Genomic DNA, 55686 nt, shown 5'->3' with positions numbered 1-55686 from the left:
GAGCAGGTGCTGACCGTCCGCCGCGCGATGCGCCCCGCCGAGGACGGCGAGACCGACCAGGGCCCGGCGCTGGCCGCCGACACCCTGATCTCCGACGCCATCGAGGCGGTCGCCCGCTCCGGCGGCGCCGCCCGCGTGGTCGAGGACGGCCGCTGCCTGGGCATCGTCGACCACGCCTGCCTGCTCGACGTGGTGGCCCGGATCGACCGCCCGCAGCACGGTGAGGTGGCCGCCTGATGTACGCCGTGACCCCCCACGGCGGCGCGCTGCGCGCCGCCGGCTCCAGAGCTCCCGCGGCCTCGCCGCGGTCCCGGCTGCGTGCCGCGCTGCTGCGCCAGTGGCGCGAGGCCCAGCGCGCCGCCGCCCTGAACGTCCCGGTCGGCACCGTGAAGCGGGGGCGCGCATGAGCGAGCGGAGCGAGCGAATCATCGACAGGTGCGTGCCGTGCGCATGCGAGGCCTCGCGAAGCGAGGTGTCGGCATGAGTACCGCATCCGCACCCCCGGCCGCCCGGCGCGGCCTCGGCGCCGACACCCCCAAGGTCGGCCCGGCCCAGGCCCTGCTGGGCCACCGCGGCCTGGCCAAGCTGCTGCTGCTCGTCGTCGCCGCAGCGGTCCTGGTCCCGATCGTGCACGCCAAGTGGCCCGGCGCCCCGTGGCCGTCGGACCTGACCGTCGACGTGTCCGGGCCGCTCGGCCGGACCAGCGACTGGATCATCGACAACCGCGACAGCCACTGGCTGTTCGTCTACTTCCTGGGCCACTTCTCCAACGCCGTGGTCATCTCCGTGCGCGCGGTCTACCTGCTGCTGCTCGCGCTCGGCTGGACCGGTGTGACGGCCGGCCTGACGCTGATCGCCTGGCGGGTGGCCGGTCTGCGGATCGCCGCGACGGCGCTGGTCTCCTTCGTGGTCAGCGGCCTGCTGGGGATGTGGGTCCCGACCATGCAGACGCTGGCGCTGATGGTCGTGGCGGTCGCCGTCTCGGTGCTCGTCGGCGTCCTGCTGGGCCTCGCCGCGGGACTGTCGGACCGGCTCTTCCGCCTGCTGCGCCCGGTCCTGGACACCATGCAGGTCCTGCCGGCGTTCGCCTACCTCCTGCCGGTCGTGCTGGTCTTCGGCATCGGCGTACCGGCCGCGCTGCTGGCCACCGTGATCTACGCGGCGCCGCCGATGGCGCGGCTGACCGCGCTCGGTCTGCGCGGCGCGGACGCCGGGGTGCTGGAGGCCGTCTCCTCGCTGGGCGCCACCGGCCGGCAGCGGCTGCTGACCGCCCGGCTCCCGCTGGCCCGCAAGGAACTGCTGCTCGGTGTCAACCAGACGATCATGATGGCGCTGTCCATGGTCGTGATCGCCTCGATGATCGGCGCCGCCGGCCTCGGCGACCGGGTCTACCAGGCGCTCGCCTCGGTGGACGTCGGCGCCGCGCTCGCCGCCGCCGTCCCGATCGTGCTGCTGGCCATCGTCATGGACCGCACCACCGCCGCGGCCGGCGAACGGATCGGTGCCGACCCGGCCACCACCGGCCCCCAGTGGCTGCGCGGCTGGCCGGCCTGGGCCGGAATCGCCGTGGTCACCGCCGCGTTCGCCCTCGTCGGCCGGCTCTCCGGCTCCCTGGTCTGGCCGACCGGCTGGGCCGTGGACATCGCCCGCCCGGTCAACGACTTCAAGGAGTGGATGGTCAACCACCTCTACTCCGGCGTCCCGGTCATCGGCGGCACCGCCGACTGGGCCGCGCACTTCACCAACTGGGTGCTCAACCCGCTGCGCGACGGCCTGACCGCGCTGCCCTGGTACCTGACGCTGCTCCTCGTCGGCGCCCTGGCCTGGCTCATCGGCACCTGGCGCACCGCCCTGACCGCCGTCCTCGCGATGGCCGCCATCGGGGTGCTGGGCGTCTGGAAGCCGTCCATGAACACCCTGTCCCAGGTGCTCGCCGCCCTGGTGGTGACGCTGGTGCTGGGCTTCGGCATCGGCGTCCTCACCGCGGGCAGCAAGCGGCTGGAGGCGATCCTGCGTCCGGTCCTCGACGTCATGCAGACCATGCCGCAGTTCGTCTACCTGATCCCGGTCGTCGCCCTCTTCGCCGTGGGCCGTGCCCCGGCCGCCGCCGCGGCGGTCGTCTACGCCCTGCCGGCCGTCATCCGCATCACCACCCAGGGCCTGCGCCAGGTGGACCCGGCGGCGATGGAGTCGGCCCGTTCGCTGGGTGCCACCCGTTGGCAGATGCTGCGCCAGGTGCAGCTTCCGCTCGCCCGGCCGGCGCTGCTGCTCGCCGTCAACCAGGGCGTGGTCCTGGTCCTCGCCGTCGTCATCATCGGCGGCCTGGTCGGCGGCGGTGCCCTCGGCTACGACGTGGTCACCGGCCTCGCCACCGGCGACCTGGGGCTCGGCCTGGTCGCGGGTGTGGCGATCGTGTGCCTGGGCCTGATGCTCGACCGGGTGACCCAGCCCACCGAACGCCGCACCACGGGGAAGGGAGCCTGACCATGTCCCGTACGCGCAGAACCCTTCTCGGCACGACCGTGCTCGCCGGCACGGTGGCCCTCTCGTTGGCCCTGTCCGCCTGCGGCAAGGCCGATATGACCAAGCAGTCCTCGCCGTTCGCCGCGGCCAAGGGCTCCAAGTCCGTCACCCTGTCCGTCCAGACCTGGGTCGGCGCCCAGGCCAACGTCGCCGTCGCGAAGTACCTGCTCGAACACGAGCTGGACTACCACGTCGACACCGTGCAGGTGGACGAGATCCCGGCGTGGGACGCCCTCAGCCAGGGCCGGGTCGACGCGATCCTGGAGGACTGGGGCCACCCGGACCAGGAGCAGCGGTACGTCAAGGACAAGAAGACCATCACCGCGGGCGGCGGCAACGGCGTCACCGGCCACATCGGCTGGTACGTCCCCAAGTACTGGGCCGACCAGCACCCCGAGGTCACCGACTGGAAGAACCTCAACAAGGTCGCCGACCAGCTGCGGACCTCGGAGAGCGGCAACAAGGGCCAGCTGATGGACGGCTCGCCGTCCTACGTCACCAACGACAAGGCGCTGGTGAAGAACCTCGGTCTGAACTACGAGGTGGTCTTCGCCGGCTCCGAGGCGGCCCAGATCACCCAGATCGAGCAGTTCGCCAAGGAGAAGAAGCCCTTCCTGACGTACTGGTACGAGCCGCAGTGGCTCTTCAACCAGGTGCCGATGGTGGAGGTCAAGCTCCCCAAGTACACCGACGCCTGTGCGGAGAAGGGCACCAAGGACCCGCAGTCCATCGACTGCGCGTACCCCACCACCCCGCTCCAGAAGTACTTCAACACCGACTTCGCCAAGAGCGGTAGCAGCGCCGCGGCGCTGCTGAAGAACTTCAGCTGGACCAAGGACGACCAGAACGAGGTCTCGGAGTCGATCGCCTCGGGCGGCCTGTCGGCGGACGAGGCGGCGAAGCGCTGGGTGACCAAGCACCCGGACGTCTGGAAGAAGTGGTTGCCCAAGAAGTAGCCCCCTGGTCGGCGGACTCACTCGATCGGATGGCGGGCGGTGAATGCCCCTCGCAACGGCGACCGGTCCCGCACCATGCCGTTATGACGCTTTTGCCCATTTGCCCCAGCCCCGACTGCGGCGCCCCGCTGTGGAAGGACACCACCACCACCGACGTCAACTGGGACAACTGGCGGTGGTGGTGCTCCCGCTGCGACGACAGGTGGTACCCCACGGCGGAACAGCTCGTGGAGTTCCGTCATGGGGTACCTGTATCGGGGGGACCGGTCGCTCGGCCACGCCAGAGGCGGCCCGGCTATCCGGACCCCAGGGTGCCGGCCCGTCAGTAGGTGCCGTCCGGCCCGTTCGGGTCAGACGTTGTGCAGGCCCGACGCCCAGGTGCCGTTCACCCCGGCGTAGAGGTACTGCTTCTTGTTGAGGCCCTTGCCGAAGCTGTCGATGCGCGGGGTGGCCTTCCAGGTGGTCTCCACGTGGGCCGAGCCGCGTACCAGCTGCGTCCGTACGCCGTCACCCGCGATCCGCACCGCCGCGTTGACGTTGGACACCGAGGCCCCACCGCCCAGCAGCTTGCTCGCGCCCCAACCATGGGGGCGCGTCCGGTACTTCACCCACACCTGCTCGCTGGTGACGGAGATGCCGAAGATCTGCTCCGTCATGGTGAAGGCGATCCGGGTGTCCGTCCCGACGATGCCCTTGGTCTTGGCGACCCGGATCTCACGGACGAACGTCACGTCCGCGTTGTACGGCACCTTCACCCGCTGGACCGGGAAGCGGGTGGTGCCCTTCAGCGACGCGGTGAACGCCTGGTAGATCGCCCGGTTCTGGAGGTGGCCGACGAACTTCTGCTGCTTGGCCTTGGGCAGTGCGCGGAAGGCCTTGAGGGTCGCCTTGGCCGCCGGCCCCTTCTGGGCCTTGAGGTAGTCGACGTACTGCTTGACCGTCAGCTTCCCGACGAGCGTCTCTGCCGTGGCCCGCGGTGCGGCGGTCGGGGCGAGCGCCGAGGCCGAGGGTGCCAGGACCGCGACCGCGGCCGCACCGGCGACCGAAGCCGAACCGATACGGCGCAGGATGGAACCGTTGCTCACTGCTTCTCCTCTTGCTCTGAACACGTCCGGAGGGGAATGAGCGTACGAACGGGGCCGAGCGGGCGGTATTGGCCGTTTGGCCGCTGCCCTTGAGGACAGTCCGGAGGGGCGCCACAAGATCCACTTCACAAAACCATACCGACGGTTTATCGAAGCTTTAGGATCGCGGGTGAGTGCTCTTTCCGGCCACATGACCTGACGCTGTGGGGCAGTTACTGACCGTGACACTGCTCATGCCGTGTGCAGGGGTGCGCCGGGCGACCACAGGGCTCTCACCCGGGCCGCACGCGTCCGGGTGGACCGTGGGGCCGCAGCGCACGACCACCGCACGCCCATGCTCGTCGGCCGGAGCCCCACCCGGCACCATCCAGGGGGAAATCGGGGGCAACCGCGCCATGCAGCGCTGATAAGCAGAATACGGGGAAGGTAGAACTGCTTTGCCTCAGAGTGATACGTGCAACCAGACGGAACTGGCGGACGCACACATACGTGTTGTGCACCGTGCGAGCCCGCCGCCCATAACGGGGGATCCTTCCAGGATCTCCCATCTCACCCCTCGGGAACGCCAGGTCCTGATGCTCGTCGGGAAGGCGGCCTCGAACCGGGAGATAGGGCAGCAACTCGGCATCACCGAACGGACCGTCAAGGCGCACCTCGCCAATCTCATGACGAAGATCGAGGTCACCACGCGTATCGAAGCCGCGATCTTCGCCTACGCGCACCATTACGACATCAGTCCACCGGAGTTCAGCTGACTTTGAGGGGGCTCGGCCACGTTCCATCCACGGGGGAAAGCAGAAATACCTGAACGCTCCTCGCCCATCCAGGGCGAGGAGCGTTTTCTCTCGTCCGGCCGCGCGCAACGACATCCGTGGCCAATCCGTGGCCAATTCTCTTGAGGGTGATGGTCATAAGGACAACGGCCCGGAGGTCGATGTCCGTACGGACAATGCACAAAGATCCAATGGCGGAACTCCGAACCGCAACGGATCATCAAGTTCCTCCGGTAACAGGCCAACCTCCAGGAGAGGCTCAGGACCGTTCCTAAAGACTGAGCGGGAGTGAGTCCTGTTGCCAGAACTGCTGCTCAGCCGTGTGCCCCGAACGGTGTTGGGCACACTGGTCGCCCGCTTTCGCTCCGCGGTCCGGTGACACGCATCGTGTGCGTGGTCCGGGGATGCGGGGGCGGGTTTCCTCACGGCCCTGGGTGCCCGGTTCGGCCTGGTCGGTCCGATGCCCGCGACGATCGCTCCGGTCGTCGCGGGGCGGTGCCGTCCGTCGCCGGATCGGGTGCCCAAGGGCGCGCCTGCCAATCGCCACCGAGGCGGCATCATGGCGAGTCATGGTTCGTTTGCCGCTGGTGAGGGGCTTGCGCCAGTGCTCATCGCCCCACATCGAGGTGTACGCAGGGTCCACGGCCACAATGGCCAGGCCCAGCTCGGCGGCCATGGACGCCAGCCGCGCTTTGAGTTTGCCGGTGGGCATGTCGGAGATCAGCTGCCGGAACCTTGTGCGGCGGCCGTGTTTCTCGCGGGTCTTCTCCGCGGCGAAGTCCAGGTCCTCGATCCCGATCGCTGCCACACCGCAGCCTTGGGCCCAGTGCAGGAGGCGGGTGAGGGCGTGCCGGATCTGCGCGTCACGGTGCCCGGCGCTCCCGGACAGGCCGAAGAAGAAACGGTGCGGGTCACCGATCGGGTTGCCGTGGGGGTCGAGGTGGTAGGCGGCGAGGTGGTCGGCGTTGGTGTCCACGCCGATCATGCCCCTCGCGCGGGCGACGGCCAGCGGGACCGTCTTCACGACAGGGCGCTGCCAGGAGGCGGTCAGGTACCAGCGGCCCCGGGCCACGTCCAGGTGGATGCGGTAGGCCACCGCCCGATTGCCCTCGATCCGGTCCCGCCATTCCCCGCCCCGGTGCGCGAACGCGACTTTCGCGGCGAGGGTGTGCCGGCCGTGTGGGGCATTGGCCAAGTGGGCAAGTGGCGCGGGCAGCTTGATCGAGACTTCGCCGTCGGGGGTGACGCGGATCGTCTCGTTGCCGAACCGCTTCCCCGACTCGCCGTCGGCGGCCAGGAACCAGCGCTCGGCCTCCCACCGCCGACGCCACTCGGCTTCGCTGAGCTGAGCGGCTTCGAGTTGGTGCCGGGTATTCAGCAGTCGGCGGCTGCCGCGCACCACACGTACCCGACCCGTTCGCCAGTCCTCGACCACAGTGGCACGCCGGGCCTCCAGCATCGCCAGACGGCGGGACTTGCGAAACCACTCCCCTTTGGACCGGTAGCCGCCCGCAGCCCGCTTCGTGCCCTTCTCCCCGAGCGGGAGAGACAGGCGGCGCCGGAGCGTTGTGATGCCCGCTTCCAGGTTCTGAAGGTGGGCGGCCTGGCACCTGCGGGCGAGCGCCCACTGATCATGCGTGGCCTTGGTGATCGCCCCGGCGATCCGCGACGACGACACCGCCGTCAGCTCCCGCTTCCGCACCGCCCACGAATCCGCGCAGTGATCGAGTCCGTCCGTACAACGGGCCTTGAGGTCACGCGAGGCCAGACGGCCCTCATACTCGCCGACCGCACGAAGAACGTCCTCGTCCCGGGCGGTCAGATGTTTGAGCCGGTCGCGAATCGCCACACCTGAGGGCCCCAACGCGACAAACGGCGCAGCCAGAGACCGTAACTGTCCCTTGTCAGCCTTCTGTTGCCGCATCATTCACCTCCGCTCGCCATCGCGGCCCGCACCAGAAATCTACCGGCGGCCACTGACAATCCCCCCGGGACAACCCACCCGGCGCCTCACTGCGCTCCACCACTACGGCAAAGGACACACTTATGCGCCTCAACACACACTCCAGCACACTCAGTCCGTAGCAGTTGCCAACCCCACCCCCGAGGGTTCTGGGCCTCTCCGCACTCCGGGTGTCGGGCAGCTTCCCAAGCCCCCGAACCGCCGCCTGCCTCCTGTGGGGGGAGAGCGGGTGGCAACCGGCCCCGCACCCGCTGCCGCCCGGTGCGGGGCCATCCGGCCCCGCCGGTCCGGCGGGGCCGGCGGGGCGGCATAGTAGAGCGCAGCCCGACCAGGGGCATGACACGTAACGGAACGGCGCGGCCCAGGTCCGGCGCCGCACGTATCAGGGGGACTCGCTCCATGCCATCCATCCGCCGCTCCACCGCCGCGGCCGCGGCGCTGACCGCGCTGCTCGCGGTCACCGTCACCGCCTGCGGCCCCAGTGACGACAAGGCCGCCGGGCCCGGCAGTTCGGCTGCCGCCAACAGCGAGGGTCGGGGCGACGGGGGCCTCAAGTTGCCCAAGGGCGTGCCGACCAGCATCGACGACCTGAAGAAGTGGAAGGACGGCGGCTGGCAGAACTGGGACGAGTGGGCCCGCAAGGCGCAGGACTTCGCCAACCCGATCATCAAGGACCACTGGAAGAACGAGCGGCTGGCGAAGGCGAAGGCCGCCCCGGAGCTCGGGGTGAAGGCCACCGGCGCGGGCGGCGGGTTCGGCGGCTCGGACCCCGAGCCGCGCCCGGTCACCGCCGAGCAGGTCGCCCGCCCCTACCACCAGAACATGGCCCCGGTCGGGAAGATCTTCTTCGACAGCCCCAAGGGCCCGATGGTCTGCTCCGGCACGATCGTCGAGGACCCGGCGCACCCGGGCAAGTCCAACCTGGTGTGGACCGCCGGCCACTGCGTGCACTCCGGCAAGCAGGGCGGCTGGATGCGCAACATCGTCTTCGTGCCGTCGTACAACGACAACGGCGTCCCGATGAACCAGGTCGGCAACACCCCCTCCCAGCAGATCACCCCCTACGGCCGCTTCTGGGCGGACTGGATCACCACCTCCGGTGAGTGGATCAACATGGGCAGCGAGGAGAGCGGCAACGGCGGCTCCGCATACGACTTCGCGGTGCTGCACGTCAAGCCGGAGAACGGCAGCGGCAAGTCCCTCCAGGAGACCGTGGGCGCCGCCGCCCAGGTCTGGTTCAACGCCCCCTCGGCCGACGGCATAAGCTCCCTGAAGGCCTTCGGCTACCCGGCCGCCCCGCCGTACGACGGCGCGCGGATGATGGCCTGCCTGGACCGGCCGGGCCGCCTTGTCATGGAGCAGGGCACGCCCGCCATGGACCGCATCGGCTGCACCATGACCGGCGGCACCTCGGGCGGCGGCTGGTTCGTCAACCACGGCGGCAAGCTGACCCTGGTGTCCAACACCTCCATCAGCTCCAACGCACACACCTGGCTCGCCGGCCCGCACCTGGGCCCGGAGGCCCAGCGCGTCTTCGACGCCATCAGCCAGAAGTTCGCGAACCAGTAGCGAGCGCGCGACAGGCGACACACGACACGCAACGCGCAGTACGCAGCGCGCAGTACGCGGCCCAGGCCCTCGGCTCCATGGTGAGTCGGGGGCCTTCGCGGTTGCTGGAGTCGCGGACGGCGTTCCCGGGGTCGCGGACGGCTCCCGGCGCCTATGCGGCCGGCGGCAACGCCCGGCACAGCGCTTCCAGCGCGGCCGGGAAGGCGCTCTCCGTCGGTGTCGCATAGCCGACCACCAGGCCGTGCCGGGGCGGCATGGTGGCGTCCGGATGGCGGTAGTCGGACAGCCCGTCGAGGGCGAGGCCCTGCCAGCGGGCCGCGCGCAGGGCCGTGCGTTCGTCGGACGCGGTGGCGCCGTCCGGGAGTTGGAGGACGGCGTGCAGGCCGGCGGCGATGCCGGACAGGCGCAGATGGGGGGCGTGCGCGTGCACCGCTTCGATGAGGCGGTCGCGGCGTCGGCGGTAGCGCTGGCGCATGCGGCGGACGTGGCGGTCGTAGGAGCCGTGGGTGAGGAAGTCGGCGAGGGTGAGCTGGTCGGTGACGCTCGCCCAGGCCTCGCGTTCGCCCTTGGCGGCCAGGACGGGGTCGACCAGGCGGGCCGGGAGGACCATCCAGCCGAGCCGCACCGCGGGCGAGAGGCTCTTGCTGACCGAGCCGATGTGGATGATGCGCTCGGGGTCCAGACCCTGGAGGGCGCCGACCGGTTTGCGGTCGTAGCGGAACTCGCCGTCGTAGTCGTCCTCGATGAGGTAACTGCCGCTGGTGCGCGCCCAGTTGACCGCGGCGGTGCGGCGGTCGGGGTGCAGCGGTACGCCGGTGGGGAACTGGTGGGCCGGGGTGAGCAGGGCTGCCCGTACGTCGTCGAGGGACGCCAACTCCGCGGTGCGGGCGCCGTGTTCGTCGAGCGGCAGGGGAGCGGTGTGGATGCCCGCCGCGGTCAGGAGCTGGCGGTGGAAGGCGAGGCCGTACGACTCGACGGCCAGCGGGCCGGGGAGCACGGCGGGGAAGAGCAGGCGCAGGGCGTGGCCGAAGCCGGAGCAGATGACGATGCGGTCGGGGCCGGTACGGACGCCGCGGGTGCGGGCCAGGTAGTCGGTCAGGGCGCGGCGCAGTTCGGGACGGCCGCGGGGGTCGCCGGGGGCGAAGGCGTCGTGCGGGGCGGCGGTCAGGGCGCGGCGGGCGGACGCCAGCCAGGCGGTACGGGGGAAGGACGCGGCGTATCAGGACGGCGCGGCGGCTGCCGTGTCCGGTCAGCTCCAGGTGCAGATCGGCGCCCAGGCTCTCCGCGAGATTGACCCATGATTCCGGCATGGAAATGCACCCTACAGTCGGTCGCCTGCGCTTCTAGATTCGAGACATGACGAACGACACGACGAACGACACGACCAACAGCACGACCGACGTGGCTGCGGTCCCCAGCCCCCGGGTGAACTTCGCCAAGGCCGCGCCCAAGGCCTTCAAGGCGCTGATCGGCTTCGACGCCGCCGCCCGGGAAGGCCTGGACCCGGCCCTGGTGGAGCTGGTCCAGATCCGGTCCTCGCAGCTCAACAAGTGCGCGTACTGCCTGCACATGCACACCACGGACGCCCGCAAGGCGGGGGAGAGCGAGGAGCGGCTGCACATGGTCGCCGTCTGGAGCGAGGCCGGACACTTCTTCACCGCGCAGGAGCGGGCGGCGCTGGCGCTCACCGAGGCCGTGACGCTGGTGGCACAGGGGGGCGTGCCGGACGCGGTGTACCAGGAGGCGGCGCGGCACTTCACGGAGGACGAACTGGCCCGGCTGCTGGCGCTGATCTTCACCATCAACACCTGGAACCGGATCGCCATCAGCACCGGGAAGGTGCCGGGCACCGACGAGCGGTGAAACGTTGGGAGGGGGCGGGCGACCCCTGTACGTCCGCCCCGCCACCGCTTGGTCGGCCACCGCCCGTTCCGGCAGTGCTCAGTCCGCCGGCCGCAGTTCCGCCGATTGCTCCGCCGACAGCTCAGCCCGCAGCTCCCGTGCCGTCTCCGCCACCCCCGCCATCGCCCGCCGCTGGAGCCCGGGGCCGAAGGTGATCCGGGCCGCGCCCAGCGCGCCGAGCTCCCGGGGGCCGGGGCCGTTCGGCAGGGCCGCGGCATTGACCGGAAGGCCGATGGCGCCGGCCAGTTCGGCCAGCAGCGCGGGCGGGGCGGCGAACGGGTAGACGCAGTCGGCGCCCGCCGCCGCGTACAGCCGGCCGCGGCGTACCGTCTCGTCCGTGTCCTGGACGCCGCGGAGATAGGTGTCGATCCGCGCGTTGATCACCAGCGCGTCGCCCGCCTCGGCACGGACCTGGGCCAGCCACTCCGCCTGCTCGTGGGCGTCCCGCAGCGCGCCGGTGGCGTGGTCGGTGTCCTCCAGGTTGCAGCCCACGGCGCCGGCGTCCGCGAGCCGACCCACCAACTCCCGTGCGGACAGCCCGTATCCGGCCTCCACGTCCGCCGAGACCGGGACGTCCACCGCTTGCACGATCCGGGCGACGGCCGCGAACATCTCGTCGGCCGGGGTCCTGCCGTCCTCGTACCCCAAGGAGGCCGCGACGCCCGCGCTGGGGGTGGCCAGCGCCGGGAAGCCGGCGTCCGCGTAGACCCGGGCGCTCGCCGCGTCCCAGGGGCCCGGCAGGACCAGCGGGAGCGTCGGGCCGTGGTGCAGGGCGCGCAGCGCGGCGGCCGTCATGAGAGCCCGCCGACCGGGATGCGGGCCGCCACGTTGAGCCGGTTCCAGCAGTTGATCGCGGTGATCAGCGCGATCAGCCGGGCCAGTTCGGCCTCCTCGAAGTGGGCGGCGGCGTGCTCGTACACCGCGTCCGGGACGAAGCCCTCGGTGAGCAGGGTGACCGCCTCGGCGAGGGCGAGGGCGGCCCGCTCCTTCTCCGTGTAGAGCTCGGGAGCCTCCTCCCAGGCGTCCAGGAGGGCGATCCGCTGCTCGGTCTCGCCGGCCTTGCGGGCGTCGGTGACGTGCATGTCGATGCAGAACGCGCAGTGGTTGAGCTGGGAGGCGCGGATGAGCAGCAACTCGACCAGGGTCGGGTCGAGGTCCTTCTTGGCGGCCTTGGTCAGCGCGTGCAGGGGGGCGTAGACACCGGGCGCCAGCCGGTAGAGCGGGAGGCGGGGCGCGGCGGTGCTCATGCCTGCCCCGGAGCCATGCGGGTGGACACGCCGAAGCGGTTCCAGGCGTTGATCGTGGTGATCAGCGCGATCAGCTGGGCCAGTTCGGCGTCCTCGAAGTGGGCGGCGGCGCGCTCGTAGACCGCGTCGGGAACGAAGCCGTCCGTCAGGACGGTGATCGCCTCGGTGAGGGCGAGAGCGGCCTGCTCCTTGGCGGTGTAGAAGGAGGCGGCCTCCTCCCAGGCGTTGAGGAGGTAGATGCGCTCCTCGGTCTCGCCGGCCTTGCGGGCGTCGGTGATGTGCATGTCGATGCAGAACGCGCAGTGGTTGATCTGTGACGCGCGGATCTTGACCAGCTCGACCAGCGTCGGGTCCAGGCCCTGCCGCGCCGCCGCGTCCAGCGCGATCATGGCCTTGTAGGCGTCGGGGGCGAGCTTCGCCCAGCGGAGGCGGGGGCCGTGCCGGTGCGCTGCCTCCGGCGCCGTTCCAGAAGTGTTCTCGGTCGTCATGGGTACGACGCTACGGCGGCAATGGCACAGCGGTATGGTCCACTTCCATGGAGAATTCCTGGGCCACTTTCGGGCGCGATCTGCATCTGGACCTCACCGGACCGGGTGGGCTGCGGGCCGCCCTGCTGCGCGCCCTGCGGGACGCGGTACGGTCCGGACGGCTGGCCCCGGGCACCCGTCTGCCGTCCTCCCGCTCCCTCGCCGCCGACCTCGGCATCGCCCGCAACACGGTCGCCGACGCCTACGCCGAACTCGTCGCCGAGGGCTGGCTCAGCGCCCGCCAGGGCTCCGGCACCCGGGTCGCCGGCCGGGTGCTGCCGCGCGCCACGCCCGCGCCCCGGCCCGCCGCCCCGCCCGGCCGCCCCGGCCGGCCGCGCTTCGACCTCACCCCGGGCACCCCGGACGTCTCCGCCTTCCCCCGCACCGCCTGGCTCGCCGCCGCCCGCCGCGCACTGACCGCCGCACCCAGCGACGCCTTCGGCTACAGCCCCCTGGGCGGCCGCCCGGAGCTGCGCACCGTCCTCGCCGACTACCTGGCCCGCGCCCGCGGCGTCCGCGCCGACCCCGAACGGATCGTGATCTGCACCGGCTTCATGCAGGGCCTGGCCCTGCTCTGCCGCGTGCTGGGCCCCGGCCGGCTGGCCACCGAGTCGTACGGCCTCGACTTCCACCGCGACGTCATCACCCGCGCCGGGCTGCGCACCGTCCCCCTCGTCGTCGACGAACACGGCGCCCGCACCGAGGAGTTGGTGTCCCTCGACGACGTACGGGCGGCCCTGCTCACCCCCGCCCACCAGTTCCCCACCGGCGTCCCGCTGCACCCCGACCGACGGGCTGCCGCCGTCAACTGGGCTCGGGCGACCGGAGGTTATGTCTTCGAGGACGACTACGACGGCGAGTTCCGCTACGACCGCCAGCCGGTCGGCGCCCTCCAGGGCCTGGACCCCGACCACGTCGTTTACCTGGGCACCGCCAGCAAGAGCCTCGCCCCCGCACTGCGGCTGGCGTGGATGGTGCTGCCGGACCGCCTCGTCGACCCGGTCTTCGCCGTCAAACGCTCCGGCGAATGGCAGAGCGGCGCGCTGGAGCAGCTCACCCTCGCCGAGTTCATCTCCTCCGGCGGCTACGACCGCCATCTGCGCGGGATGCGGCTGCGCTACCGGCGGCGCCGCGACCAACTGGTCGCGGCCCTCGCCGAGCGCGCACCGCACGTCCACGTCTCCGGTATCGCGGCCGGACTACACGCCGTCCTGGAACTCCCGCCCGGCACCGAACGGTCCATCGTCGAGGCCGCCCGCTGGCAGGGCCTCGCCCTGGAGGGCCTGAGCCGCTTCCACGACCCCGCCGCCCCACCACCCACCCGCGACGCCCTGGTCGTCGCCTACGGCACCCCACCGGACCACTCCTTCAACGGCGTCCTGGAGGCGCTGATCAGGGCGTTGCCGCCGGGGCCGGGGCCGGGGCCGGGGCCGGGGCCGGGGGCGGGGGTGTAGGCAGGGCACCCCCGCTCACCGCCCACCCACGGCTACGAGCGGCAGCGGCCACCAGGAAGGGGTTCCTGCTCTTCGTCGTTCGGCAGCTATCCCACGTAGGGGGTGGGGCGATGCGCCAGGAAGTGCTGGATCCGTAGCAGCTGAGTGTGGTGTATGGGCAGCGCGCCGATCTCACTCGGGGCTACGAATCGAAGTTCCGAAGACTCTTTGGAGATTGCCAGCGAGCCGCCGACGATACGCGCGGTAAAGCACACGTTGAACTGTCGCCTCACCTCACCGTCGCTGTAAGCGATGATGTGACGAGGATCCGTGTACGTGCCGACCAAGCCCGTGATCTCCACGTCCAGCCCGGTCTCTTCCTTGACTTCCCGTACAGCCGTTTCCGGTAGGGACTCTGTCATTTCCATTCCGCCACCAGGCAGCGCCCACAGGCCGTTGTCCGTTCGCCGCTGAAGCAGAATGCGTCCCCTGTTATCCGTAACGACGGCCGACGCGGCGACCACCAGACTGTTCGGCTTCGGTGCGTTGGGGTCCGCGAAGTACTCGGTGCGTGCCACTGCTCAGTCTTCCTCTACGGGGGCTGCCGTAGCCCAGACGGCATTGAAGCTCTCGGCGTAACTGTCGAACATGCCCCCGTCGCCATTCCGTCGAAGGTGCCACACGGGCGCACCGTAGGCGTTCACTCCCCACATATGCGTATTGACCAGCATCTGGTCATCGGCACGGTAGATGCTGTTGTAGAGGGTCGTTCCGTGTGTCCGTAGCTCGATTCCCGGTGTGCTGACCAGAGGCCCGTAGTGCATGAGTGCGAGTCGGCAGCGCGATTCGATGCCGTGGCCGAACTTCTCTTCGTGGCCGCGCTGTTGGACGTTCGAACTGTCTGCGTCGCCCACCGTGATCCGTACGGTGCAGCCCTCCGCAGCTCGTTCGCGCAAGAGGTCATTGAGACGTGGATATGCCTCGTGCAGGAATACGGCTGCGTACACGAGCACGTCTATGCGTTCCCGTGCCTGGGAGAAGAGGTCAACGAAGCCGGATACGGGGAGGTCTGCCCGTTGGTTGTACAGCGCGACCAATTCGGGACTGACGGCCCTTGCGGCTCGCGCCTGCCGTAGCTTGGGCCAGAGTGCGAACACGTCTTCCCCTATGGTCTCGGCGGCCTGCATGGCCGTTTCCCGGTGCGGGGTGCGTCCCAGGTTGACCCACCGCTCCACTGACTTGGGATCAACGCCAACCTTCGCCGCCAGGCTCGCGTGAGTCCAGCCCCCTGCTGCCATGGCGGCGCGTAATCGCTCGTTCTGCACTTCGTCTCTCCCCGGACGTCGGTAGGGACGTTCTGCCCTTCATGGGACGTCCCCAAGTGTCCATTGTCCGTGGTTTCGGCGTCCCGTGGTAGCCAGCGATGCTCACGCAGAGCAAGGACCCCCGCGACGGCGGTCACCGTCCGGGGGCGTGGCCAACCTGATGGAAGCAGGTCGACATGCCGAACTGTATCGCCCGTATCTTCGAGCCGCTGTTGCGGTTACTGCTGCCTGCGCCGGGGCGCCACCGGGCGCCGGCTGGCCGGCGCTTGGTGCTGTCTGCCGGCGCACCGGGCGAGCGCCGGTCACCCGTGCCCGCTCCGCTGCCGCCAGGCGAAGGCGTTGCCCTGGTCCGCCCGTACGTCCTCACGCCCGCGGAGCGGCGGGAACAGCGGTTGCAGCGTGCACGGCGGCGCGTGCTGTGGCTCGCAGTGCACGGGTTCGATGCCGGTCCGCGCTGGATCCACGGTGTGGAGGTGGTGGGTTGATGGCCCGTAGGTGCCGCCCTGTTCACCTGACGGACCCGGTGTCGGTGCCGGAACCCGAGCCGGTCGCCGGCTGCGATGTGTGCGTCGCCCTGGCCGGGCAACGCGCGGCGGCGCGTGCCGTCGGGGACAGGTCGAAGGTGGTCGACTGCAACGTCGAGATGCGCCGTCACCCCCACCCGGATCCGCACCCTGGCTAAGGGGTGTCTCCTGACTTCGGCGGACGTGCGGGCTTCGCCGAGGCTCGTAGACTCATGGCGTGGCATTCATGAGCACCCCGCACTGCTGCTTCCTGTGAGTGGAAGACGCTGAGGGCGATGTCGGACGGCGTCGCCCTCCTCGGTGTGCCTGCTGCGTGAACCACGTTCCCGGCGCTGCCCGTTCCTTCCTGAGGCAGTGACTTTCTGAGCGCGCATGCAGGCACGGTCTCTTCCCTTCACCCTTGCCAGGAGTGTCTCGTGCCCGTGTTGCTTCCGCCCGCCCTTGAACAGTCCCTCGACCTGCTGTGCTGCCCCACGTGCGGCACGCATCGCCTGCACCCCGACCGCAGCGCACTGCGCTGCCCGACGGGTCACACCTTCGACGTCGCCCGTCACGGCTACGCCAGTCTGCTTACGGGCAACCGTGCCACCAGCGGCGACGACGCGGCCATGGTTCGGGCCCGGGACCGGTTCTTGTCCACCGGCATGTATGCGCCCATTCGCCAAGTCGTGGCCCGCCTGGCGGCCGACTCCGCGCCTGAGCAGGCCACGGTTGTGGACGTGGGGTGCGGCACGGGCTACTACCTGGCCGGCGTACTGGACCAGTTGCCCGGCGCTCGTGGTCTGGGCCTGGACACGTCGGTGCGCGCGCTGCGCTCAGCGGCTCGTGTCCATGAACGAGCCGCCGCAGCGGCCTGGGATGTCTTCCGTCCCTTTCCGCTGGCCGGCGGAGTGGCCGATGTCGTGTTGGACGTGTTCGCCCCGCGCAACCCGGCCGAGTTCCACCGAGTGCTCCGCTCGACCGGCCGGCTGATCGTGGTCCGTCCCACCGGGCGGCACCTGGCCGAGCTGCGTGGCCAGTTGCCTGCGATGGTCACGATCGACCCGGCCAAGGAACAGCGCCTGCACCGGGCGCTGGATCCCTTCTTCGAGGCCACCGTCACCGCACGGGTGGAGTACCCGACGCCCCTGGCCAAGCTGGAGGCCCTGGACCTGGTGGCGATGACGCCGAGCGCACGCCACGTGAGCCGTGCAGACCTGAACGATGCCGGCCTCCCGCCAGACCGGGTCACCGTCTCCGTGTTGGCCACCACCTACCAGCCGCGGTGACCACGAGAGACACGGGCTAGTCCGCGATCTCCTTGGGCGGGCTCATCCAGATGGTGTCCTCGCAGACGCTCATCTGGGTCCGCCTGCCCGCCTCGTCCCGGGCCGTTATCGGGCGGCCGTCCCGGGGGTCGCGCGGGGCGGCGACCACGGCTGTGTCATTGCTGACGATGCAGCCGTGGGGCTGGGTGACCCGGTCGGAGTCCTTGTAGCGCAGTGCGGTGGTCAGGGTGCCGCCGCGCCGCAGGTCTATGGGCATGGGCCGGCCGTGGCCCTTCGCGTCGGACTCGGGGCCCTTGCCGACGTGGACCGCGAAGGCCGGGAAGCCGTGGAAGACGCAGGGGCCCGGGCCCTTGTTGGCGATGGACAGCCGTGCGTCGCGGTGTGTGCTGTGCGGCTTCTTCTTCAGCAGGGTGAGCTTCCAGCGCAGGCTCTTCGTCGTGCAGTTGGAGTGCAGGGCCGACATCCGGGGCGAGCCGCAGCCGACCAGCCCCAGGCCGAGGGTGATGGCCAAGGTGAGTGCGGCCGCCGTGGCGGCAAGTGAACGTCGACGCACGATGCCCCCTGTTCGTTCCGCGAAAAGATCCCTGCCGATAAGGAAGGGTTTCGTGCGCCTGGGGTTGCCTCCGCTCGTGCAGTGATCGCGTCCGGACCTGTGGCGTGCCGCTGTTGCTGTTGCTGTTGCTGGGGCTGGGGCTGCGGCGTGCGGTACGCGGCACGCGGCGTGCGGCGAGTGGCTGTGGCATGCGGGGGCCGGGTTCGTCGCTGGTATTCCCGGGACACGCCGTGGGTGGAGGGCGTGCGGAGGTGCGATCGCTGGGCGTTTGCACTGTTTCGGGGGTTTGTGACTCGTGAATGCGAGGCTGCCCCCTTTCGCGCCGTTCCGAGATGATCTCCGGCCTGTTTCGCTTGATCCCGCGCATCGCCGCCCGCCGCGCACGACCGGCCGTTCTGCTCACCTCTGTTCACGTCCCGGGAGGGAATGTGTCCGTACCGGACAGCGTCACCGGTTCCGCTACCGAAGAGCCCGTTCTCGAACCCCCCGCAGACAGTGCGCCCACCAGCCTCAGCACACAAGCCGCGCGCCAACTGGCCACCACCACCAAGTCCGAGCCGCAGATGCAGGCCATCACCTCGCGGTGGCTGCTGAAGGCGCTGCCATGGGTGGACGTCCAGGGCGGCACCTACCGGGTCAACCGGCGTCTGCAACTCCGTGTCGGTCGGGGCCGTGTCCAGTTCGAGCAGAACGGCGCGGACGACATCAGGGTGATCCCCCAGACGCTCACCGAGCTGCCCGTCCTGCGCGGTTACGACGACATCGAGGTCCTCAAGGAGATCGCCGGCCGCTTCCGGGTCCGGGAGGTGCGGGCCGGCCAGGTGCTCTTCGAGACGGGGCAGCGCGCCACCGAGGCGTACCTCGTCGTGCACGGCCGGTTCGCCCGCTACACGGCCGGCAAGTACGGCGAGGAGGAGGTCATCGGCGTCGTCACCGACGGCGACCAGATGGGGGACGAGGCGATCGGCCGGCCCGACCCGCTGTGGCAGAGCTCGGTCCGGGCCGAAACGGCCGGCGTGCTCCTGGCGCTGCCCTGGGAGGTGATCCAGGAGTACACCGACCGCGTGCCGTCCCTGGCCGCACACCTGGCGGCGTACGCGGAGCAGCAGCAGCGCCCCGTGAACCGCAAGGGAGAGGCGGATGTGCCGGTACGGGCGGGACACGTCGGCGAGCCGACGCTGTCCAGCGGCTTCGTCGACTACGACCTCGCCCCGCGCGAGTACGAACTCTCGCTGACCCAGACCGTGCTCCGGGTGCACAGCCGGGTTGCCGACCTCTACAACGAGCCCATGGACCAGACCCAGCAGCAACTCCGGCTCACCGTCGAGGAGATCCGCGAACGCCAGGAGTGGGAGCTGGTCAACAACCGGGAGTTCGGGCTGCTGCACAATGCCGACTACGGCCAGCGGATCAGCACCTACACCGGCCCGCCCACCCCCGACGACATGGACGAGCTGCTGTCCATGCGCCGCAAGACACGGCTGTTCCTGGCCCACCCGAAGGCGATCGCCGCCTTCTTCCGGCAGTGCAACAAACGCGGACTGGTGCCGGGCACGGCGAACGTCGACGGGCACGAGGTGCCCGCCTGGCGCGGCGTGCCGATCTTCCCCTGCGGCAAGATCCCGATCAGCGACGAGAACACCAGCAGCATCATCGCGCTGCGCACCGGAGAGGCGGACCAAGGAGTCGTCGGGCTGTACCAGACCGGTATCCCCGAGGAGTTCCAACCCGGCCTGAACGTCCGCTTCATGGGCGTCGACGACGCCGCCATCATCAGGTACCTCGTCACCGCCTACTACTCGATGGCCATCCTCGTGCCCGACGCGGCCGGCGTCCTGGAGAACGTCCAGATCGGCCGGAGCGCCGACTGACCAGGTGGAGTACGGACGAATCATGAGCACGCCCCCCACTACCGCCGCCGGGTATGCGCTGCCCGGACCGCCCAACCCCGCCCGCAGTCTGCGGGCCCGACGCGGCGGGGCCGTCCCCGGGCTGAGGTACCGGCCCGCCGTTCCCGCCGACCCGAAGAAGAGCGCGGAGATCGACCGCAGGCTGGAGGCCTGGGCCCGCCGGCTGGATCTCTTCCCCCCGCAGTGGACCGGCGACTTCGCGCAGTTCCAGTGCGGCCGGGCGGTCGTCCTCCAGCATCCCGGTGCTGCCGATCTCGAACGCCTCACCGTCGCGGGCGAGTTCCTGCTGGCCGAGAACATCGTCGACAGCTGCTACTGCGAGGAGGACGAAGGCCGGGGTGCCGCGCGCCGCAGCCTGGGCGGCCGTCTGATCCTGGCGCAGTCGGCCCTCGACCCGTTCCACGGCACCCCCGCCGTGGAGGAGGAGTGGCGCCGCGGCATGCAGGCCGACGGCCCCCTGCGCTCGTACCACGCGGCCATGAAGGACTACGCGGCCCTCGCCACCCCCAGCCAGACGGACCGGTTCGTCCATGACATGGCCCGGCTGCACCTCGGCTATCTCGCCGAGGCCTCCTGGGCGGAGTCGCGACACGTGCCGCAGGTCTGGGAGTACTTGGTGATGCGGCAGTTCAACAACTTCCGCCCCTGCCTGTCCCTCGTCGACGCCGTGGACGGCTACGAGCTGCCCGAAGCGCTCTACGCCCGCCCCGAGGTCCAGCGGGTCACGGCGCTGGCCTGCAACGCCACCACCATCGTCAACGACCTCTACTCCTTCACCAAGGAACTGGCCAGTGACCCGAACCACCTGAACCTGCCGCAAGTGGTGGCCGCCAACGACAAACGCGGTCTGAAGGCCGCCTACCTGAAGAGCATCGAGATCCACAACCAGGTCATGGAGGCGTTCGAGACGGAGTCGGCCCCGCTGTCCGCCACCTCGCCCCTCCTCGAAAGGTACGTCCGGGGCCTGGCCGACTGGGTCGCCGGAAACCACGAGTGGCACGCCACCAACACCGACCGCTACCAGCTGCCCAACTACTGGTAGTCCGATCCCGCGCACCACGGCAAGGAGTCACCGTTGACCATCACCCACGCCGACACCGCCCGCACGCCGGTGCCGACCCAGTCCACGTACCAGTCCCGTGTCGCGGACTACTGGAACGCCGAGGAGAACCCGGTCAACCTCGAACTCGGAAGGATCGACGACCTGTACCACCACCACTACGGCATCGGGGACGCCGACTTCTCGGTGCTGGACGAGCCGGACCCCGACCGCCGCCGCGAGCGGGTCACCGGTGAACTGCACCGGCTGGAACACGCCCAGGCCGAACTCCTCGCCTCCCACCTCGGCAACCTCTCTCCCACCGACCGGGTCTTCGACGCCGGGTGCGGACGCGGCGGCGGCAGTGTGGTCGCCCACCTGCGCTACGGCTGCCACACCGACGGGGCCACGATCTCCGCCAAGCAGGCCGACTTCGCCAACGAGCAGGCCCGCAAGCGCGGTATCGACGACAAGGTGCGCTACCACCACCGCAACATGCTCGACACCGGCCTGGCCGCCGGCGGGTACGCGGCGTCCTGGAACAACGAGTCGACCATGTACGTCGAGCTGGAGCTGCTGTTCGCGGAGCACGCGCGGCTGCTGCGGCGCGGTGGCCGGTACGTCGTGATCACCGGCTGCTACAACGACGCCTACGGGCGGGCCTCCCGCGAGGTGTCCCTCATCAACGCCCACTACATCTGCGACATCCACCCCCGTTCGGCGTACTTCCACGCCATGGCCCGCAACAGGCTCGTCCCCGTGCACGTCCAGGACCTGACGGAGGCCGCGATTCCGTACTGGGAACTGCGCCGGCAGGCCGACCACCTGGTCACCGGCATCGAGGAGACCTTCCTGAACGCCTACCGCAACGGCAGCTTCCAGTACCTGCTGATCGCCGCCGAACGCATCTGAGCCTCCCGGGGCCGCGCCATGCACGGCGCGGCCCCGGCCACAGCGCCCGTACGCACCGCACAGCCCCGGCCTTCCCCCGCGACCCGTCACACCTCCCGCACGAACGCCACCCGGTCCAGCCCCGGCCCGTCGTAGTCCACCAGCACCGGCGTGCCGTGCTCGTCGACCCGGTCGCCGGGCTCCAGACGGAACCCCATCCGGGTGTGGTACGCGACCGAATCCCGGTTGTTGGGGCTGGTGATGCAGCGGACCCGACTGCGTCCGGCGTCCCGGGCGAGTGCGAAGAAGCGCTCGTACAGCGCCCTGCCGACACCGGCGCGCTTGCCGTCCGGGCGCACCCCGACGAAGTGGATGTACGCCGTCTCCGGGTCGGTCTGGGACAGGAAGCCGATCAGAAAGGCGTGCAGGGTGCCGTCGGGGCGCTCGACGAAGAAGCTGGTCCCGGCGAAGTGTTGCAGGAACAGCCGCGGTACCAGCAACTGCCGTTGCAGTGCGCCGGCTTCGCCGCCCAGTCCGCCCCACCAGTCCGCCAGGGCCACCTGGAGCCGGGCGTGGTCCGCGGGTATTGGGTGACGGAGTGTCAGATCTGCGGGGAGCGGCGCGGGTTGCGCGGGGATGCCGTGTGTCATGGCCTGGCGTCATCCTTCGGACAGGGGACGGTGGGCTCACCCTAGAGGGCTGCCATCGCCGGCTCACCATGCCCAGGGTGACCATCCGGTGCACACGCATGGCGGAAAGCATCCGCGCGCCGCTACCCGCCGCGTCCCGCGCGCCGCTACCCGCCGTCCACCGCCACCGTGTCCTCCGCCGCGTTCCGCTCCGCCGCCGGGGCCTCCCCGAACCGGGCCAGCAGGAGCGCGCCGACCACCGCCAGCGCGAATCCCGCCGCGGCCAGTGGGGCCAGCCCCTCCCGGGTGCGGTCGCCGAGCCAGGCGACGCCGACCAGCGCCGGGCCGATGGTCTCGCCGATCACCATGCCGGCGGTGGCGGCGGTGACCGAGCCCCGCTGGAAGGCGGTGGTCAGCAGCAGGAACGCCGTGCCGCCGCCGATCAGCAGGGCGTAGACGGCGGGGTTGGTGAGCAGCGCGGTCGGCGTGAAGTCGTCGATGAGGCGGACGGTGACCTCCACCACCCCGAAGCCGAGGCCGGCGCCCAGTCCGAGCACCGCCGCCCGCGCCCGTTCCGGCAGCCGGCCGGCCAGCGCACCCAGCGCGAGCAGCGCCAGCGCGAAGACCAGCGTCGCGATGCGCAGCCCCGGCGTACCCCGGAGGTGCCCCTCCACGCCGGAGGCCAGCGCCAGCATCGCCAGCCCGCCGCAGACCACCCCCACCGCGAGCCACTCACGGCGGCTGAGCCGGGTGTGCAGCACCGGCGCCGCGACCACCGCGGTCACCGCGAGGGTGGCCGCGAGCGCCGCCCCGACCGTGTAGATCGGCAGCGCCCGCAGCGCGATCAGCTCCAGGACGAAACCGAGCCCGTCCAGCGCCAGTCCGAGGAGGTACCGCCACTGCTTCAGCACCCGCAGCAACAGTCGCGGGTCGACTCCGGAGCCGGTGCCGGGGGCGGTGTCGCGCGCGGCGACCGCCTGGAGGACGGACGCCGTGCCGAAGCACACCGCGGAGGCAAGCGCACAGATCATCCCAAGGACCATGGAGCCGACTTTGACGTGCTCCCTGGCCTAAAGTCCAGGGATTCCGACCTGGGTCGGCTGACCCTTCCGGTGGCTTCCTGCTTCACCGCGCTGTGCGGGCACGTGTGCCCGTCTTACCGGCGCTCCACAGGCGTTTAGCGTCTCTGCCCGTCCGGCGGCGACGATTCGGTGTCCTTCGAAGAGGACGTTGCGTGCTGCGTTGTGGTCGCGGTCGTGCACGGTGCCGCACTGGCTGCACGTCCACTCCCGGACGTGCAGGGGTTTGGGACCGTCCCGGTATCCGCAGGCCGAGCAGACCTGAGAGGATGGGAAAGCCCGGTCCACCTTGGCGAAGGTGCGGCCGTGCAGAGCCGCCTTGTACTCCAGCATGCCGACGAACGCGGACCATCCCGCGTCGTGCACGGACTTGGCGAGCCGAGTGCGGCCGAGGCCGGATACCGCGAGGTCCTCCACGTACACCGCTTGGTTGTCGCGAATGATCTGCGTGGAAGCCTTGTGGTGGAAGTCCCGGCGCCGGTCCGCAACCTTGGCGTGCTGGCGTGCGATCTTGATGCGGGCCTTGGCCCGGTTCTTCGACCCCTTGGCCTTGCGGGACAGCTCCCGCTGAAGACGCTTGAGCTTCTTCTCGGCCCTGCGCAAGAAGCGGGGGCTGTCGATCTTGCTGCCGTCGGACAGGACGGCGAAGACGGACAGGCCGAGGTCGATACCGCACTCCTCCTCCGCCTCCGGGAGGATGTCCGGCTCGGTGTCCACGACGAAGCTGAGGAAGTACCGACCCGAACTGTCCTTGGTGACGGTCAGGGAAGTCGGCGCGGCCGGAAGCCGGCGGGACCACCTGACCTTGAGATTGCCGACCTTGGCCACGTACACCGTGCCGTCGTCCTGGAGGGAGAAGGCATTGGTGTTGAGGCGGATCGACTGCCGGGTGTCCTTCTTCGACTTGTACCGGGGCGGCCCGACCTTCCGGCCCCGCCGCTTGCCGCCCAGACCGTCGAAGAAGTTCTTGTACGCGGTGTCCAGATCCCGCAGGGACTGTTGCAGAACGACCGCCGACACATCGGCGAGCCAGGCACGTTCCTCGGTGCGCTTGGCCTGGGTGATGCGCAGCCGGGACAACTCCGCCGACGTCACGTACGGCAGCCCCGCCGCATGCGCTTCCTTGCGGTCGCGCAGGCAGTCGTTCCACACCACGCGGGCGCACCCGAACGCCTTCGCCAGCGCGCCGCGCTGGGAGGCATCCGGGTAGGCCCGGTAGTTGTAGCGGAGCTGCACGACCACGACCCTACTGCGATTGGTCTCGTGGAGGATCAGAACGACTACAGGCGAGGTAGGCACGTTGTTTCGGCGATGCATGTGCACTTGGTCTTTGTGACGAAGTACCGGCGCGGCGTGTTCGATGACGAGATGCTGACTCGCTGCGAAGAGGTCATGCGCAAGGTGTGCGAGGACTTCGAAGTGGAGCTGAAGGAGTTCAACGGCGAACGCGATCACGTCCATCCCCGGCGTGAACGCCGGGGCCTTCTGCAAGGAGACCGGTAAGGGGCGGAGTCGGAAACCGGGCAGGGGTGGTCTGCCGGGTGCGCGGCGGGGGTCTCTAGGCTGGCCCGGCTCACCGGACGTCTGTCCCGGAGCGTCCGAGCAGGTACGGGCAGACAGCTGTCCGTCCACGGGGGAAGCGAGAAGAGATGTCCGAGAAGGCACGCCGACGGCTGCGGTCGAGCACGGTGATCCTGGGCGGTATGGGCGCCCTAGCCGCCGCCCTGACGTCCTGCGGTTCCGAGCCCGACAAGCGCTGCGTCGACCGCAACAGCTACGACGTCGTCAAGGGCTACCGCATCGTCGAGGCCAAGAACTGCTCGGCGGGCGGCGGCTCGTCCTCCGGAAGCAGCGGTACGAGCGGCGGCACCGGCGGCTACGGCAAGAGCGGCCGCGGCGGTGGCACGGGCAAGCGGGCCATGGACGCCCAGTGGTACTACGACCCGAGCAACAAGGGCGGCGCATACGCCGACGAGGGCACGTTCAGCAGGACCACCGCCGTCAACCGCGGCGGCTTCGGCTGTTCCGGCTCCGGCTCCGGCTCGCACGGCGGCCGGCACGGCTCCTTCGGCGGCTGAGCGGGCGCGGCACGGTACGGCACGCCATGGAACGCCACACCATCGAGCCCCGCCCCGGCTGGCAGCAGACCGTCGAGGCGCAGGGCCTGATCTACCCGCTCACCCGTTACCCGGACGACTCGCTGCGCCCGTACTGGGACGAGAGCGCGTACTACACGTTCACCCTCGCCGAGGTCGAGGCCCTGGAGGAGGTCGTCGAGGAGCTGCACGGCATGTGCCTGGCGGCGGCCGCGCACATCGTCGAGCGGAACCGCTTCGCCGACCTCGGCATCGACGACCCCCGCCTGGCCGGGCTGATCGCCGAGTCCTGGCGCCGGCGCGACGAACTCCCGTCCCTCTACGGGCGGTTCGACCTGCACTACGACGGTACCGGGCCGGCCAAGATGCTGGAGTACAACGCCGACACCCCGACCTCGCTGGTCGAGGCCGCCAGTCCGCAGTGGTTCTGGATGGAGGAGCGCTTCCCCGGCGCCGACCAGTGGAACTCGCTGCACGAGCGGCTGGTGGCGGCCTGGAAGCGGCAGGCGCCGCTGCTGCCGCCGGGCGCGCCGCTGCACTTCGCGCACTCCGCGGGCGACGAGCTCGGCGAGGACCTGATGACCGTGGCCTACCTGGAGGAGACCGCGCAGCAGGCGGGCCTGGAGACGGTGTCGATACCGATGGAGGAGATCGGCTGGGACCGGCTCGCGGGGCGCTTCGTCGATCAGCGGCTGCGCTTCATACGGTCCTGCTTCAAGCTCTACCCGTGGGAGTGGCTGGCCACCGACGACTTCGGCCCGTACGTCCTGGACACGCTCGACAACGGCGGCGGCACGGGCTCCACCCTCTGGATCGAACCGGCCTGGAAGATGCTGCTCTCCAACAAGGCGCTGCTGGCGGTCCTCTGGGAGCTCTACCCCGGCCACCCGAACCTGCTGCCCGCGTACCTCGACGGCCCGCGCGAGCTGGCGCACACCCGCGGCTACGCGGCCAAGCCACTGCTCGGCCGGGAGGGGGCGGGGGTCACGCTGCACGGGCCGGGCGCCGAGGCGGTGCTGCGCGGGCCCGAAGACCCCTGCTGCTACCAGGAGTTGGCGCCGCTGCCGGACTTCGACGGCAACCGGGTGGTGCTCGGTGCCTGGGTCGTCGAGGACGAGGCGGCGGGGCTGGGCATCCGTGAGTCGGCGGGCCCGGTCACGGACGAGTACGCGCGCTTCCTGCCCCATGTGATCCGCTGAGCGGAGCCGTGGGGCGTGGCCGCTGAGCGGGGTCGTGGGGCAGGGCCGCGGGGCGTGGCGCAGCGAGCGGCCAGGGCCTCCTCGCCCGCCGGCCACCCGCTGCACGTCGCGGCCCCGTCACTCCTCCAGCACGTTCCGGAGCTGAGCCAGCCCCCAGTCCAGGTCCTCCTTGCTGATCACCAGCGGCGGCGCGATCCGGATCGTCGCCCCGTGGGTGTCCTTGACCAGCACCCCGCGCGCCATCAGCTGCTCGGAGACCGCCCGCCCGGTGCCGCGGGACGGATTGATGTCCACGCCCGCCCACAGCCCGCGGCCGCGCACCGCGTCCACCGCGCCGTCACCCACCAGCAGCCGCAGCTCGCTGTGCAGGTGCTCGCCCAACTCCATGGCCCGTTGCTGGAGTTCACCGGTGCGCAGGATCGCGATGACCTCCAGGGCCACGGCGCAGGCGAGCGGGTTGCCGCCGAAGGTCGAGCCGTGCTCGCCGGGCGCGAAGACGCCCAGCACCTCCCGGGACGAGACCACCGCCGACACCGGCACCACCCCGCCGCCCAGCGCCTTGCCCAGGACGTACACGTCCGGCACCACGCCCTCGTGTTCACAGGCGAAGGTCCGGCCGGTGCGCCCCAGGCCGGACTGGATCTCGTCGGCGATGAACAGCACGTTCCGGCGGCGGGTCAGCTCCCGTACGCCCGCCAGATAGCCCGGCGGCGGCACCAGCACGCCCGCCTCGCCCTGGATCGGCTCCAGCAGGACGGCGACGGTGTCGGCGTCGACGGCCGCCTCCAGCGCGGCCAGGTCGCCGTACGGGACGATCTCGAAGCCGGGGGTGTACGGGCCGAAGTCGGCGCGGGCCTCGGGGTCGGTGGAGAAGGAGACGATGGTGGTCGTGCGGCCGTGGAAGTTGTTGTCGGCGACGATGATCTTCGCCCGCCCGTCCGGGACGCCCTTGACCCGGTAGCCCCACTTGCGGGCCGTCTTGAGCGCCGTCTCGACCGCCTCGGCGCCGGTGTTCATGGGCAGCACCAGCTCCATCCCGCACAGCTCGGCGAGCTGGGTGCAGAAGTCGCCGAACCGGTCGTGGTGGAAGGCGCGCGAGGTGAGCGTGACCCGCTCCAGCTGGGCCCTGGCGGCGTCGAGCAGGCGGCGGTTGCCGTGCCCGAAGTTCAGCGCCGAGTACCCGGCGAGCATGTCCAGGTAGCGCCGGCCCTCGACATCCGTCATCCAGGCGCCCTCGGCGGTGGCCACCACCACGGGGAGCGGGTGGTAGTTGTGCGCGCTGTGCGCTTCGGCGGCGGCGATGCCGCGTTCCGTGGAGGTCACCGTGACTCCGTTTCGGTAGACAGCGCTATAGAGGGGAAGAGGGGAAAATGCAGCAATATGCCCCTCTATAGTGCCGCGGGGTGTTTTTGATAGGAAGCGGTGTGCACGGTCGGGGTTGCCGACGCCTCGGCGCGGAGCGGGTGTCTAGACTCTGCGGTGCGCATCGCGACTGGCGTACGGGGAAGCGACCCCGAGGGAGCGGTGTGCGGCCACCCTCACGAGGTGCCGCCCGCCTGGGCACCCGGGAACCGACCGGACCACCGATCGACCACCCCGGAGCGCGCCATGCCACTTCCGCCGTCCGCACCCGTCTCCCACCCCGCGCTGCACGCCGCCGATCCCGAACTGGCCGCCCTGGTCGGCGCCGAGGAGCGGCTCCAGGCCGACACACTGCGGCTGATCCCCAGCGAGAACTACGCCTCCGCCGCCGTCCTGGAAGCCACTGGCACGGTCCTCCAGAACAAGTACAGCGAGGGGTACGCGGGCCGTCGCTACTACGAAGGCCAGCAGAACATCGACCGCGTCGAGACGCTGGCCGTCGAGCGCGCCAAGGCCGTCTTCGGCGTCGACCACGCGAACGTCCAGCCGTACTCCGGCTCGCCCGCCAACCTCGCCGCCTACCTCGCCTTCGCCGAGCCCGGCGACACCGTGCTGGGCATGGCGCTGCCGATGGGCGGCCACCTCACCCACGGCTGGGGCGTCTCGGCGACCGGCACCTGGTTCCGCGGGGTCCAGTACGGCGTCCGCGCCGACAGCGGGCTGATCGACTTCGACGAGGTCCGCGACCTCGCCCGCGCGGAGCGCCCGAAGATCATCTTCTGTGGTGGTACGGCCGTCCCGCGCACCATCGACTTCGCCGCCTTCGGCGAGATCGCGCGGGAGGTCGACGCCGTCCTCGTCGCGGACATCGCGCACATCGCCGGCCTGATCGCGGGCGGCGCCCACCCCTCGCCCGTACCGCACGCGGACGTGATCTCCACGACCACGCACAAGACCCTGCGCGGGCCGCGCGGCGCCATGCTGATGTCCCGGGCGAGCCACGCCAAGGCCATCGACAAGGCCGTCTTCCCCGGCCTCCAGGGCGGCCCGCACAACCACACCACCGCCGCCATCGCGGTCGCCCTGCGCGAGGCGGCGGCCCCGTCCTTCCGGGACTACGCGCACGCCGTCGTCGCCAACGCCAAGGCGCTCGCCGAGGCGCTGCTGGCCCGCGGGTACGACCTGGTCTCCGGCGGCACCGACAACCACCTGGTGCTGATCGACCTGACCTCGAAGGACGTCCCCGGCAAGGTCGCCGCCAAGGCCCTGGACCGGGCCGGCATCGTCGTCAACTACAACACCGTCCCCTTCGACCCGCGCAAGCCCTTCGACCCCTCGGGCATCCGCATCGGCACCCCCGCCCTGACCTCCCGCGGTCTGAGCACGGACCGGATGCCGCAGGTCGCGGAGTGGATCGACCGGGGCGTACGGGCCGCGGCGGCGGGCGACGAGGACGCGCTGGCGGTGATCCGTGCCGAGGTGGCCGAGCTGATGGCGGCCCACCCGGCGCCGGGCCTGCCGACCGGCGACTGACCTCACGGGAGGGCCGCCGGACCGTCCCGGCGGCCCGTCCCCGTGCGACTTCCCGGCCAGGCGCCGGGGAGCGCGCGCGACCTGAGACAATCGGTGCCATGGCTCTCGATCGCCCGCCCGTCGCCCACCACCACCCTCGGGGGAATGGCTCCGCCATGCAGTCTCGTCCGCGTGTGCTCTCCGGCATCCAGCCCACCGCCGGCTCCTTCCACCTCGGCAACTACCTCGGTGCGGTGCGCCAGTGGGTGGCGCTCCAGGAGTCCCACGACGCCTTCTACATGGTCGTCGACCTGCATGCGATCACCGTCCCGCAGGACCCGGTCGAGCTGCGCCGCAACACCCGGATCGCCGCCGCCCAGCTGCTGGCCGCCGGCCTCGACCCGGAGCGCTGCACGCTCTTCGTGCAGAGCCACGTCCCCGAGCACGCCCAGCTCGGATGGGTGATGAACTGCGTCACCGGCTTCGGCGAGGCGTCCCGGATGACCCAGTTCAAGGACAAGTCGGCGAAGCAGGGTGCGGACCGGACGACGGTCGGCCTGTTCACCTACCCGGTGCTGATGGTCGCCGACATCCTCCTCTACCAGGCCGACCAGGTTCCGGTGGGCGAGGACCAGCGCCAGCACCTGGAGCTCACCCGCGACCTCGCGGACCGCTTCAACACCCGGTTCGGCGACACCTTCACCGTCCCGAACCCGTACATCGTCAAGGAGACGGCGAAGATCTTCGATCTTCAGGACCCGTCGATCAAGATGAGCAAGTCGGCGTCCTCGCCCAAGGGCATCGTCGACCTGCTGGACGACCCCAAGGTCACCGCGAAGAAGATCAAGAGCGCGGTGACGGACACCGACACGGTGATCCGCTTCGACCGCGAGGCCAAGCCCGGCGTCAGCAACCTCCTGACGATCCTCTCCACGCTCACCGGCACGTCCGTCCCGGACCTGGTGCAGTCCTACGAGGGCAAGATGTACGGCGCCCTCAAGACGGACCTCGCCGAGGTGATGGTCGACTTCGTCACACCGTTCCGGGACCGCACCCGGGAGTTCCTGGACGATCCCGAGACCCTGGACTCGATCCTGGCCAAGGGTGCCGAGAAGGCCCGCGCGGTCGCCGCCGAGACCCTCGCCACCACGTATGACCGGCTCGGACTGCTGCCGGCCAAGCACTGACGGAGAACCGGTCCGCGCGTCCCGTCCGAGCGGGCCGCGCGGACCATACAGGGCCCCGGGCCCCCTGTCACGGGGGCAGACGGTCCTGCCCGCACGAGGGCCGAGGACGCTCCCCGCGAGGGGCGCACACCCGGCACACTATGAGGGTGCGCGAGCGCGTCGCACACACGTCAGGAGGGAGAACGCCGTGGGGACCGTAACGCTGGGCGTTTCGATCGCGGTCCCGGAGCCGTACGGCAGCTTCCTCCAGCGGAAGCGCGAGAGCTTCGGGGACCCCGCCGCACACGGCATCCCCACGCACATCACCCTCCTCCCGCCGACCGAGGTCGACGCCGACGCGCTGCCCGGCATCGAACGCCACCTCGCCGCGGTCGCGGCCGGCTCCCGCCCCTTCCCGCTCCGCCTGGAAGGCACCGCGACCTTCCGCCCGCTCTCCCCAGTCGTCTTCGTCAAGGTCACCGAGGGCGAGGCGGGCTGCACCGCCCTCCAGGCCCGGGTCCGCGCCGCCTCCGGCCCCTGCGCCCGGGAGCTACAGTTCCCGTACCACCCGCATGTGACCGTTGCGCACGGCATCGCCGAGGACGCCATGGACCGCGCCCAGGCCGAGCTGGGCGACTTCTCCGCGACCTGGACGATCGGCGGCTTCGCCCTGTACGAGCAGGGCGCGGACGCGGTGTGGCGCCTGGAGCGGGAGTACCCCTTCGGCCCCCAGTCGGCCGGCGTCCCGCGCCAGGTCGCGGACCTCTCCCGGCCGCCGGCGCCGTCCTGCTAGCGCCACTCCGCTAGCAGGAGGCTTCTCGTACTGCCGGAGACCGTTTCCTCACCCGCACCCCGGCCGCCCCAACTCCCCTTCGCCCGCGCGTCGTTCGCCTCGGCCGCCCGGACGACCGGAGCGCCGGCGCATGGGCGGGGCGCATGGCCGAGGGCGCTTCCGGGGTAGGCGGAAGCTAAAGTTCCGGATCGGTCGGAGCACCCACCCTGCGCCCGGCCCGGACCGGTGAGCGACGGGGGACGAGGGGAACGCGATGGACTGGTTGAACAGGCTGCCGGTGATCGGACCGGCCGTCAGCTGGCTGAAGACCACCCACCTTTGGCGCTCCTACGAACGGATGCTCCGGGTCAAGTGGACCAGGCTGGCCGCAGCCATCACCTTCACCAGCTTCGTCGCCCTCTTCCCGCTGCTCACCGTCGCCGCCGCGATCGGCGCCGCACTGCTCAGCGACGACCAACTGCACAAGCTACAGGGCAAGATCGCCGAACAGTTCCCCGGTATCTCCGGGCAGCTGGACCTCGCCGCACTCGTCAACAACGCCGCCACGGTGGGCCTGGTCGCCGGCGCGCTGCTGTTGTTCACCGGCATCGGCTGGGTCGACTCGCTGCGCGACTGCCTGCGCGCCGTGTGGGAGAAGGAGGACGAGGACATCAACCTCTTCCGCGGCAAGCTGCGCGACGGCGCCCTGCTGCTGGGGCTCGGCGGCGTCGCAGTGGTCTCGCTCGGCTGCTCGGCCTTCGCCACCGCCGCGGTGGGCTGGGCGGCGGACGCCATCGGGCTGTCCGGGACCGGCGTCGGCGCCGGCCTGCTCTCGGCCGCCGGCTTCTGCATCGCCGTCCTCGCGGCCTTCGTCCTGCTCGTGTACGTCCTCACCAAGCTCCCCGGCGCCCGCCCGTCGCGCCGCGCCGTGGTGACCGCCGGCCTGATCGGCGCGATCGGCTTCGAGCTGCTGAAACTGCTGCTCAGCGGCTATCTCCGGGGCGTCGCCGCCCGCAACGTGTACGGCGCCTTCGGCACCCCGATCGCCCTGCTGCTGTGGATCAACTTCACCGCGAAGCTGCTGGTGTACTGCGCCTCGTGGACGGCCGTGGCGGGGGAACGGGATGCGACGGACGAGGGCGAGGGTACGGACGCGACGCCCGAGGGCGACGGTAGGGACAGGGACGCGACGCCGGAGACCGACGGTACGGACGCGACGCCCGAGGGGCGCGAAGACACCCACTAGCAGCGTCCCTGGCCCGCTCACCGACCCGATCTCCGGCCCGCTCACCGCCCGCTCACCGACCCGATCTCCGGCCCGCTCACCGGCGCGGCGGAGGCACCCGGCCCCCGCCGCCCCCGTTCACTCCCCGGGGCGCTGCCCCCGCCCGCCGTCCTGCGCCGATGCCGGCTGCTGGCGTCGGCGGCGTACGACCAGGGCCACGCCGCCCACCAGCGCCAGCGCGCCACCGGCGATCCCCACCGAGGTCCAGACGCTCGAACCGTCGGTGCTGTCCAGCGCGGCCTGGGTGTTCTGGTTCCCGCCCTTGCCCTTGGGGGCCACCGCGCCCGTACCGTCGTCCTCGCTGCGCGGCCCGACGAGCCGGCCCACCGGCTCCACCTTGTCGGCCGCGGTGAATCCCCAGTCGAACAGCTTGGCGGCCTCCCGGTAGGCCTCGTTGTGCTCCTTCTTCGCCGGGTTCATGACCGTCACCAGCAGCTTGCGGTCTCCGCGCTGCGCCAGGCCGGTGAAGGTGGACCCGGCGTTCGTCGTCGAGCCGTTCTTCACCCCCGCGATCCCGGGGTACGGCTTGATGTCGTAGTCCCCGCTGAGCAGCCGGTTGGTGTTCTGGATGCCGAACGTGGCCCGCTTGCCGTCCTTGCCCTTGTCGCCGGGGAACTGCGCGCTCGCCGTCGAGCAGTACTCGCGGAAGTCGGCGTTCTGGAGACCCGCCCTGGCGAACAGGCTCAGGTCGTAGGCGCTCGACACCTGACCCGGCGCGTCATAGCCGTCGGGGGTGATGACATGGGTGTCGTTCGCGTTCAGGTCCTTGGCGCGCCGTTGCATCTGCCGGACGGTGGCCTCGGTCCCGCCGTTCATCGCCGAGAGCGTGTGCACGGCGTCGTTCCCGGACCGCAGGAAGACGCCCAGCCAGAGGTCGTGGACCGTGTAGGTCAGGTTCTCCTTTATCCCGACCATGCTGCTGCCGATGCCCATCCCCGCCAGGTCGGCGGGCTTGACGGTGTGCTTCCGGTCCTTCGGGAACTTTGGCAGCACGGTGTCCGCGAACAGCATCTTCAGCGTGCTGGCCGGCGCGAGCTGCCAGTGCGGGTTCTTGGCGGCCAGCACCTTGCCGGACTCGGCGTCGGACACGATCCAGGAGCGGGCGGTCAGCGCATCCGGCCCCGGCAGCTTCGGCGCACCGGGCCGCAGCTCCACCTGGACGCCGGGCGTGCCCAGCCGCTCGCCGCCGATCTGCGACATCTTGGCCGGCGGCGCGGGAGCCTTGGAATCGGCGTACGCGGCCCCGGCCAGCAGCGGCGACGCCAGCAGCCCGGAGGCGGCCAGCGCGGCGACGGTGCGTACGGAGGAGCCGATCCGCGCCGCACGCCCGGCGTCACCGGCGGGGGCGGCGTCGGACCGGACGGTGGGCGCGGTCGGACGGGTGGAAGCCGTGGAAGCACAGAAGGTCGTCGGCACGTCGCTGAACGTACCCCCCTTTGCCCGCGAGGCCGCCAGCACCCCTCGGAAGAGTGCCCCTCCCGACCGCCGGATGGAGCCGCTGCCCATACTGGAACGCATGCTGCGTTCTCCCGGGGCCGCCCCCCGCACCCGCACGACACTCTCTCGCCCCGTGGCCTGGTTCCTGCTCGCCTTCGGGGTGTGGAGCTGGTTCATCTGGATCACTTTCGTCAAGAACCTCTGGAAAGACGGGAGTGGTCTCGCCTTCGACGACGCGGGTGACCCGACCGCCTACTTCTGGGTTCATCTGCTGCTCGCGGTGGCTTCCTTTCTCTTGGGGACGGCAATCGGCGTGATCGGGTTCCGCGGGGTGCGGGGCCTGCGGCGCGAAGCGGCGAACGGGACGGACCTGCCGGCGGCGGACCGGGCGGACGCGGCGTCCGACTGACCGGCGGGCACGTCGTCACGTCGTCACGTCGTCACGTGGTCACGTGGTCACGTGGTCATGTCGTCCAGGCGAGGGCCGTCGCGACCGCCAGCAGGCCGAGTCCGGCTATCAGGGAGTCGACCGCCGCTCGGATCAGCCGGAACTTCCGGGTGGCGAGCGCGGCCATGAACCGCAGGTGTTCCACCTGGTACCCGGACGCCAGCCGCTCGCCCAACTCGTCGTCGGTCAACCGGGACCAGCTGGTCCAGCCGGTGCCCCCCAGGTCCGGCCGCACCGCGAGCAGGAGCAGCACGGTTGCGGCCAGCAGCGCGGCGGCGCCGAGCGCCCCGGCCACCGCGGCCGACGTGGACAGTCGGAGTCCCCCGGCCGCCGAGACCAGCGCCACAAGTGCCGCCCCGGATAAGGCGAGCAGCAGGCTGGCCTTCCCCTCGGAGCGGGCCAGATCGCTCTGTAGCGCCGTGAGCGTCGTGGCGATCCGGTTCTGTGCCCCGTCGTTCCGTGGATCACGTGCGGTGGTTGCCATCAGCGCGTCGCCTCCCGCGTCGGGCCGCATCCCCCGGGTGCCAGGGCGCGTCCGAGGTGTCGGGCGGTAGGACGTGCACCGTCCTGTGCACGGTTGCCGTGCAACAGTGAGCCCGCACACACCGCAGCGAGGGGAGACGCCGTGATGTTCGCCCTGATCGTGGTCCCGGCCCTGGGGCTGTTCTTCGGCGTGCACCGCTATCTGTGGTGCCGGCTCGTCCGCGACACCACCGCGCCGGACAGCCGCCTGCGCCGCACGGGCGCCCTGGTGCTGTCCGCACTGGCCCTGATCGCCTTCGCCGCGCTGCTCGCCGGCCGGGCCGGTCTGCCCTTCCCCCTCCAACAGGCGCTGGCCTGGCCCGGCTACCTGTGGCTCGCCCTGGTCCTCTACCTGACGGTCGCGCTGCTGGCCGGCGAGGTCGTACGGGCGGTGTGGCAACGGCTCCCCACGGCCCGGAAGCGCGAGACGGCTCGCAAGGCCGAGACGGCCCGGAAGGGCGACGACCACGCTCCTGAGGACCGGGCGGCCTCCGCCTCCGCCTCCGCCTCCACCCCCGCCCCAGCTCCCTCCCCGCCCCCGTCGCCCTCCCCGGCACCGTCCGCCACCCCCACCCTGCTCCCACCCCACACCCCCGCCCTCCCCCCGCTCCCGACCCCGCCCCGACGGCTGTTCATCGCCCGCGCCGTCGCCGCCGGTGCGTCCCTGGCCGCCACCGCCGCCGTCGGCTACGGCACCGCGACGACGTTCCGCGGCCCGGCCGTCAAACGCATCACGGTCCCGCTGGCCAAACTGCCCCGCGCCGCCCACGGCTTCCGGATCGCCGTCGTCAGCGACATCCACCTGGGGCCGATCCTCGGCCGCGCCCACACCCGCCGCGTCGTCGAGACCATCAACCGCACCGACCCCGACCTGGTCGCCATCGTCGGCGACCTGGTCGACGGCAGCGTCGCCGACCTCGCGCCCGCGGCCGAACCGCTGCGGTCCCTGCGCTCCCGGTACGGCGCGTACTTCGTCAGCGGCAACCACGAGTACTACTCGGGCGCCGCCCCATGGGTCGAGCACGTAAGGGAGTTGGGCATCCACCCGCTGGAGAACGCACGCACCGAGCTCCCCGGCTTCGACCTCGCGGGCGTCAACGACCTCGCCGGTGAGACCGACCACGCGGGCCCCGACTACGACCTGGCCCTGGGCGACCGGGACCCCGCGCGCGCCGTGGTCCTGATGGCCCACCAACCGGTCACCATCCACGACACCGTCCGCTACGGCGTGGACCTGCAACTCTCCGGCCACACCCACGGCGGCCAGATGTGGCCCTTCACCTACGTGGCCGCCGCCACCAACCCGACCGTCGCAGGCCTGGAGCGCTACGGCGACACCCAGCTGTATGTGACCCGTGGCGCGGGGGCCTGGGGCCCACCCGTACGGCTGGGGGCGCCACCGGACGTCACGGTGGTCGAACTGGCCTCGCTGCGGGCGTGATCGGGGGCGTTCGGCGCCGGTGCGGGCGGGGCGCTTCGGCGCCGTTTCGGTAGCCTTGTGGAAGCGTTCCGCCGCGTAGGTAACAACCCCTCTACAAACTGGGGAACCAACCCGCGCCAAACGGGACAGAACACGACTTTCGATCTTGCGATCGAGGGTGTCAACTCCCTAGTATTTATTGACTTTATTTTGCCCTTATCGCGGCGGCTTCACGGGGCGGTTCGAGGGGGACGAACGAGGTACGGGGAACGGGGAGAGCGGTAATGAGCGAGCGGTTCAAGGTCGACCTCGACGAACTAGACAGTGTCGTACGCCAGCTGCGTCACCTTCGGGGCGATATGGACGATCCCAGCCAGAAGGTGAAGTACAGCACCACGATTCCGAAGTCGGCGTTCGGCGTGAACTTCATCGAGGCGGGCAAAATCGGGTCCGCCCATGACGACATGCAGAACTACATGTCGCAGGTCATCGACGCGCTCCAGGACCTCATCCACAAGTTCGGCGAGAAGACGGAAGCCAGCCGGGGCGCGTACGAGGACCAGGAGCACGACGCCAAGACCTCGATGAACGGCTGAGCAGGGCGTGGCGGCACGGATGCGAGGGACGGCGATGAAGGGGGGCCGGCGTGGTTGACGCCAGGCAGGAGTACAACAGTGCCAAGGACATGGAGCGGCAGCGGAAGGAGCACGAGCGGGAAGAGCGGCTGAAGTCGTTCAAGGGGCGTGGCCTCACTCGCCGGTCTCCTTCCGACTTCCACCACCACGGCCTCAACGCGCTCCGGGCGATGATCGAGCACGCCAACCCCGAGGCGATCGAGACCTCGGGGCACCACTGGCGCGCCTCCGCCGACCGGCTGGGCGGCGAGGACGGCCACGGCGGCATCCGCAAGGCATTCATGGACGCCGTCGATCACGCGTCGGCGCACTGGGAGGGCGCGGCGGCGCAGGCGTTCCGCAGGGAGGCGGGCAAGGTCCTCGAGAAGATCGACAGGACCTACCAGCACTCCCGGAACGTCGAGTCCACCCTGATCGGCACCCGCTCGTCCGGACCGGAGAGCGGCGTCGCCCACAGCCTCCGCGAGGCCAAGAAGACCATGTCGAAGATCCATGACCCCGGTGTCATGGACCGTGCGATGGACGACAGCGGCGACGACAGCCAGTTCAAGCGGGACATGGCGAATCCCAAGATGGACACCCGCATGGCGCTGGAGCTCAACCGGGACAACCTGTCCCTGACCAAGGAGCGCCAGGTCGAAGCGGTCATCGTGATGGACGAGCTGGCCGCCAACTACGAAGGGAACGCGGGGATTCTCCAGGAGGGGGTGGATCCGGGAGGCCCCAGGGGCGACTGGCCGAAGGAGCCCTCCTCCAGGCCCGCGCCGCCCCCGGTGCACATGCCGGTGATCGGCGGCAGCCACCCGCGCACCTCGTCGCAGATGCCGCACGCGCCGAAGACGCACAACGGTGCGGGTGGCGGTGCCGTTCCGGCAGGGTTCGACGGCCCGAAGATCAGCCGGCCCGAACTGCCGGTGACCACCGGACTCGACAGCGTGCAGGGCGGCACCCTCGCCCCGCCGACGGTCGCCGGTGGCACCTTCGGCAACGGCCCGGCGGGTGGCGGTCACGGCGTGACCGGCGGTACGGGCGGCTTCCCCGGAGGCGCGGTCCCGCCCGGTGTCATCGGCATGCCCGGTGGTATGTCCGGTGGTACGCGCGGTACAGGCGGCGCGGGCGGGATGCGCCCCGGTATGCCGGGCGCCGGGGTCGGCGGCAAGGCGGGCGGCAAGGGCGTGGTGGCCGGCCGCGGCGGGCCGCAGGCGCGTACCCGTGGCGGTCTGGTCGGCAAGCCGGGCGGTCCGACCGGCGGTGCCAAGCAGGGCGGCGCCGGACTGCACCGCAGCCGTGGCGGCACACAGGCTGCGGCCGGAGCTGCCGGCGCTGCCGGTGCGAAGGGCAAGGACAAGGGCAAGGGAGACAAGGAGCGCACCACCGGACAGCGCCCCGATTACCTCGTCGAGGACGAGGAGACCTGGACCCCGGAGCGCAACCTGGCCCCTCGCGTGATCGAGTAGGCCAGCGATAACGTCGCATGCGGCCGATGAGGCATGGCCCCGCACCCGAGTGTGCGGGGCCTTTTCGCAGGCGGAACAATGCCGCCCGGACAGCACAGCAAGAAGGAGCGAAGGATGAGGGTCACCCGAACACTGCGCGCGACGGCAGGTGCTGCGCTGACCGGAGCGCTGCTGCTGGCCTCGGGCGGTACCGCCTCCGCGGACCAGGTGCGGAAGGGCCAGTGGCCGTTGGAGGCGTTCGGGGCCCAGCAGCTCTGGAAGGACGCCACCGGCAAGGGCGTGACGGTGGCGGTGCTCGACAGCGGCTTCCGTACGACGCACCAGGACCTGACTGGGCAGTTCCTGGCCGGGCCGGACTGGGGCAAGGCCACCGAGGAGCAGCACGCCAAGAGCCTGAAGCCGAACGAGGACGTCCGTGATCACGGCACCGCGATGGCCGGCATCATCGCCGGGCACGGACACGGCCCCGGCGGCTCCGAGGGCGTGAAGGGACTGGCACCTGATGCCAAGATCCTCCCCGTCCCCGAGTTCAAGAACAGCGGGCTGGCCACGCGGTGGGCGGTCGACCACGGCGCCGACGTGATCAATATGTCGTACACCGAAAGCGTTCCGGGCGCCGACGACTGCGCATCGATCCACTACGCGCTGGAGAAGGGCGTCGTGGTGGTGGCCGGCGTCGGTAACGACGGTCTCCCCAAGAAGAACTATCCGGCCGCTTGCCCCGGCGTGATCGGTGCCGGATCGGTCGACCAGTACGGCGAGGCGGACGACGCCAACAACGCCAACTCCACCCTCGACCTGCTTGCTCCGGGGGTAAAGATCCCCGTGGCCATGGGCAAGAGCGACTCGGCCTACCGCACGGCAGACGGCAGCTCGGCGGCGAGTGCCTACGTCTCCGCCGCCGCCGCCCTCCTCAAGGAGAAGTTCCCGAAGCTCACCCCCGGCCAGATCGCCAACCGCCTGGTGAAGACCGCCGGACTCGCGCAGGCCGAGAAGGACAAGCACCTCAAGCTGCCGGACGCCCACTACGGCTACGGCTTCATCCAGCCCGGTCCCGCCCTGCGGCGGACCATCGCGGCCGGGCCGGCGCAGGGGCCGCTGCCGATGCCGCAGGGCAAGGCGCCGCAGAGCGGGGTGGTCCCCGGAGCGGACAAGCCCGAGGCCGACGCGCCCATGGGCGGCAAGGAGAAGGTGATGCTCTTCGGCGGCATCGGCCTCGGCGTGCTGGTGGTCGTCGGCATCGTCGTCGGCGTCGTGGTCGCCACCCGCCGCCGCAACAACAACGGCGGCCAGGCCTGGGGCTGAGCCGTACCGCCGGAAAATGCCGCGACGGGGCCGTGAGGCCGCTGTTAGCTTCGGTGTTTATGGACCCCATTGGTGAAAAAGCGATACGTGCCTCCTTTGTGAATTGTTCGAAGGGGGAGGCGAGCCGGATCAATCTGCCTGTGGGGCTGGCCGAGCGGCCGTGGGGGGACCTCGACTACCTCGGGTGGCGTGATCCGGGTGCGCCCGACCGGAGCTATCTGGTGGCGCCGCGCGGTGACGGGCTCATCGGCGTGACGCTGCGGGTGCCGCAGGGGGTGCGGCGGAGTTTCACCAAGACCACGGTGTGTTCGGTGTGCATGACCGGGCATCCGGGGTCCGGTGTCAGCCTGCTCGCGGCGCGCCGGGCGGGGCCGGCGGGGCGGCAGGGGAACACCGTGGGGGCGTACTTCTGCACCGATCTGGCGTGCTCGCTCTACGTCCGCGGGCGCAAGCAGTCGCAGCTCGCGGGGCGGCACGAGGAGACACTGCCGCTGGAGGACCGGATCGCGCGCACCGTGCGGAATCTGAACTCCTTCCTGGACAAGGTTGTCGAGGGAGAGAAATAGGGTCATGGGCGGGGAGCGGCAGGTGGTCCTGTTCCGCTCCCCGCCCCGCTCTGCTGGGTTTACGGATTCTGGAAGACGACCTCGGGATTCGTGGCGGACGGGCCGTTCAGCAGTGGCCGGGGTATGCCGCGCAGGTGCCGGTCGAAGAAGGCGCCGACGTAGTCACGGGTGATCTCCCCGGACCGTTTGCCGGGCAGTGGCGCGCTGGGGTCGGTGAGGCCGAGCTGGGCCCCCAGGACCGGCAGGTCGATGAAGGAGAAGTGGCCGGCGTCGCGTACGGTCAGCCACCGCTTCCAGCCGTCGAGGCGGCGCCAGTCGCGCAGCCAGGTGGTGTCCTCGTCACCGGGGGAGTGGCCGTTGAGGCCGCCGAGCATCATGAACGGGCGGCCGCCGAGCCCGGTGCGGGGGACCGGTGCGAAGAAGGTGCCGTCCATGTTGATCCCGGCGTGGATACGGCGGTCGGCCGCCATCGCGGTCGCCGCGCTGTTGCCGCCGATGGAGTGGCCGGCGGCACCGATCCGCCGGGTGTCGATCATGCCGGAGTGGCGCCAGGCGGGAGCGGCACCGCCGGGCCGGCCGCCGGTTCCCGTCAGCGCGTCGATGGCGAAGCGGATATCGGCGGCACGGCCCGTGGCGACCTTTCCCATCAGTTTCCGGGCGGTGCTCTCGGGAACGCCCTCGATCGCCTTGCAGGCCGCACACGTCAGGGTGCGGCCCCCGGGGAACGTGGTGCCGAACGATTCATGGGCGTGATCGAGGAGCGCCACGACGTAGCCGCGTGAGGCCAGCTCCTCGGCGAGCAGGGAGAGCGTTGCGCGGTTGAGCGTGAAGCCCGGGGAGAGCACCACCAGCGGATGGCGGCCGCCGATCGGCCGGGCGTCGGCGCGGGCGTGGGTGCGGGTGGCGGCGAGCGCCTCGGGCGGCAGCACGTCGCTGTGCTTGGTGCCCGCCAGGAGGAGTTGGGCCTCCTTGACCGCCATGTACGGGACGGGGGCGCCGCCGGTGCCGCGGCTGGCCGGGTAGTAGACCGAGGCCATCAGCTCCCGCGCGCCCGCAGAGGGCACCCAGGGGTCCCGGCGCTGCTTGTCGGTGAGGTGGAGGGTGTCCCGCCCGATCGCGAACGGGCCGGTGGGGCGGGGGAGTTCGAGGCGTATGTGGGGCGTGGTGACGCTGGACGTCGTCACTGCCGTCGCTGTCACCGCTGTCGTCGCCGCCGGCGTCACCGTCGCCGTCACCGCGGGCGTGGGTGCGGGTGCGGGCGCGGCGACGGCGGAGCCGGCGGCGACGACGGGCAGGGTGAGGGCGGTGGCGAGCAGTAACGCGACCGGGCCGCGGCCGCGCCGGAGTCGGCGGGTGGTGTGACGTTGGTTCATAACCCCGAGCGTAGGCACGGCTTTTCGCGGTCGGTACTGACGAACGTCATGTTTCGGTCCGCCAGGTTCGTGCTCACAGCCGGTGCTTGGCGAGGAAGGCCGTGATCAGGTTCTGCCACTCCTCCGGGCGCTCGACCATGGGCAGGTGACCGGTGGCCAGCTCGGCGTACTCGGCGCCGGGGATGTGGTCGGCCAGGTAACGGGAGTGCGACGGGTGCAGCAGGGTGTCCAGCGTGGTGGCGATGACCAGGGTCGGGACCGACAGGCCGGGCAGGTCGGCGGTGGTGTCCAGGGTGCGGACGAGGGCGGCCTGTTCGGCGGAGCCGGCGGGCGGGAGGGAAGGGTCGGGGTCCAGTACGGTGTCCAGTTCCTCCGGTGTCAGGGCGTTGAAGCGCTCAAGGGAGAGCCCGCTCAGGGCCCGGGCCTGGGCGAAGCCCTGGTAGTCACCGTGGGCCAACAGGCGGAGCCACAGGTCGACCCAGACCGTGGTACGGGCGTCCGCCTTGGCGAGGCCGGCGGTCAGGACCAGGCCCCGTACCCGCTCGGGGTGGCGGGCGGCGGCGCGTACCGAGACGGCCGTGCCCATGGAGAAGCCGATCAGGGTGAAGGTCTCCAGCCCGGCCGCGGTGGCCTCGGCCACCACGGCGTCGGCCAGGACGTCCAGCTCCAACGGGCCGGTGGCGCGCGGGGTGTCGCCGGAGCCGGGGTAGTCGGACGCCACCACGCGGTGGCCGGAGGACGCCAGGAGGGGGATGAGGTCGCCGTAGTTGGACGCGACGCTGCCGGTGGCCCCGTGGGCCAGGAGGATGCCGGGCCCGTCGGGGGCGCCGGCGAGGGTGGTGGACAGGCGGGGCAGTGCGGCCGGGGCAGCCGGACGGGCTGCGGGAATCTGTGTCATGGCCAAGAGGTTGCAACCTGACACCGGTGTCAGGGTCAAGTCGGCCCGGGGCACGGGCCGGAGAGGGGCGGGACGCGGGATGCGAATCGGTGAACTGGCGCGTCGTACGGGCGTCAGCGTGCGGGTGTTGCGCTACTACGAGCAGCGCGGGCTGCTGCACGCGGAGCGGGACGGGAACGGCTATCGGCGGTACGACGGGGAGGCGGCGGTCGAGACCGTCACACGGGTCCGGGAGCTGCTCGCCACGGGGCTGAACACGGACACCATCCGGCAGCTGCTGCCCTGCGCGCGGGGCGGGCCGGGGCTGGTCCCGTGTCGGTTGTCGCAGGGCATCGTCGAACAGCAGATGGCCCAACTGGACGCTGAGATGGCCGAGTTGACGCGGCGGAGGTCCGCCCTGACGGCGTATGCGCAGGTCATGGGGGAGCGCCGGGCACAGGATGAGGCGCTGGCGGCGATGGCGCTGCGCTCCGCCTGAGAAGCGCCGGGGGACGACCGAGAATCTCCTTGCGTGTCCCGCTTGCCATGCCCCACCCGGCGGACGGATCCTCGTGTGCACGCCGTTCGGGGGAGAGCGGCGAGAAGCAGGGGGCTGATGTGCTACGAGTGCACTTCACCGCACAGGATCTGACCCGTACGAAAGTGGCCGACGGGGCCGACCCGCTCTGGGAGACGGTGCTGAGTCTGCACAGTCTGCGGGAGAGCCGTCCGGAGCCGGCCCTGACGGCCTGGCGGCAGCATGCGGTCCGGCACGGCCCGGGGCCGCTGCGGGCCCTGTTCACGCTGGTGCCGAAGCACGGGTACTTCCCGGACTTCCTCACGCCGTTCGCGGCGCTGGACGGTGTGGAACCCGGGCTGGAGGCCGTGATGAGCACACCCCGGGCCCGGCTGCGGGCCGAGCTCACCCGGCTGTCGGGGCACCGTGCGTTGCCGGGGTGGGCGCGCGGGATCGGGGAGGGGGAGCCGGCCGCCCTGCGGCAGCTCGCCCGGAGCCTGCGCACGTACCACCATCTCGCGGTCGCGCCGAGCTGGCCGCGGATCGCCCAACGGGTGGGCGCGGACCGGGCGTTGCGGGTGCATGCGCTGGGACAGTCCGGGGCGGCGGCGATGCTGCGGACGTTCGGGCCGACGATGCGGTGGCGGCCGCCGGTGCTGGAGGTCGGCTATCCGGTGGACCGGGAGCTGCACCTGGAGGGGCGGGGGTTGGTGTTCGTCCCGTCGTACTTCTGCCGGGGCGATCCGGTGGCCCTGGTGGACGAGGAGCTGCCGCCGGTGCTGGTCTACCCGGCCGGCGGGGCGGTCGGGCACACCACGCGGCAGGGCCCGGCCCCCGGTGTGGTGACCGGGTGCCGGGCCCTGCTCGCGGGTTCCTCGCTCAGCAGCTGAGGCACCCGCACGGCGAGCTCCCACGTCCGTGGGAGCGGCGCCGGGTGCGGTGCACTAGAAGCGCCGGGTGATCAGCGCCCGCTTCACTTCCTGGATCGCCTTGGTGACCTCGATGCCGCGCGGGCAGGCGTCGGTGCAGTTGAAGGTCGTCCGGCAGCGCCAGACGCCGTCCTTGTCGTTGAGGATCTCCAGGCGCTGCTCACCGGCCTCGTCGCGCGAGTCGAAGATGAAGCGGTGCGCGTTGACGATCGCCGCCGGGCCGAAGTACTGGCCGTCGTTCCAGAACACCGGGCACGAGGACGTGCAGGCGGCGCACAGGATGCACTTGGTGGTGTCGTCGAACCGCTCGCGGTCCTCGGCGGACTGCCGGCGCTCCCGGGTCGGCTCGTTGCCCGTCGTGATCAGGAAGGGCATCACGTCGCGGTAGGCCTGGAAGAAGGGCTCCATGTCGACGACGAGGTCCTTCATCACGGTCAGGCCCTTGATGGCCTCGACGGTGATCGGCTTCTCCGGGTTGATGTCCTTGATCAGCGTCTTGCAGGCCAGGCGGTTCTTGCCGTTGATCCGCATGGCGTCCGAGCCGCAGATGCCGTGGGCGCAGGAGCGGCGGAAGGTCAGCGAACCGTCCAGGTCCCACTTGATCTTGTGGAGGGCGTCCAGGACGCGCTCCTTGGGGTCGATCTCCAGCTGGAAGTCCTGCCAGCTGGCCTCGTCCGAGATCTCCGGGTTGAACCGGCGGATCCGGAAGGTGACCGAGATCAGATGGGAAGCGTCGTTCTCGGCCGCGTCCAGGGCATCGGAGTGCTTGTCGAGAGTCGGGGTGCTCATCAGTACTTACGCTCCATCGGCTGGTAGCGGGTCTGCACGACCGGCTTGTAGTCGAGGCGGATCGACTCGGCGCCGTCTGCGCCCACCTCGCGGTACGCCATGGTGTGCCGCATGAAGTTGACGTCGTCGCGGTTGGGGTAGTCCTCGCGGTAGTGACCGCCGCGGGACTCCTTGCGGGCCAGGGCGGAGACCGCCATGACCTCGGCGAGGTCGAGCAGGTTGCCCAGCTCGATGGCTTCCAGCAGGTCGGTGTTGAACCGCTTGCCCTTGTCCTGGATGGACACGTTCCGGTACCGCTCGCGCAGCTCGCCGATCTTCTCGACCGCGGTCTTGATCGTCTGCTCGGTGCGGAACACCATCACGTTGGCGTCCATGGTCTCCTGAAGCTCCTTGCGGATCTCGGCGACCCGCTCGCTTCCGGTGGCGTTGCGCAGCTTCTCGACCTGGTCGACGACGAGCTGCGCCGGGTCCTCGGGCAGCTCGACGAAGTCGGCGGTGGCCGAGTACTCCGCCGCCGCGATACCGGCCCGGCGCCCGAAGACGTTGATGTCCAGGAGGGAGTTGGTGCCCAGGCGGTTGGCGCCGTGGACGGAGACGCAGGCGACCTCGCCGGCCGCGTACAGGCCCGGCACGACGGTGGTGTTGTCCGCCAGGACCTCGCCCTCGACGTTGGTCGGGATGCCGCCCATGGCGTAGTGCGCGGTCGGCTGGATCGGGATCGGGTCCGTGTAGGGCTCGATGCCGAGGTACGTGCGCGCGAACTCGGTGATGTCCGGGAGCTTGGCGTCGAGCTGCTCCGGCGGCAGGTGCGTCAGGTCCAGGTAGACGTGGTCGCCCTCGGGACCGCAGCCGCGGCCCTCGCGGATCTCCGTGTAGATGGAGCGGGAGACGACGTCACGGGACGCGAGGTCCTTCATGACCGGCGCGTACTTCTCCATGAAGCGCTCGCCGTCCTTGTTGCGGAGGATGCCGCCCTCACCACGGGCGCCCTCCGTCAGCAGGATGCCCATCCGCCAGATGCCGGTCGGGTGGAACTGGAAGAACTCCATGTCCTCCAGCGGCAGACCGCGGCGGTAGACGGCCGCCTGGCCGTCACCGGTCAGGGTGTGCGCGTTCGACGTCACCCTGAAGAACTTGCCGCAGCCGCCGGACGCGTAGATGACGGCCTTGGCCTGGAAGATGTGGATCTCACCGGTGGCGAGCTCGTACGCGACCACACCGGCGGACTTCTTGACGCCGTCGACCTCGGTGATCAGCTGGTCCAGGACGTAGAACTCGTTGAAGAACTCCACGCCCTCCTTGACGCAGTTCTGGTAGAGCGTCTGGAGGATCATGTGGCCGGTGCGGTCGGCCGCGTAGCAGGAGCGGCGCACCGGCGCCTCACCGTGGTTGCGGCTGTGACCGCCGAAGCGGCGCTGGTCGATCGTGCCGTCCGGGGTGCGGTTGAACGGCAGGCCCATCTTCTCCAGGTCGAGGACCGAGTCGATGGCCTCCTTCGCGAGGATCTCGGCGGCGTCCTGGTCGACCAGGTAGTCGCCACCCTTGATCGTGTCGAAGGTGTGCCACTCCCAGTTGTCCTCCTCGACGTTCGCGAGGGCGGCGGCCATACCGCCCTGGGCGGCGCCGGTGTGGGAGCGGGTCGGGTAGAGCTTCGTCAGGACCGCGGTGCGGCTGCGCTTGGTCGCCTCGATGGCGGCGCGCATGCCCGCGCCGCCGGCGCCGACGATGACGGTGTCGTACTTGTGGATCTTCATGGTTCCAGTCAGCCCCGGCTTCAGGAGATGTTCGGGTCGAAGGTGAAGATCACCAGCGTGCCCAGAAGGACGGTGAACACCGTCGCGGTGTACAGCAGCATCTTCAGCCAGAAGCGGGTGTTGTCCCGCTGCGCGTAGTCGTTGATGACGGTGCGCAGGCCGTTGGCGCCGTGCAGCATGGCCAGCCACAGCATCAGCAGGTCCCAGACCTGCCAGAACGGCGAGGCCCAGCGGCCGGCCACGAAGGCGAAGCCGATCTTGGAGACGCCACCGTCGAGGACCAGCTGGATCAGCAGGTGGCCCAGGACCAGGACGACCAGCACGATGCCGGACAGCCGCATGAACAGCCAGGCCTGCATCTCGAAGTTGCCTCGGGAGGCCCGGCCGGTCTGCTTGGTGCGCTTGCGCGGGGCCTCGATCACCGGCGCCGGGTTGTCCACGTCGTAGAGGCCGACGGTCTCCGACGCGGCGGCTGCGGAGGTGGTTTCAGCGGACATCTGGCGTCAGCTCCCGAACAGCGTGCGCAGGGTGTGCTGCAACACGGGGTAGAAGGCACCGGCCATCAGCACGACCCAGACACCGACAACGGTCCACAGCATCTGCTTCTGGTACTTCGGGCCCTTGGACCAGAAGTCCACGGCGACGACCCGGAGGCCGTTGAGGGCGTGGAAGAGGATGGCGGCCACCAGGCCGTACTCCATCACGTTGACGATCGGCGTCTTGTATGTCGCGACGACGTTGTCGTAGGCCTCGGGGGAGACGCGTACGAGAGCGGTGTCGAGGACGTGGACGAACAGGAAGAAGAAGATGAGGACGCCGGTGACTCGGTGAGCCACCCAGGACCACATGCCTTCCCGGCCGCGGTACAGCGTTCCAGCCGGCACGGAAGAACCCTCCGGGAGCGGGGACTAGGGCCGCGCCGGCTTCTCTGTCGGTCGGGCCCGGCCGGGTACGGTCCACCGGCCGCTCGTCATCGTATCGACGAGCTGTCGGTTCCTCGCGCGGGGGTCCTTAGGTGTGATCAAACAGGCACCAACGGGCTATCACACAGGTGCGAAGTGGTGCTTTACCGGGCAGATGCCGCGATACTTGAGGGTTTGCGGAACTCAAGGACGCGTGGACGCGAGCCGGGTCAGCCGGCCGCGGGCCAGCCGGCGCAGCTCTTCCGCGGTGACCGCCCGCTCCTCTCCCGGCTCATGGCCCAGTCGGGTGCGGATGCCGTGCAGGACCTGGTCGAGCAGCTCGTCGTCGCGGTAGCCGTCCAGGCAGATCACGAAGGTGTGGCGGAAGCGCCGCTGGTACTCGGCGCGCGCGGCGCGCAGCGCGGTGTGGGCGGCGAGCGTGCCGGGGCCGCGGGCGCCGGCCGGCGGCTGCTCGGCGGGGGACTCCCCGGCAAGCGCCTCCTCCAGTTCGGCCAGGGTGAGGTCGTAGCAGGCCTCGTCGCCGGCGGCGAGCAGGGACTCGGGGTCCGGGTACGGGCGGTGTGCGGCCACCCGCTCGGCCCAGCGGCGGCAGGCGCAGCAGTCCAGCAGCGCGGTCAGCGCATCGTCCGGGGTGAGCGCGTTGAAGCAGTCCAGGCCGAGGCCTTCGGGGCGGGGGCGTGGCGCGGCGGAGGCGCCGCGGGCCTGCGAAGGTATGCCGCACCGCGTGGAGTGCGGACGGTTCAGCGTCGGCGGCCGGGTGGCCGGGGTGTCGCCGGACAGCGTGGGCTCCTCGGAGGAATGCGAATGGATCTTCTCGACGGGTGCGGGGCGGGCGGCTGACGGAAGCTGGAGGAAGCGGACCGAAGCCGGGACGCGTGATGAGGCGGCGGCGGGTGGCGGTGGTGTGTGTGGCATGACACCCCGGCGGTATCCGGCGGTTCCACGAGAGCCCTGGGAAAGGGGTGACGAACAGAGACGCCACGCTAACGACGCCTGTCCACCGCTGTCCGACGGATGCGCGAATTTCACCCGGATGAGAGAGGTTTCGCGCACCCCGTAGACGACCGGCTCCGCACACCTGGCAATGCCTTCGCACCGAAAAGTGAGGATTGCACGATGTCGAACCCGATGCGGCCGCCGCGCGCCGCACTGCCGGCCGCGGCGCTCACCGGCGCGCTGCTGCTCGCCGGCTGCTCCGGCGCCGCGGACTCCGAGCCGCCCGGCAGTACCAGCGCCAAGGTGAACCCGTCCGCTGCCACCGCCCCCACCTGGGCGCCGGTGACCGGAACCCCGCAGGTCATCCCCGCCGTACGCAACTTCCGCAAGGCCGCCGGCAGTGGCTGGCGCCCGACCAGGGAGGCCCGGGTGGTGGTGCCGGCCGGGGAGAAGAGCAGTGTTGCCGACGAAGCGCAACTCTTGGCCCATGATCTGGGTGGGCTCAGGGTCGTCTACGGGAACAGGACCGTGCGTCCCGGCGACATCGAGGTGAAGCTCGCGGGCAGGAACGGCGCGAAGCCGAGCAGCACCGCGAACAACGTCCCCGTACGGGGCACCGCCGACGAGGCCTACACCCTCACCGCCCGCGGCACCCGGCTCACCCTCACGGCCCCCACCGACGCCGGCATCTTCTACGGCACCCGCACCGTCAAGCAGGCCGTGCACGCCGCCGGCGGCCTGCCCGAGGGCACCATCGAGGACCGGCCGGACCGCCCGCAGCGCGGGATGTCGCTGGACAACGCCCGCAAGCCGTACACCCAGGGCTGGATCGAGGCGCGGCTGAGGGAGATCGCCGACCTCAAGCTCAACCAGTTCCAGCTGCACTTCTCCGACGACCAGGGCTTCCGCATCCAGAGCGACACCCACCCCGAGGTCGTCTCCGCCGACCACCTCACCAAGGCCCAGGTCCGCCAGATCGTCCGGCTCGCCCGCAGCCTGCACATCTCCGTCGTCCCCGAGCTCGACTCGCCCGGCCACCTGGGCGCCGTGCTGGACCACTACCCCGACCTGCAACTGCACAACGCCTCGGGCCGGGTGATCCGTGGCGCGATCGACATCTCCAACCCCAAGGCGGGTCCGCTGATCGACTCCCTGCTCACGGAGATGAGCCAGTTGTTCACCAACCCCAAGGGCGCCCCCGCCTACTGGCACCTGGGCGGCGACGAGTACCAGGCGCTGATGTCCTCCTCCCCGTCGACCTCGTACCCGCAGCTCGCCCGGGCCGCGCAGCAGAAGTACGGGCCCGACGGCACCATCGAGGACCTGGCGACCGGCTGGCTCAACGACCGGCAGAAGACCGTCGAGGCGCAGGGCAAGAACCGGATCGAGGCCTGGAACGACGGATTCTTCGCCAGCGCGGCGGTGAGCGCCGCCAAGAACCGGATGGTCGACTACTGGACCGGCAAGGAGCAGGGCAAGCGGCCCCCCGAGGCGTTCCTGCGCGAGGGCCGCAACGTCCTGAACTTCAACGACGAGTACCTCTACTACGTCCTCGGCCAGCCCAACCAGTTCGTCTACCCGACCGGTCGGCGGATCTACGAGAACTGGACCCCGCGGGTGATCCGCGGCACCCAACCGGTGGCGGTACCGGCGAGCATGACCGGCCCGGACCGGATCCCCGGGGCGCGCTTCGCGATCTGGAGCGACCGCTCGCAGGCCCAGACCCAACAGCAGGTCGCGGCCGGTATCCGGCTGCCGCTGGCGGCACTTGCGCAGAAGACCTGGGACCCGCGGACGCCCGCCCTGTCGTGGGCGGCGTTCAAGGCGCTGGCCAACCGGGTGTGAGCGGTGGCCCGGTAAGAAACGGGTGAGAGAAGAACGAGGACGGCCGGGGCCGCCACCCCCCACAGGAGAGGCCCCGGCCGTCGTTCGTGAAGGGCCGTGACGACCCTCTATCCGGTACAGCGCCGGACGGCTCGAAAGCGTCACACGGGGTGCGGGCCGGGGCACGGCCAGTGGTCTGGACGCGGGCCCGGCCAGGCCCGTAACGTGCGGTTCCGCGCCGATCGGCGCACCGGGCGCGCCATGCGCCGCGACCGAAAGAAGCCATCCTTCCCGGGAGTCCCAGATGGATCCGTGCGCCCGCCTCGCCGGTGCGGGGGACGTCTCGTGCTCCCCCGCCCGCGGCCCGGTCCGGACCGGCGGTAGCCCCGGCCCGGGTTCGGGGCGGATGCCTTCACGGGTTACGGTCTCCGGGAACAGCCGGGTTACCTGTGGTTCCCGGTCCGCCGTGGTCGACGGCGGGCGGTAGCCGGGGCACGCTCCGGTCCCGCACGGTGCGGCCGACGGCGGAGCGGCCGAAGAGAAAGCGGCCGAGGAGATCAGCAAAGCAGCAAGGACCGGGCGGCGGACATTCCAGGTGCGACAGGATGGACCCGTGCGAGGGGACGACATTCAGCCGGACGACCGTCGGCTGACGGTGGCTGTGCGGGCGGCACAGGACGGTGACGAGACGGCGTTCCGTACCGTCTACCGTGCGGTGCACCCCCGACTTCTGGGATATGTACGGACGTTGGTGAGCGAGGCGGACGTCGAGGACGTCACCTCCGAGGCATGGCTACAGATAACCCGCGACCTGGGGCGGTTCAGCGGAGACGCCGACCGGTTCCGCGGCTGGGCCGCCCGGATCGCCCGGAACCGCGCCCTCGACCACATCCGGATGCGCGGCCGGCGCCCGGTGATCGGCGGCGACGAGAGCGAACTGGCCGACACCCCCAGCCTCTCCGACACCGCGGGCGAGGCCATGGAAGCCCTCGGCACCGGCCGCGCCATGCGCCTGATAGCCAGGCTGCCCCAGGACCAGGCCGAGGCCGTGGTGCTGCGGGTGGTGGTCGGACTCGACGCCAAGAGCACCGCGCAGGTGCTCGGCAAACGAGCGGGCGCGGTGCGCACCGCAGCGCACCGCGGACTGCGCCGGCTCGCCGAGATGATCGGTGACGAGCCGGACGGCGGCGGCCCGGACGCCGCCGCGGCCCCCGTCGACGACGGCGCGGCCGACCCGCCCGCCCGCCCGGCGAGGACACCGGGCAAGGGTGGCGGAACAGTGGGCGGGATGCCCCTCCAGGGCCGAAGACGCCGTAACGGCGTGGCGGAATCGTACGTACCAGTAACGGAAACGGCCGCACGAACGCAGAAGGACATGTGATGGCCGACGACCGGTACAACTGGCTCGACAAGGACACCTCGGAGCGGTTGCTGCGCGGTGAACCGGTCAGCGCCCGGCACGGCGACGGCGCACGCGAGCTCGAACAGCTGCTGGAGGCCGCCGCCGCGGTCGCCGCCAGGTCGCCCGAGGCCGCCCCGCTGACCGGGGAAGAGGCTGCGGTCGCCGCGTTCCATCGCGCGGGCGCCGGTGCCGCGACGCGCGGCCGGTCCGCGGACCCGCTGGCGACCCTGCACGGTGCTGACTTCGCCGAACGTCCCCGGCTCGCCCGCCCCTTCCGGCGCGGCTTCGCCGTCGCGCTCGCCGCGTGCGCCATCGGTGGCGTCGCCGTCGCGGCCGGCACCGGCGTGCTGCCCGGCCCCTTCCGGGGCAACGGCGGAGACCCCGAGCCGGGCTCCAGCGTCTCGGCCGCCGAGACCCCCGGACCGTTCGAGACCGGACGGCCCGGAGCCCAGACCGAGGGCACGACGGCGCAGACCCCGGACGCCACCCACGACGGGCGGACCGGCAAGCCTTCCGGTACCCCGACGCCGGGCAGCAGCCCGGGCGTCACCCACGGCCCCGGCCGGCCGGGTGAGGGCAAGGGCCGGGGCGACGGCGACGACAACGGCGGTCACGGCGACAAGAAGAAATTCCTGCTCAACCTCTGCCAGAGCTATGAATCCGGCAAAAGCGGCCAAATGGACCGTGATGCGCTGCGCCGCCTCGAACAGAAGGCCGGCGGCTCGGAGAAGGTGCACGCCTTCTGCCGCGCCTACATCGCGCGCTACCAGACCGGCGGCGGCTCGGGTGACAACGATGGCTTCATCGGCGGCACCGGCGACGGCAAGGGCAGCGGCGACTCCGGGCGGAGCGGCGGCGGCTCCGGCGGCGACCAGGAGGACGGACAACCCGTCCAGTCGCCCACCACCGCCCCCACTCCCGGCGCCTCCATGCCGGCCCCGGTGTCGTCCGTGACCAGCACGGACCCCCGGGCCGTGACGCCCAGCACCACTTCCAGCAGCACGGTGTGACGTTTTTTGAGCCGGTGACGCAGTAAGAAGTGAAGCCGACTGGTCATCGGCTGCGCGAGGAGCCGGGGTTCCCCCCGTACCCACGGCTCAGCGCACATGGCGCGGGCGGGGCACGTTCCCCCGGCCCTGCCCGCGCCCCATCTCCCTTCCCACGCCTAGTGGTAGATGACCACCCTCGTGCCCTTCCGCACCGCGGCGAACAGCGCGGCGATCCGCGCCTTGTCCCGGACGTTGACGCAGCCGTGCGAGGCGCCGCGGTAACCGCGGGCGGCGAAGTCCGCGGAGTAGTGCACCGCCTGGCCCCCGCTGAAGAACATCGCGTAGGGCATGGCCGTGTGGTAGATCGTCGAGACGTGGTGGCGGCTCTTGAACGTGATGGCGAAGGTGCCCTCACGGGTGGGGGTGTACTGGGAGCCGAAGCGGACGTCCATCGCCGAGACGGTCCGCCCGTCCACGATCCACGCCAGGGTGTTGCTCCGCTTGCTGATGCAGATCACCCGGCCCGTCATACAGCGCGGATCGGGAGTGCCGATCGGCCGGCTGGTCGACGGACGCAGCTCCGACGGCGACGGCCGGTGCGTCCGGGCGAGTACCGCGCGCCAGTCCGCGGGCCCCACGGTCCCCGTACGGGGCAGGCCCGCCTCCCCCTGGAAGTCCCGGACCGCAGCGGCGGTGACGGACGCGTAGTACCCCGTAGGGGCGCGGTCGAAGAGCCCCAGCTGGACCAGTCGCGCCTGGAGTTCTCGGACCCGCGCGCCGTGTGAGCCGTGGGCCATCACCCGCGCGGAGGCGGTGTGGTGCGGGCGGGGCGGCGCGGGGGAGCGGTGGGGTGGTTCCCGGGGGCCGAGCGGCGGGGGAGCGGAGGCGGTGGGGGTGTGCCGGCCCCCTTTGCCGTCCGACGGCGTCGTCCCCGTGACCGTCACCGGGCGACAGCCCACCGCGAGCGCCGCCACCACGAGCACCGCGACCCCCGCCGGCACCGTACGTCTCCCGCTGCTCCGCTTCATGTGCTGCTCCCGGATCTCGGCGACCCGGACATGCTGCCCAGTGCTGCGGTGCGGCGAACCTGCGGGCATGCTGTGAACAAGGCGTAGAAAACGGATATCGGTCACCCGGCGGGAGGCATGGGTCCATGGCGCAGGAATCGGGCAGTGTGCGGCACAACGAGAGCGGCCTGCCGATCGAGCCGGTGTACGGGCCGGAGGCGCTGGACGACTGGGATCCCGGGAGCGGACTCGGCGCGCCCGGCGGCTACCCCTTCACCCGCGGGGTGTACGCGTCGATGTACACCGGCCGACCCTGGACCATGCGGCAGTACGCGGGCTTCGGCACCGCCCGCGAGTCCAACGCCCGCTACCGGCAGCTGATCGCCCACGGCACGACCGGACTGTCGGTCGCCTTCGACCTGCCGACGCAGATGGGCCACGACTCGGACACCCCCATCGCCTCCGGCGAGGTCGGCAAGGTCGGCGTGGCCATCGACTCCGTCGAGGACATGCGGGTGCTGTTCGGCGGGATCCCGCTGGACAAGGTGTCCACGTCGATGACGATCAACGCCCCCGCCGCGCTGCTGCTGCTCCTGTACCAACTGGTCGGCGAGGAACAGGGAGTGACGGCCAGTCAGCTCAACGGGACGATCCAGAACGACGTCCTCAAGGAGTACATCGCGCGCGGTACCTACATCTTCCCGCCGCAGCCCTCGCTCCGGCTGACCGCCGACATCTTCCAGTACTGCCGGACCGAGATCCCCCGGTGGAACACCATCTCGATCTCCGGCTACCACATGGCGGAGGCCGGCGCCTCGCCCGCGCAGGAGATCGCCTTCACGCTCGCCAACGGCATCGCGTACGTCCGCACCGCGCTCGCCGCCGGCATGGACGTGGACGACTTCGCGCCCCGGCTGTCGTTCTTCTTCGTCGCCCGCACGACACTGCTCGAAGAGGTCGCCAAGTTCCGTGCGGCGCGCCGGATCTGGGCCCGGGTGATGCGCGAGGAGTTCGGCGCGCGGAACCCCAAGTCGCTGATGCTCCGCTTCCACACCCAGACCGCCGGGGTGCAACTCACCGCCCAGCAACCGGAGGTGAACCTCGCCCGGGTCACCGTCCAGGGCCTCGCCGCGGTCCTCGGCGGCACCCAGTCCCTGCACACCAACTCCTTCGACGAGGCCATCGCGCTGCCCACCGACAAGGCGGCCCGGCTCGCACTGCGCACACAGCAGGTACTCGCGTACGAGACGGACGTGACCGCCACCGTCGACCCGTTCGCCGGCTCCTACGCCGTGGAGTCGATGACCGACCAACTGGAGGAGGCGATCGTCGACCTGATGCGACGGGTCGAGGAGACGGGCGGCGCGGTGGCCGCCATCGAACGGGGCCTCCAGAAGGACGAGATCGAGCGCAACGCCTATCGCATCGCCCAGGAGACGGACACCGGCGAGCGGGTGGTGGTCGGCGTCAACCGCTTCCAACTGGACGAGGAGGAGCCGTACGCTCCGCTGCGGGTCGACCCGGCGATCGAGGCCCAACAGGTCGAACGCCTCGCCGTCCTACGGGCCCGCCGCAACCGCCGCGCGCTCACCACGGCCCTCGACGACCTCCGCAAGGCCGCCGAGGGCACGGACAACGTCCTCCCTCCCATGCGCGAGGCGCTACGCGCCAGGGCAACGGTGGGCGAGGTGTGCGATGCGCTGCGGTCGTGCTGGGGCACGTATGTTCCGGCGGCGGGTCTTTAGCCGTGGCCTTGGCGGCCGGCGCTCGCCCCACGTTGTCGGCTGTCCCGCCGTGGTGGTTTCTCGCCGTTCGCCTGCGGCGGGCGTTGTGTGTCGGGTGCGGTGCCGCTCCTCCGGACTTCGTCCTGCGGCGCGACCCCTCCCGTGAGTGGGGGGGTGCCCTTATGGGTTTGGTCAAGCAGGGACGGCTGGTCGTGACTCGTAGAAGGTGCCGTCTCTGAGCATGGCGAAGAGCACGTCGACGCG

General features: G+C 70.9%; 54 protein-coding genes, 2 pseudogenes and 1 riboswitch (1 of these 57 only partly in view). Of the genes and pseudogenes, 32 read left to right on the top strand and 24 right to left on the bottom strand.

All coding sequences use genetic code 11. The features are described 5' to 3' along the window. From AB0C96_RS10360 to AB0C96_RS10345, 4 genes are all read left to right on the top strand, one after another. Nucleotides 1-237 carry the 3' end of a glycine betaine/L-proline ABC transporter ATP-binding protein gene (locus tag AB0C96_RS10360; RefSeq protein WP_362915702.1) on the top strand. The gene continues 885 nt to the left of window position 1, outside the view, so only the last 237 of its 1122 coding nucleotides appear in the window; its start codon lies beyond the left edge, outside the window; its stop codon occupies nt 235-237. After that, nucleotides 237-407 carry a hypothetical protein gene (locus tag AB0C96_RS10355; RefSeq protein ID WP_362915700.1) on the top strand — a complete coding sequence of 57 codons (171 nt, stop codon included), beginning with the start codon at nt 237-239 and terminating at the stop codon, nt 405-407. The genes AB0C96_RS10360 and AB0C96_RS10355 overlap by 1 nt, the downstream gene beginning before the upstream one ends. 73 nt (nt 408-480) lie before the next feature. Beyond that, on the top strand, nt 481-2484 hold the full coding sequence (locus tag AB0C96_RS10350) for an ABC transporter permease subunit (RefSeq protein ID WP_362915698.1): 2004 nt from the start codon (nt 481-483) through the stop codon (nt 2482-2484). 2 nt (nt 2485-2486) lie between these two features. Beyond that, nucleotides 2487-3479 (top strand): ABC transporter substrate-binding protein, encoded by a 993-nt coding sequence (locus AB0C96_RS10345; protein WP_362915696.1) that lies wholly within the window; start codon nt 2487-2489, stop codon nt 3477-3479. 350 nt (nt 3480-3829) lie between these two features. Here AB0C96_RS10345 and AB0C96_RS10340 read toward each other — a convergent pair whose 3' ends face one another. Continuing rightward, the gene (locus tag AB0C96_RS10340; RefSeq protein ID WP_362915694.1) at nt 3830-4564 is read right to left on the bottom strand and encodes a hypothetical protein; all 735 of its coding nucleotides are present in this window, start codon (nt 4562-4564) and stop codon (nt 3830-3832) included. A 494-nt stretch (nt 4565-5058) separates the two neighbouring features. Here AB0C96_RS10340 and AB0C96_RS10335 point away from each other — a divergent pair, with 494 nt between their 5' ends. After that, entirely contained in the window at nt 5059-5319 is a 261-nt protein-coding gene (locus AB0C96_RS10335) for a helix-turn-helix transcriptional regulator (RefSeq protein WP_362915693.1), read from the top strand. 289 nt (nt 5320-5608) lie between these two features. On the opposite strand, the gene AB0C96_RS10330 is transcribed toward AB0C96_RS10335, so the two are convergent. Beyond that, nucleotides 5609-7186, bottom strand: a complete 1578-nt coding sequence (locus AB0C96_RS10330) for an IS200/IS605 family accessory protein TnpB-related protein (protein ID WP_362915691.1) — start codon at nt 7184-7186, stop codon at nt 5609-5611. Nucleotides 7187-7699: 513 nt separating this feature from the next. Between AB0C96_RS10330 and AB0C96_RS10325 the strand changes: the two genes are divergently transcribed. Beyond that, a complete protein-coding gene (locus AB0C96_RS10325) occupies nt 7700-8869 on the top strand; it encodes a hypothetical protein (protein WP_362915689.1) in 1170 nt (389 codons plus the stop codon). Here AB0C96_RS10325 and AB0C96_RS10320 read toward each other — a convergent pair. After that, nucleotides 8844-8987 (bottom strand): annotated as a pseudogene (locus tag AB0C96_RS10320) (DUF397 domain-containing protein); the annotation flags it as partial. The gene AB0C96_RS10325 and the pseudogene AB0C96_RS10320 overlap by 26 nt on opposite strands. Before the next feature lie 33 nt (nt 8988-9020). Beyond that, a complete protein-coding gene (locus tag AB0C96_RS10315) occupies nt 9021-10037 on the bottom strand; it encodes a PLP-dependent aminotransferase family protein (protein WP_362915895.1) in 1017 nt (338 codons plus the stop codon). A 188-nt stretch (nt 10038-10225) separates the two neighbouring features. Between AB0C96_RS10315 and AB0C96_RS10310 the strand changes: the two genes are divergently transcribed. After that, a complete protein-coding gene (locus AB0C96_RS10310; RefSeq protein WP_362915687.1) occupies nt 10226-10732 on the top strand; it encodes a carboxymuconolactone decarboxylase family protein in 507 nt (168 codons plus the stop codon). 78 nt (nt 10733-10810) lie between these two features. On the opposite strand, the gene AB0C96_RS10305 is transcribed toward AB0C96_RS10310, so the two are convergent. The 3 genes from AB0C96_RS10305 to AB0C96_RS10295 are packed head-to-tail and all read right to left on the bottom strand — an operon-like array spanning nt 10811 to nt 12506. Then, complete coding sequence (locus AB0C96_RS10305; RefSeq protein WP_362915685.1) at nt 10811-11566, bottom strand: isocitrate lyase/phosphoenolpyruvate mutase family protein; 756 nt, start codon at nt 11564-11566, stop codon at nt 10811-10813. Continuing rightward, nucleotides 11563-12018 (bottom strand): carboxymuconolactone decarboxylase family protein, encoded by a 456-nt coding sequence (locus AB0C96_RS10300; RefSeq protein ID WP_362915683.1) that lies wholly within the window; start codon nt 12016-12018, stop codon nt 11563-11565. The genes AB0C96_RS10305 and AB0C96_RS10300 overlap by 4 nt, the downstream gene beginning before the upstream one ends. Next, complete coding sequence (locus AB0C96_RS10295; RefSeq protein WP_362915681.1) at nt 12015-12506, bottom strand: carboxymuconolactone decarboxylase family protein; 492 nt, start codon at nt 12504-12506, stop codon at nt 12015-12017. Before AB0C96_RS10295 ends, AB0C96_RS10300 begins: the two co-directional genes overlap by 4 nt. 47 nt (nt 12507-12553) lie before the next feature. Here AB0C96_RS10295 and AB0C96_RS10290 point away from each other — a divergent pair, with 47 nt between their 5' ends. Further along, complete coding sequence (locus AB0C96_RS10290) at nt 12554-13999, top strand: PLP-dependent aminotransferase family protein (RefSeq protein ID WP_362915679.1); 1446 nt, start codon at nt 12554-12556, stop codon at nt 13997-13999. An 86-nt stretch (nt 14000-14085) separates the two neighbouring features. Here the strand turns inward: AB0C96_RS10290 and AB0C96_RS10285 are convergent, their stop codons facing one another. Both AB0C96_RS10285 and AB0C96_RS10280 read right to left on the bottom strand, forming a co-directional pair. Next, complete coding sequence (locus tag AB0C96_RS10285) at nt 14086-14556, bottom strand: NUDIX domain-containing protein (RefSeq protein ID WP_362915677.1); 471 nt, start codon at nt 14554-14556, stop codon at nt 14086-14088. 3 nt (nt 14557-14559) lie between these two features. Next, nucleotides 14560-15303: a helix-turn-helix transcriptional regulator gene (locus tag AB0C96_RS10280; protein ID WP_362915675.1), complete on the bottom strand. Its 744-nt coding sequence runs from the start codon at nt 15301-15303 to the stop codon at nt 14560-14562. A gap of 176 nt (nt 15304-15479) precedes the next feature. Here AB0C96_RS10280 and AB0C96_RS10275 point away from each other — a divergent pair, with 176 nt between their 5' ends. Together AB0C96_RS10275 and AB0C96_RS10270 are read left to right on the top strand one after the other, a co-directional pair. Next, nucleotides 15480-15788, top strand: coding sequence for a hypothetical protein (locus tag AB0C96_RS10275; protein ID WP_362915673.1), 309 nt, complete (start codon nt 15480-15482; stop codon nt 15786-15788). 455 nt (nt 15789-16243) lie between these two features. Further along, nucleotides 16244-17095 (top strand): putative RNA methyltransferase, encoded by an 852-nt coding sequence (locus AB0C96_RS10270; RefSeq protein ID WP_362915671.1) that lies wholly within the window; start codon nt 16244-16246, stop codon nt 17093-17095. 16 nt (nt 17096-17111) lie between these two features. Here the strand turns inward: AB0C96_RS10270 and AB0C96_RS10265 are convergent, their stop codons facing one another. Continuing rightward, a complete protein-coding gene (locus AB0C96_RS10265) occupies nt 17112-17648 on the bottom strand; it encodes a DUF4232 domain-containing protein (RefSeq protein ID WP_362915669.1) in 537 nt (178 codons plus the stop codon). Between the two features lie 428 nt (nt 17649-18076). On the opposite strand from AB0C96_RS10265, the gene AB0C96_RS10260 reads away from it, so the two are divergent. Genes AB0C96_RS10260 through AB0C96_RS10250 form a run of 3 tightly spaced genes read left to right on the top strand, consistent with a single transcriptional unit; the run spans nt 18077 to nt 21509 of the window. Further along, complete coding sequence (locus AB0C96_RS10260) at nt 18077-19519, top strand: family 2B encapsulin nanocompartment shell protein (protein ID WP_362915667.1); 1443 nt, start codon at nt 18077-18079, stop codon at nt 19517-19519. Nucleotides 19520-19541: 22 nt separating this feature from the next. Beyond that, nucleotides 19542-20600: a family 2 encapsulin nanocompartment cargo protein terpene cyclase gene (locus AB0C96_RS10255; protein ID WP_362915665.1), complete on the top strand. Its 1059-nt coding sequence runs from the start codon at nt 19542-19544 to the stop codon at nt 20598-20600. A 33-nt stretch (nt 20601-20633) separates the two neighbouring features. Further along, complete coding sequence (locus tag AB0C96_RS10250; RefSeq protein ID WP_362915663.1) at nt 20634-21509, top strand: geranyl diphosphate 2-C-methyltransferase; 876 nt, start codon at nt 20634-20636, stop codon at nt 21507-21509. An 86-nt stretch (nt 21510-21595) separates the two neighbouring features. On the opposite strand, the gene AB0C96_RS10245 is transcribed toward AB0C96_RS10250, so the two are convergent. The 3 genes from AB0C96_RS10245 to AB0C96_RS10235 form a co-directional block, all read right to left on the bottom strand. Continuing rightward, nucleotides 21596-22138 carry a GNAT family N-acetyltransferase gene (locus tag AB0C96_RS10245; protein ID WP_362915661.1) on the bottom strand — a complete coding sequence of 181 codons (543 nt, stop codon included), beginning with the start codon at nt 22136-22138 and terminating at the stop codon, nt 21596-21598. Nucleotides 22139-22284: 146 nt separating this feature from the next. Beyond that, nucleotides 22285-23148, bottom strand: a complete 864-nt coding sequence (locus AB0C96_RS10240) for a hypothetical protein (RefSeq protein WP_362915659.1) — start codon at nt 23146-23148, stop codon at nt 22285-22287. A gap of 39 nt (nt 23149-23187) precedes the next feature. Next, on the bottom strand, nt 23188-24432 hold the full coding sequence (locus AB0C96_RS10235) for an RNA-guided endonuclease TnpB family protein (RefSeq protein ID WP_362915657.1): 1245 nt from the start codon (nt 24430-24432) through the stop codon (nt 23188-23190). A 27-nt stretch (nt 24433-24459) separates the two neighbouring features. Between AB0C96_RS10235 and tnpA the strand changes: the two are divergent. The 3 genes and pseudogenes from tnpA to AB0C96_RS10220 all read left to right on the top strand — a co-directional run. After that, a pseudogene (gene tnpA, locus AB0C96_RS10230) lies at nt 24460-24657 on the top strand (IS200/IS605 family transposase); the annotation flags it as partial. 188 nt (nt 24658-24845) lie between these two features. After that, on the top strand, nt 24846-25274 hold the full coding sequence (locus AB0C96_RS10225) for a hypothetical protein (RefSeq protein WP_362915655.1): 429 nt from the start codon (nt 24846-24848) through the stop codon (nt 25272-25274). Between the two features lie 26 nt (nt 25275-25300). After that, complete coding sequence (locus AB0C96_RS10220) at nt 25301-26491, top strand: glutathionylspermidine synthase family protein (RefSeq protein WP_362915653.1); 1191 nt, start codon at nt 25301-25303, stop codon at nt 26489-26491. A 117-nt stretch (nt 26492-26608) separates the two neighbouring features. Here the strand turns inward: AB0C96_RS10220 and rocD are convergent, their stop codons facing one another. Then, on the bottom strand, nt 26609-27814 hold the full coding sequence (gene rocD, locus AB0C96_RS10215) for an ornithine--oxo-acid transaminase (RefSeq protein WP_362915651.1): 1206 nt from the start codon (nt 27812-27814) through the stop codon (nt 26609-26611). Nucleotides 27815-27969: 155 nt separating this feature from the next. Continuing rightward, nucleotides 27970-28060: riboswitch (ZMP/ZTP riboswitch) on the top strand. Between the two features lie 39 nt (nt 28061-28099). Here rocD and glyA point away from each other — a divergent pair. The 4 genes from glyA (at nt 28100) to AB0C96_RS10195 (ending at nt 32549) form a co-directional block, all read left to right on the top strand. After that, nucleotides 28100-29386 (top strand): serine hydroxymethyltransferase, encoded by a 1287-nt coding sequence (gene glyA / locus AB0C96_RS10210; protein WP_362915649.1) that lies wholly within the window; start codon nt 28100-28102, stop codon nt 29384-29386. Between the two features lie 155 nt (nt 29387-29541). After that, on the top strand, nt 29542-30552 hold the full coding sequence (trpS, locus tag AB0C96_RS10205; RefSeq protein WP_362915647.1) for a tryptophan--tRNA ligase: 1011 nt from the start codon (nt 29542-29544) through the stop codon (nt 30550-30552). Between the two features lie 187 nt (nt 30553-30739). Next, nucleotides 30740-31324 (top strand): 2'-5' RNA ligase family protein, encoded by a 585-nt coding sequence (locus AB0C96_RS10200; protein ID WP_362915645.1) that lies wholly within the window; start codon nt 30740-30742, stop codon nt 31322-31324. 253 nt (nt 31325-31577) lie between these two features. Continuing rightward, the gene (locus AB0C96_RS10195; RefSeq protein WP_362915643.1) at nt 31578-32549 is read left to right on the top strand and encodes a YihY/virulence factor BrkB family protein; all 972 of its coding nucleotides are present in this window, start codon (nt 31578-31580) and stop codon (nt 32547-32549) included. Nucleotides 32550-32666: 117 nt separating this feature from the next. Here AB0C96_RS10195 and AB0C96_RS10190 read toward each other — a convergent pair whose 3' ends face one another. After that, nucleotides 32667-34094 carry a D-alanyl-D-alanine carboxypeptidase gene (locus AB0C96_RS10190; protein WP_362915893.1) on the bottom strand — a complete coding sequence of 476 codons (1428 nt, stop codon included), beginning with the start codon at nt 34092-34094 and terminating at the stop codon, nt 32667-32669. A 10-nt stretch (nt 34095-34104) separates the two neighbouring features. On the opposite strand from AB0C96_RS10190, the gene AB0C96_RS10185 reads away from it, so the two are divergent. Beyond that, nucleotides 34105-34434, top strand: a complete 330-nt coding sequence (locus tag AB0C96_RS10185) for a hypothetical protein (RefSeq protein ID WP_362915641.1) — start codon at nt 34105-34107, stop codon at nt 34432-34434. Between the two features lie 55 nt (nt 34435-34489). Here the strand turns inward: AB0C96_RS10185 and AB0C96_RS10180 are convergent, their stop codons facing one another. Next, on the bottom strand, nt 34490-34957 hold the full coding sequence (locus AB0C96_RS10180; protein WP_362915639.1) for a Pycsar system effector family protein: 468 nt from the start codon (nt 34955-34957) through the stop codon (nt 34490-34492). Nucleotides 34958-35098: 141 nt separating this feature from the next. Here AB0C96_RS10180 and AB0C96_RS10175 point away from each other — a divergent pair, with 141 nt between their 5' ends. The 5 genes from AB0C96_RS10175 to AB0C96_RS10155 all read left to right on the top strand — a co-directional run bounded on the left by AB0C96_RS10175 (nt 35099) and on the right by AB0C96_RS10155 (nt 40378). Continuing rightward, a complete protein-coding gene (locus AB0C96_RS10175; protein WP_362915637.1) occupies nt 35099-36436 on the top strand; it encodes a metallophosphoesterase in 1338 nt (445 codons plus the stop codon). Nucleotides 36437-36699: 263 nt separating this feature from the next. After that, entirely contained in the window at nt 36700-37011 is a 312-nt protein-coding gene (locus AB0C96_RS10170; protein ID WP_362915635.1) for a hypothetical protein, read from the top strand. Nucleotides 37012-37061: 50 nt separating this feature from the next. Further along, nucleotides 37062-38507 carry a hypothetical protein gene (locus AB0C96_RS10165; RefSeq protein WP_362915633.1) on the top strand — a complete coding sequence of 482 codons (1446 nt, stop codon included), beginning with the start codon at nt 37062-37064 and terminating at the stop codon, nt 38505-38507. Nucleotides 38508-38621: 114 nt separating this feature from the next. Further along, nucleotides 38622-39812: a S8 family serine peptidase gene (locus AB0C96_RS10160; protein WP_362915631.1), complete on the top strand. Its 1191-nt coding sequence runs from the start codon at nt 38622-38624 to the stop codon at nt 39810-39812. A 59-nt stretch (nt 39813-39871) separates the two neighbouring features. Beyond that, entirely contained in the window at nt 39872-40378 is a 507-nt protein-coding gene (locus tag AB0C96_RS10155; protein ID WP_362915629.1) for an FBP domain-containing protein, read from the top strand. Between the two features lie 59 nt (nt 40379-40437). On the opposite strand, the gene AB0C96_RS10150 is transcribed toward AB0C96_RS10155, so the two are convergent. Together AB0C96_RS10150 and AB0C96_RS10145 are read right to left on the bottom strand one after the other, a co-directional pair. Continuing rightward, nucleotides 40438-41751: an alpha/beta hydrolase gene (locus AB0C96_RS10150; RefSeq protein WP_362915627.1), complete on the bottom strand. Its 1314-nt coding sequence runs from the start codon at nt 41749-41751 to the stop codon at nt 40438-40440. Between the two features lie 73 nt (nt 41752-41824). Beyond that, entirely contained in the window at nt 41825-42649 is an 825-nt protein-coding gene (locus AB0C96_RS10145; protein WP_362915625.1) for an alpha/beta fold hydrolase, read from the bottom strand. Between the two features lie 79 nt (nt 42650-42728). Between AB0C96_RS10145 and AB0C96_RS10140 the strand changes: the two genes are divergently transcribed. Then, on the top strand, nt 42729-43127 hold the full coding sequence (locus AB0C96_RS10140) for a MerR family transcriptional regulator (RefSeq protein ID WP_362915623.1): 399 nt from the start codon (nt 42729-42731) through the stop codon (nt 43125-43127). A gap of 119 nt (nt 43128-43246) precedes the next feature. Beyond that, nucleotides 43247-44035 carry a hypothetical protein gene (locus AB0C96_RS10135; RefSeq protein ID WP_362915621.1) on the top strand — a complete coding sequence of 263 codons (789 nt, stop codon included), beginning with the start codon at nt 43247-43249 and terminating at the stop codon, nt 44033-44035. A gap of 54 nt (nt 44036-44089) precedes the next feature. Here the strand turns inward: AB0C96_RS10135 and AB0C96_RS10130 are convergent, their stop codons facing one another. The 5 genes from AB0C96_RS10130 to AB0C96_RS10110 form a co-directional block, all read right to left on the bottom strand. Next, complete coding sequence (locus tag AB0C96_RS10130; RefSeq protein ID WP_362915619.1) at nt 44090-44863, bottom strand: succinate dehydrogenase iron-sulfur subunit; 774 nt, start codon at nt 44861-44863, stop codon at nt 44090-44092. Then, complete coding sequence (sdhA, locus tag AB0C96_RS10125) at nt 44863-46617, bottom strand: succinate dehydrogenase flavoprotein subunit (RefSeq protein ID WP_362915617.1); 1755 nt, start codon at nt 46615-46617, stop codon at nt 44863-44865. The genes AB0C96_RS10130 and sdhA overlap by 1 nt, the downstream gene beginning before the upstream one ends. Nucleotides 46618-46637: 20 nt before the next feature. After that, on the bottom strand, nt 46638-47114 hold the full coding sequence (locus AB0C96_RS10120) for a succinate dehydrogenase hydrophobic membrane anchor subunit (protein WP_362915615.1): 477 nt from the start codon (nt 47112-47114) through the stop codon (nt 46638-46640). A gap of 6 nt (nt 47115-47120) precedes the next feature. Next, entirely contained in the window at nt 47121-47501 is a 381-nt protein-coding gene (sdhC, locus tag AB0C96_RS10115; protein WP_079123594.1) for a succinate dehydrogenase, cytochrome b556 subunit, read from the bottom strand. Nucleotides 47502-47723: 222 nt separating this feature from the next. Next, nucleotides 47724-48194 carry a 2-oxo-4-hydroxy-4-carboxy-5-ureidoimidazoline decarboxylase gene (locus tag AB0C96_RS10110; RefSeq protein ID WP_362915891.1) on the bottom strand — a complete coding sequence of 157 codons (471 nt, stop codon included), beginning with the start codon at nt 48192-48194 and terminating at the stop codon, nt 47724-47726. A gap of 462 nt (nt 48195-48656) precedes the next feature. Between AB0C96_RS10110 and AB0C96_RS10105 the strand changes: the two genes are divergently transcribed. The 3 genes from AB0C96_RS10105 (at nt 48657) to AB0C96_RS10095 (ending at nt 52712) form a co-directional block, all read left to right on the top strand. Then, nucleotides 48657-50321, top strand: coding sequence for a glycoside hydrolase family 20 protein (locus AB0C96_RS10105; protein ID WP_362915613.1), 1665 nt, complete (start codon nt 48657-48659; stop codon nt 50319-50321). A gap of 592 nt (nt 50322-50913) precedes the next feature. Continuing rightward, a complete protein-coding gene (locus AB0C96_RS10100) occupies nt 50914-51681 on the top strand; it encodes an RNA polymerase sigma factor (RefSeq protein WP_362915611.1) in 768 nt (255 codons plus the stop codon). Continuing rightward, nucleotides 51681-52712 (top strand): hypothetical protein, encoded by a 1032-nt coding sequence (locus AB0C96_RS10095; protein WP_362915609.1) that lies wholly within the window; start codon nt 51681-51683, stop codon nt 52710-52712. The genes AB0C96_RS10100 and AB0C96_RS10095 overlap by 1 nt, the downstream gene beginning before the upstream one ends. 155 nt (nt 52713-52867) lie before the next feature. On the opposite strand, the gene AB0C96_RS10090 is transcribed toward AB0C96_RS10095, so the two are convergent. After that, nucleotides 52868-53719, bottom strand: a complete 852-nt coding sequence (locus AB0C96_RS10090; protein WP_362915607.1) for a L,D-transpeptidase family protein — start codon at nt 53717-53719, stop codon at nt 52868-52870. 125 nt (nt 53720-53844) lie between these two features. On the opposite strand from AB0C96_RS10090, the gene AB0C96_RS10085 reads away from it, so the two are divergent. Next, nucleotides 53845-55443: a methylmalonyl-CoA mutase family protein gene (locus AB0C96_RS10085; protein ID WP_362915606.1), complete on the top strand. Its 1599-nt coding sequence runs from the start codon at nt 53845-53847 to the stop codon at nt 55441-55443. Nucleotides 55444-55686 lie beyond the last annotated feature (243 nt).

This window comes from Streptomyces sp. NPDC048506 (assembly GCF_040651315.1).
GTDB lineage: Bacteria > Actinomycetota > Actinomycetes > Streptomycetales > Streptomycetaceae > Streptomyces.
This window is presented reverse-complemented; position numbering and strand designations above follow the sequence as displayed.

Excerpts from the sequence above, each read along its gene's own strand:
- AB0C96_RS10355 (WP_362915700.1), top strand. The coding sequence starts at position 237 with ATGTACGCCGTGACCCCCCACGGCGGCGCGCTGCGCGCCGCCGGCTCC.
- AB0C96_RS10350 (WP_362915698.1), top strand. The coding sequence starts at position 481 with ATGAGTACCGCATCCGCACCCCCGGCCGCCCGGCGCGGCCTCGGCGCC.
- AB0C96_RS10345 (WP_362915696.1), top strand. The coding sequence starts at position 2,487 with ATGTCCCGTACGCGCAGAACCCTTCTCGGCACGACCGTGCTCGCCGGC.
- AB0C96_RS10325 (WP_362915689.1), top strand. The coding sequence starts at position 7,700 with ATGCCATCCATCCGCCGCTCCACCGCCGCGGCCGCGGCGCTGACCGCG.
- AB0C96_RS10310 (WP_362915687.1), top strand. The coding sequence starts at position 10,226 with ATGACGAACGACACGACGAACGACACGACCAACAGCACGACCGACGTG.
- AB0C96_RS10305 (WP_362915685.1), bottom strand. The coding sequence starts at position 11,566 with ATGACGGCCGCCGCGCTGCGCGCCCTGCACCACGGCCCGACGCTCCCG.
- AB0C96_RS10300 (WP_362915683.1), bottom strand. The coding sequence starts at position 12,018 with ATGAGCACCGCCGCGCCCCGCCTCCCGCTCTACCGGCTGGCGCCCGGT.
- AB0C96_RS10295 (WP_362915681.1), bottom strand. The coding sequence starts at position 12,506 with ATGACGACCGAGAACACTTCTGGAACGGCGCCGGAGGCAGCGCACCGG.
- AB0C96_RS10290 (WP_362915679.1), top strand. The coding sequence starts at position 12,554 with ATGGAGAATTCCTGGGCCACTTTCGGGCGCGATCTGCATCTGGACCTC.
- AB0C96_RS10275 (WP_362915673.1), top strand. The coding sequence starts at position 15,480 with ATGCCGAACTGTATCGCCCGTATCTTCGAGCCGCTGTTGCGGTTACTG.
- AB0C96_RS10255 (WP_362915665.1), top strand. The coding sequence starts at position 19,542 with ATGAGCACGCCCCCCACTACCGCCGCCGGGTATGCGCTGCCCGGACCG.
- AB0C96_RS10245 (WP_362915661.1), bottom strand. The coding sequence starts at position 22,138 with ATGACACACGGCATCCCCGCGCAACCCGCGCCGCTCCCCGCAGATCTG.
- AB0C96_RS10240 (WP_362915659.1), bottom strand. The coding sequence starts at position 23,148 with ATGATCTGTGCGCTTGCCTCCGCGGTGTGCTTCGGCACGGCGTCCGTC.
- AB0C96_RS10225 (WP_362915655.1), top strand. The coding sequence starts at position 24,846 with ATGTCCGAGAAGGCACGCCGACGGCTGCGGTCGAGCACGGTGATCCTG.
- AB0C96_RS10220 (WP_362915653.1), top strand. The coding sequence starts at position 25,301 with ATGGAACGCCACACCATCGAGCCCCGCCCCGGCTGGCAGCAGACCGTC.
- glyA (WP_362915649.1), top strand. The coding sequence starts at position 28,100 with ATGCCACTTCCGCCGTCCGCACCCGTCTCCCACCCCGCGCTGCACGCC.
- trpS (WP_362915647.1), top strand. The coding sequence starts at position 29,542 with ATGCAGTCTCGTCCGCGTGTGCTCTCCGGCATCCAGCCCACCGCCGGC.
- AB0C96_RS10195 (WP_362915643.1), top strand. The coding sequence starts at position 31,578 with ATGGACTGGTTGAACAGGCTGCCGGTGATCGGACCGGCCGTCAGCTGG.
- AB0C96_RS10190 (WP_362915893.1), bottom strand. The coding sequence starts at position 34,094 with ATGGGCAGCGGCTCCATCCGGCGGTCGGGAGGGGCACTCTTCCGAGGG.
- AB0C96_RS10185 (WP_362915641.1), top strand. The coding sequence starts at position 34,105 with ATGCTGCGTTCTCCCGGGGCCGCCCCCCGCACCCGCACGACACTCTCT.
- AB0C96_RS10180 (WP_362915639.1), bottom strand. The coding sequence starts at position 34,957 with ATGGCAACCACCGCACGTGATCCACGGAACGACGGGGCACAGAACCGG.
- AB0C96_RS10170 (WP_362915635.1), top strand. The coding sequence starts at position 36,700 with ATGAGCGAGCGGTTCAAGGTCGACCTCGACGAACTAGACAGTGTCGTA.
- AB0C96_RS10160 (WP_362915631.1), top strand. The coding sequence starts at position 38,622 with ATGAGGGTCACCCGAACACTGCGCGCGACGGCAGGTGCTGCGCTGACC.
- AB0C96_RS10155 (WP_362915629.1), top strand. The coding sequence starts at position 39,872 with ATGGACCCCATTGGTGAAAAAGCGATACGTGCCTCCTTTGTGAATTGT.
- AB0C96_RS10150 (WP_362915627.1), bottom strand. The coding sequence starts at position 41,751 with ATGAACCAACGTCACACCACCCGCCGACTCCGGCGCGGCCGCGGCCCG.
- AB0C96_RS10145 (WP_362915625.1), bottom strand. The coding sequence starts at position 42,649 with ATGACACAGATTCCCGCAGCCCGTCCGGCTGCCCCGGCCGCACTGCCC.
- AB0C96_RS10140 (WP_362915623.1), top strand. The coding sequence starts at position 42,729 with ATGCGAATCGGTGAACTGGCGCGTCGTACGGGCGTCAGCGTGCGGGTG.
- AB0C96_RS10130 (WP_362915619.1), bottom strand. The coding sequence starts at position 44,863 with ATGAGCACCCCGACTCTCGACAAGCACTCCGATGCCCTGGACGCGGCC.
- sdhA (WP_362915617.1), bottom strand. The coding sequence starts at position 46,617 with ATGAAGATCCACAAGTACGACACCGTCATCGTCGGCGCCGGCGGCGCG.
- AB0C96_RS10120 (WP_362915615.1), bottom strand. The coding sequence starts at position 47,114 with ATGTCCGCTGAAACCACCTCCGCAGCCGCCGCGTCGGAGACCGTCGGC.
- AB0C96_RS10105 (WP_362915613.1), top strand. The coding sequence starts at position 48,657 with ATGTCGAACCCGATGCGGCCGCCGCGCGCCGCACTGCCGGCCGCGGCG.
- AB0C96_RS10095 (WP_362915609.1), top strand. The coding sequence starts at position 51,681 with ATGGCCGACGACCGGTACAACTGGCTCGACAAGGACACCTCGGAGCGG.
- AB0C96_RS10090 (WP_362915607.1), bottom strand. The coding sequence starts at position 53,719 with ATGAAGCGGAGCAGCGGGAGACGTACGGTGCCGGCGGGGGTCGCGGTG.
- AB0C96_RS10085 (WP_362915606.1), top strand. The coding sequence starts at position 53,845 with ATGGCGCAGGAATCGGGCAGTGTGCGGCACAACGAGAGCGGCCTGCCG.